A 57,671-nucleotide genomic window follows, 5' to 3' on the forward strand; every position below is an offset into this window, starting at 1 on the left:
AGATGGTGGCGCTGGCCATGCGTGCCGGCGTGATCCGCTGACAAAGGCGAACAGCCCTGCGGGGCGGGCGGACCAGGCGCGGCCCGCTCGTCCCGTAGGGTCTTCACCTATGGAAGGCGACCGACCCGGAGAACCGCAGACGGACCCGAAGACCGGCACCGATGACACCGGTGGACCGGTCCTCCTGCGTGAGCCCGCCGAGGGCACTCCACCGGTGATCGCCGACGCGACCGCCCTCGCCGAAGCCTGCGCGAAGATCGCGGGCGGCAGCGGGGCCATCGCCGTGGACACCGAACGCGCGTCCGGCTACCGATACTGGCCGAAGGCCTATCTCGTGCAGCTGCGCCGCGAAGGTGCCGGCTCCTTCCTCATCGACCCCATTCCGCTCGAAGGGCAGCTCGAACCCCTCGCGGAAGTGCTCAACAACGCCGAATGGGTGCTGCACGCGGCCTCTCAGGACCTGCCGTGCCTCGCCGAACTCGACCTGCACCCCAAGAGCCTCTTCGACACCGAACTCGCCGGACGGCTCGCCGGGTACGAACGGGTCGCCCTCGGCACCCTCGTCGAACTCCTCCTCGGCTACCAGCTGGAGAAGGGGCACAGCGCCGCCGACTGGTCGAAGCGCCCGCTTCCCGTCGACTGGCTGAACTACGCCGCCCTCGACGTCGAGCTGCTCATCGAGCTGCGAGAGAAGCTCGAAGCCGACTTGGCCGCCCAGGGCAAGCTCGAATGGGCCCAGCAGGAATTCGAGGCCGTCCGCACCGCGCCGCCGCCCGCTCCTCGGGCCGAGCCGTGGCGCCGGACGTCCGGCGTGCACAAGATCCGCAGCGCCCGAGGCCTCGCCGCCGTGCGCGAACTGTGGCAGGCGCGAGACGAACTCGCCCGTAAACGCGACCGCGCGCCGAGCCGGATCCTGCCCGACAGCGCGATCATCAACGCCGTCACCGCGGACCCGAAGACCGTCGACCAGTTGCAGGCGCTGCCGGTGTTCAGCGGCCGGGTCCAGCGCAAGTACACCGCGAGCTGGCTGCGGCATCTGCAGGCCGCCCGCGCGCTCCCCGCCGACGAACTGCCGACCCCGGCGCAGCAGACCGACGGGCCGCCGCCGGTGAACCGATGGTCGGACAAAGATCCCGACGCCGCCGCCCGGCTTTCGGCCGCCCGGGCCGCGCTTTCCGCGATCGCGGAGGACCGGCGGCTCCCGGTGGAGAACCTGCTGCTGCCGGAGCTGGTGCGCCGCACCTGCTGGCGTCCGCCCGCGGACCTCAGCGAGGACTCGGTCGCCCAGGTCCTCCGCGACGGCGGTGCCCGGCCCTGGCAGGTCGAGCTGACGGTGGCGGTACTGAGCAAGGCGCTCCACGCCACCGCCGCCTGACCCGGCTTCAGCCCTCCAGCAGCGCCCGCGCGGCTTCGCGCAGCGCGGCGTCCGGTTCCCCGAGACCGGCGAGCCTCAGCACGCCGTCGGCCCCTTCGACGGCGTGCGCCTCGACGTCCAGGTCCGGCCGGTCACGCCGGACGATCGCGATGCTCTCGACCAGCCCGAACACGAGATCGGTCCGGATGCCGCGAAGGTCTCCGGCGACACCGGCCGCCGCGACGAGCGAGCCGTAGACGCGTTTGAGTTCCGCCCGCTCCGCCCGGAACCGGGCGAGCCGCGGCGAGGAGATCTCGGGCAGCAGGTACAGGGCGCCGAGGTTGTGCCGCGCGCTGCCGAGCAGGTGGATGTCCGCGTAGGCCAGCGCCCATAGCCGCGTGCCGACCGGCGCGAGCTTGGCCGAAAGCCCGCCCGCGACGTCGAGTGACGGCCGGACGGTGTCCTCCAGCAGCGCCGCGAGAATGTCCTCTTTGGACGGAAAGTGGTAGTAGAGCGACGCCTGGCGCAGTCCGGCGCGTTCGGCGATGGCGCGTGTGGTCGTCGCCGCGTACCCGGCGCCGGTGAACAGCTCCCCCGCCGCGTCCAAGACGGCGAACCGCGCCTCCCGTTTGCTCGCGGCGGCGCCGCTGGCTCTCGGCCTGCCCACCCCGGTCGTTTTCGTCATCTATCCGATCCTGCCATTTCTCCGCGAAGATCTTTGTTACGTCCGGCGGTCGGCCCAGGTTACCGAATCCGGTATCTGTTAACACCGCGCTTACCCGGCGGAGATCGGAAGGATCCCGCACGCGCTTAATTTCGGTCAGCCGATCGAAATCCGGCCCTTGAGACAGGAGCCTCCGCAAATGCCTTCCGAAGACCTTTCCGCCTTCGGGTACCGCCAAGAACTTCGCCGGACACTGGGCGGTTTCTCCGCCTTCGCCGCCGGTTTCTCCTTCGTTTCCATCCTGACCACGGTGTTCCAGCTGTTCGCCTTCGGCTATTCCTTCGGCGACACGCTCTTCTTCTGGACGTGGCCGCTGGTGATCGCCGGGCAATTGCTCGTCGCGCTCAACTTCGCCGAACTCGCCGCCCGATTCCCGCTGGCAGGCTCGGTTTACCAGTGGGCGAAACACCTCTCCCCCGGATTCGCGGGGTGGCTCGCCGGCTGGATGATGCTGGTGGGCTGCGTGGTGGCGCTCGCCGGTGCCGCGATCGCGCTGCAGGTCGTCCTCCCGTCGGTCTGGAGCGGGTTCCAGCTCGTCGGCGGGGATCCGGCGATCACCTCCCCGACCGGCGCCAGCAACGCGGTCCTGCTCGGCACCCTGCTGATCGTCGTCACCACCGCGATCAACGCGGGCGGCGTGCGGCTGATGGCGCGGATCAACGACATCGGGGTCGGGGCCGAACTCGTCGGCGTGCTCGTGTTGATCATCGGGCTCGTGCTGTTCGCCGTCCGCGGCCCGCAGGTCGTGCTCCAGCCAGCGGGCGAAAGCCCCGGCGCCGGTGGCGTTCTCGCTTCGGCGCTGATGGCGGCCTACGTTCTGTACGGCTTCGATACCGCCGCCTCCGTCGCCGAGGAGACCAAGGACGCCCGCCGCATCGCCCCGCGCGCCGTGCTTCGGGCGCTGTTGATCTCCGGGGTCGGCGGGCTCGCCGTCGTCATCACCGCGCTGATGGCGGCACCGAGCCTGACCGACGGGCAACTGGCGGGGAAAGGCCTGCCGTACGTGATCACGGCCGTCTTCGGCGACACGCTCGGCCGGGTGTTCCTCGCCGACGTCGCGATCGCGGTCGTCGTGTGCACCCTGACCATCCAGACCGGCACCGTCCGGCTGATCTACTCGATGGCCCGCGACGGCGCGCTCCCCGGCGCCAGGAGGCTTTCCGCGGTCAACGCCCGCACCGGTACGCCGATCGCGCCCGCGGTGCTTTCCGGCGTGCTCGCCATCGGGCTCCTGCTGCTGAATCTGGGGAATCCGACGATCTTCAGCACCATCACCGGCACTTCGGTGGTCGTGGTCTACCTCGCCTATCTCCTGGTGACCGGGCCGCTGCTGATCCGGCGCCGTCAAGGCCGGTTCAGCGCCGAGCCCGGCCATTTCTCCCTGGGACGATGGGCTATTCCGGTCAACATCGCGGCAGTAGGGTACGGCGCGATGATGATCGTCAACATCGCTTGGCCACGAGCCGAGATCTACGACCTGGCGGGCACCGGTTCCGTCTGGGTCCTGTTGTTCCCGATCGAGTTCGTCGGCGCCGCGCTGCTCACCGGCTACCTCTGCTGGCGCCGCCGCTCCGCGCTCACCACGGTTCCCGTCCCCGCGACCTGAAGGAAGGTTCCATGAGCACGACATCGACCACGTACGGCGCTCGCGACCACGCCCGCGCCCAAGCGGGCACGGTGACCGAGGCGATGCCCGCCATCCCCGCGTCCACCTGGCCGGACCCGCCGCCCGGGATCGACCCGGCGAAACTGGTCTGGGCCGAGACCGTCGCCGGCGGCGGCTACACCCACAAGGTCCTCGCCCGCGGCACCGAGCTGCGGCTGACCGACGTCGAGGGCGACGCCTGCGCGCATCTGCTGCTGTACAACGCGGACCAGCCTTGGGAGCGGCTGAACGTCGCGGACACGGTGAAGGTCCAGTGGAACGCCTATCTCGGCGAGTCGATCGCCCTGCTTTCGGACCAGGCGCGGGTGCTCGCGACCGTCGTCACCGACGAGAGCGGCAAGCACGACGCCCTCTGCGGTACGTCCACTGTGGACGGCAGAACGCTGTTCACCCTCGCCGCCGCGAAACACGGCCTCACCCCGCGCGATCTGCCGCCGAGCCTGTCCTTCTTCCAGGGCGTGCACGTGGAGACCGACGGCGGGCTGACCTTCACCGGTTCGGCGGGCGCCGGCAAATCCGTGGTCCTGCGCACGGAACTCCCGGTGATCGTCCTCATCGCCAACGTGGCGCATCCGCTCGACCCGCGCCCGGACTCCCCGGTCACCCCGCTGCGCGTCCTCGCCCAGCGCTCCGCGCCGTCCACTCCGGACAGTCCTGAATGGACAGCTTCACCCGAGGCGCAGCGTGCCTTCGAGAACACCGCCGACTACCTCACCGCAAGGGGCCTGGCATGACGATCATCTCCGACACCGAGGTCGCCGCGCGGGCGCCGTACTCCACCGTGCTCCGCGAGGGCGAGACGCTCGCGATTATCGATCTCGGCGGCAACCAGGCCGTCGACTTCCTCTGCTACGACGCCGCCGACACGGCGAAGAGATACAGCGCGGCCGCCACGATCGCCGCGCAGCGCAACATCTTCCTCACCACCGGCAGCGTCCTGCGCACCGGCGAGGGCGCGCCGCTGCTGACCGTCGTCGAGGACACCTGCGGAAGGCACGACACGATCGGCGGCGCCTGCAGCAAGGAGTCGAACAGCCTCCGCTACGGCCAGCACACGCGGTACCAGCACGCCTGCGTCGAGAACTTCCTGACCGAGGGCGCCAAATGGGGCCTCGGCAAACGGGATCTGGTCAGCAACGTCAACTGGTACATGAACGTGCCGGTGGAACAGGACGGCACGCTCGGCATCGTCGACGGCATCTCGGCGCCCGGCCTGGAGGTCAAGCTGCGCGCCGAAACCGACGTCCTGGTGCTGGTGTCGAACTGCCCGCAGATCAACAACCCGTGCAACGGCTTCGACCCGACGCCGGTCCGGATGATCGTCACCGGCGGTGGCGTGTGAAGCTGCTCGTCGCCAACCGGGGGGAAATCGCGGTCCGTGTCATCCGGACCGCAAGGGAGATGGGCATTCCGACGGTCGCCGTCTACTCCGACGCCGACCGTACGGCCGCGCACGTACGGCTTGCCGACGAAGCCGTCCGGCTCGGCCCGGCGCCGGCCAGGGAGAGCTATCTCCTCGCCGACGCCATCATCGAAGCCGCGTTGAAGACCGGAACGGACACGATCCACCCGGGTTACGGCTTCCTGTCCGAGGACGCCGCTTTCGCCAGGGCGGTGGAAGCGGCCGGGATCCGGTTCGCCGGACCGGCCGCGGACCATCTCGAAGTCTTCGGCAGCAAGCACACCGCGCGGGCGAAGGCCGCCGAGGCCGGTGTCCCGATGCTGCCCGGCACCGGGTTGCTGGCCACCCTGGCCGGCGCCGAAGCCGCGGCCGCCGAGGTCGGCTATCCGGTGATGCTCAAGGCCACCGGCGGTGGCGGCGGGATCGGCATGCGTGCCTGCGCGTCCGCCGTCGAACTGCGCGACGCCTGGGAAGCGGTGCAGAGCATCGCGGCCAAGAGCTTCTCGACCCCGGGCGTGTTCCTCGAACGGCTCGTGACCCGCGCGCGGCACGTCGAGGTCCAGGTGTTCGGCGACGGCGCGGGCGAGGTGCTGGCGCTCGGCACGCGGGACTGCACCTTGCAGCGGCGTAACCAGAAGGTGCTCGAAGAGTGCCCCGCGCCGGGTTTGCCCGAAGCGGTGCGGGAGAAACTGGTCTCGTCGGCCGTCGACCTCTGCGCTTCCGTGCGCTACCGGTCGGCCGGGACGGTCGAGTTCATCTACGACCCGGACCGTGAAGAGGCCGCGTTCCTCGAAGTGAACACGCGGCTGCAGGTCGAGCATCCGGTCACCGAGGCGGTGTACGGGATCGACCTCGTCGCGTGGATGCTCCGGCTCGCCGACGGCGACACCGGGATGTTCACGACCACGCCGTCGCCGCGGGGGCACGCCGTCGAAGCGCGGGTCTACGCCGAGGACCCGGCCGCCGGGCACCGGCCGAGCGCGGGCCTGCTGACCCGCGCCGACTTCCCCGAAGGCGTCCGGGTTGACACCTGGGTCGAGGCCGGGGCGAACGTGACGACGCATTACGACCCGTTGCTCGCCAAGGTGATCACCGTCGGCGCGGACCGGGACGAGGCACTGGCCGCGCTGGGCGAGGCGCTCGGCGAAAGCCGGGTCGACGGCGTCCGGACGAACCTCGGCCAGCTGCGCGCGGTCGCCGCCGATCAGCGGCTGCGCGACGTCGCCCACGACACCGCGACGCTGGACACGATCGCCGACCCGGAGCCGCGGATCGAGGTCCTGCGGGGTGGCACGATGACCACCGTCCAGGACTGGCCCGGACGGCTGGGCTTCTGGCACGTGGGTGTCCCGCCGAACGGGCCGATGGACGATCTGTCCCTGCGCCTGGGCAACCTCGCGCTGGGCAATCCCGAAGGCGCGGCGGGCCTGGAGTGCACTGTGGACGGTGTCTCGCTGCGGTTCACCGAAGAAGCAATCGTTTGCGTCACGGGTTCGCCGTCGCCGGTGACCGTCGATGGTGCACCGGTTCCACAGTGGACGCCTGTCGAGATCCCCGCCGGTGGCGTGCTCGACGTCGGCACCGGGACCGCCGGGCTCCGCTCGTACGTCCTCGTCCGCGGCGGGATCGACGTGCCGGACTTCCTGGGCAGCGCGGCGACGTTCACCCTCGGCGGCTTCGGCGGGCATGGCGGGCGCGCACTGGCGACCGGTGACGTCCTCTCCCCCGGGCCCGAGCCGGAGCACTCCGTCACCGGCCCGGTTCCCGAAGCCGAACGCCCGGTTTTCACGACGCACTGGGAGATCGGAGCGTCCGAGGGACCACACGCGGCGCCGGAGTTCTTCACCCCGGACGACATCGAGACGTTCTACGCCACGGACTGGGAAGTGCACTTCAACTCCGCGCGGACCGGCGTCCGGCTCGTCGGGCCCCGGCCGCGCTGGGCACGGGAGGACGGGGGCGAGGCGGGCCTGCACCCATCGAACATCCACGACACGCCGTACGCGATCGGCGCCGTCGACTACACCGGCGACCTGCCGATCCTGCTGGGCCCGGACGGGCCGAGCCTCGGCGGTTTCGTCTGCCCGGCGACCGTGGTGACCGGGCAGCGCTGGAAACTCGGCCAGCTGCGGCCGGGTGACACCGTGCGGTTCGTGCCGATCACCATCGAGCACGCCTGCTCCTTGCGGGATACGCCCCATACGGCGGTCAAGGCGAGCCGGAAGCCGATCGACGACGGCGGCATCCTCGGCCGCCTGTCCACATCGGACGAGAACCCCGAGGTCACCTACCGGCGCAGCGGCGACGACAACCTGCTGATCGAGTACGGGCCGATGAAACTCGACCTGGCCCTGCGGATGCGGGTCCACGCGCTGGCCGACAGGCTGGCCAAGGAAGGGCTCGGGGGCGCCGGCGGTGTCCTTGATCTGACGCCGGGCATCCGCTCGCTGCAGGTCCACGTCGATCCGGACGTGCTGCCGGTGCCGAAACTGCTCGGCCTCGTGCAGGAAGTGGAACACGATCTGCCGCGCACCGCCGATCTCGTGGTGCCGAGCCGGACCGTGCGGCTGCCCTTGTCCTGGGACGACCCGGCGACGCGCGAGGCGATCGAGCGGTACATGGCGGGCGTCCGCGACGACGCGCCGTGGTGCCCGTGGAACATCGAGTTCATCCGGCGGGTCAACGGTCTGTCCAGTGTGGACGACGTCTACCGCACGGTGTTCGACGCGGAGTACCTCGTGCTCGGCCTCGGCGACGTCTATCTCGGCGCGCCGGTGGCCACTCCGCTGGACCCTCGGCACCGGCTTGTCACCACGAAGTACAACCCCGCCCGCACCTGGACCGCGGAGAACTCGGTCGGCATCGGCGGCTCGTACCTGTGCATCTACGGGATGGAGGGTCCCGGCGGATACCAGTTCATCGGGCGGACCGTGCAGGTGTGGAGCGGCTGGCGGCAACGCGGGTCGTTCGAACCGGGTTCGCCGTGGCTGCTGCGGTTCTTCGACCGGATCTCGTGGTATCCGGTGACCGCCGAGGAACTGCTGGACCTCCGGGCTCAGAGTTCGGCGGGGGAACTGGAACTCGACATCACCGACGGCGAGTTCGCGCTGGCCGACCACGAGCGGTTCCTCGCCGACAACGCCGCCGACATCGCCTCTTTCCGGGCGAAACAGAGCGCGGCGTTCGAGGCGGAACGGCAGGCCTGGGCGGCGGCGGGCGAATTCGACCCGCGCCCGGAACCCGTCGGGGCCAAGGTCCCGACCACGAAGATCGAGGCCCCGCCCGGTGGGCACGTCGTCGAAGCCCCGTTCGCCGCGACCGTGTGGCGGGTGGACGTCGAACCCGGCAAGAAGGTCGGCCCGGCGGAGACGCTGGTGATCCTCGAAGCGATGAAGACCGAGGCGCGGATCCCCGCGCCCGCCGCCGGGGAGGTCGTCGAGGTGCTGGTCTCCCCCGGCGATCAGGTCGCCCCCGGCACGCCGCTGGTGGTTCTGGGAAGGAGCGCGGGATGAGCGTGCTGGAGCGGGTGCGCGCCGCGTACCACCGGATCGCGTGGGTCGACCGGCCCGAGATCTGGATCGACCTGCGTCCGGAGGAAGACGTCCTCGCCGACGCGGAGAAGCTGGACGCCCGCCGCGCGGCAGGGGAATCCTTGCCGCTGTACGGAAAGCTGGCGGCGGTCAAGGGCAACATCGACGTCGCCGGGCTGCCGACGACGGCGGCGTGCCCCGAGTACGCCTACCTGCCCGCCGAGGACGCGCCGGTGGTGGCGCGGCTGCGCGCGGCCGGGGCGCTGATCCTGGGCACGACCAATCTGGACCAGTTCGCGACCGGGCTGGTCGGCACGCGCAGCCCGCACGGCGCGGTCCGGAACGCGATCGATCCGGCGTACGTTTCGGGCGGGTCGAGTTCGGGGTCGGCGGTCGCGGTGGCGCTCGGGATCGCGGATCTCGCGCTGGGCACGGACACCGCCGGATCGGGCCGGGTGCCGGCGGCGTTCAACGGGATCGCCGGGCTGAAGCCGACGCGGGGGCTGCTGCCGACGACCGGTGTCGTGCCCGCGTGCGCGAGCATCGACTGCGTGACCGTGTTCGCGCGGACGGTCGACGAGGCTTCGACAGCGTTCGCGTGTCTGAGCGAGCCCCGGGATCTACCGGTGCTGAACCGCCCTTTCCGGATCGGCGTGCCGTCCGAGGTGGGGCCGCTCCAGGACGGGTGGGCCGAAGCGTTCTCCGCGGCGGCTCAAGAATTCCGCGCCGCGGGTGCCGAACTGGTCCCTGTCGACATATCGGCGTTCCTCGCCGCGGCGCGTCTGCTGTACGAGGGCGCCTTCGTGGCCGAGCGGTACTCGGCGGTCGGCGAGTTCATCGACGCCCACCCGGACGCCGTCGATCCGGCCGTGCGGCGGATCATCGGCGCGGCGAAGGACATCCCGGCACACCGGTTGTTCTCCGACCTGGCGACGCTCGATGGTCTTTCTCGGAAAGCCTCGGCGGTATTGTCCACTGTGGACTGCCTGCTGTTGCCCACGACGACGGAACACCCGACGATCGCCGACGTCGAGGCCGATCCGCTGGGCGTGAACGCCCGGCTGGGCCGGTTCACGAACTCGACGAACCTGCTCGGCCTTTCGTCGCTGGCCGTGCCCGCCGGAACCGTCGGCGGGCTGCCGTTCGGCGTGATGCTGGTCGGCGCCGCGTACGCCGACCGGATCCTCGCCGACGTCGCCCGCTCGGTACCGCGGCGGACGCGGATCGCCGTCGTCGGCGCCCATCTGCGCGGGCAGCCGCTGAACCACGAGCTGACCTCGCGGGGCGGCCGGTTCGTTTTCGCCGGACCGACCGCGGCCGAATACCGGCTCCACGCGCTGGACACCGTGCCGCCCAAACCCGGTCTCGTCCGGGTCGCTTCGGGCGGCGCGGCGATCGAAGCCGAGGTGTGGGACCTGCCCCTCGCGGGCTTCGGGGAGTTCGTGGCGGGTGTTCCCGCGCCGCTGGCGATCGGGAAGGTGCGGCTGGCCGACGGGAGCGAGGTGTCCGGGTTCGTCTGCGAGCCTGGCGCGGTGGAGGGCGCCGAGGACATCACCAGGTACGGCGGGTGGCTCGGGTACCTGAGCCACTGAGGGCCTTGTCGGTGTCGTTGCCAAATCAGCTCGGCGCAGGCCGAATGTTCCCAATGTCGCATTAGGGACGCTGAGCGTCTCCAATGCGACATTGGGAACCCGGCTTGTGTCACGAAACCGCTCACGACCATCCACCAGGCGTTTTCCGATTCGGTTGGCCTTCCGGGCGGTTCTGGGAACAACCTCACAAACCCTGGCGCCCCGCCGGGCGCTGGGTAGCTTCGGGGTGGTGCCGACCACCTCCCCCTCCAGCCGCCGGACCGCGATCAGTGTGCTCGTGGCGCTGGGCCTCGTCGGTGCCGCGATGGTGACGCTGGGCGCGACCGGCGTGGCCGTCAAAGCGGTGAACGGGCAGGCGCTCGCGGTCCTCGAAGAGGTCCCCGGACCCGAGTCCGGCCCGACGTGCGCCGTCGACAAGCGCTATGTCGACGAGGACACCTTCGGTATGCGTCCGGACGTGATCGAAGCGTGGAACGCCCTGCGCGCCAAGGCCAAAGCCCAGAACATCACCCTCTGCGTGAACGACGGCAAGCGCAGCCGGAGCCAGCAGCAGCGCGAGTTCGACAAGGCCGTCGAGCGGTTCGGCTCCGTGGAGCAGGCCAAGAAGTGGGCGTTGCAGCCGGAGACGTCCATGCACGTCAAGGGAATCGCCGTCGACATCCAGCCGCTGAACTCGGCCGCGTGGGTGGACAAGAACGGCGGCGCGCTCGGCTGGTGCCGCCGCTACGACAACGAGAAGTGGCACTTCGAGTACGACCCGGCCTACAAGACGAACGGTTGCCCCGCCCTGCTCCCCAGCGCCACCGGCAACTAAGGCGTAACCCCTTCAATCACGCGAGTCGCGCCTCCAGACACGCGAGTTACGCGTCCGATCACGCGAGGGTTTCGGCCACATACTTCGCGGCTTCGGCGAGTAGAGCCTGGTCGTACGGAGCGTCCTTCGCCGCCTTGCTGGACATGATCGCGACGACGAGCGGCGCCTTGTCCGGCGGCCAGACGACGGCGATGTCGTTCAGCGTGCCGTAGTCACCGGTCCCGGTCTTGTCGGCGACGGTCCAGCCGGACGGCAGGCCCGCCCGGATCCGCTGCGCGCCGGTGGTGTTGCGTTCGAAGAGGTCGCGCAGGAAGTCCCGTTTGTCGGCCGTCAGCGTGTCGCCCAGCACGATCTCCCGGTAGTCGGCGGCGAAAGCACGCGGTGTCGTGGTGTCGCGCAGGTCGCCCGGGGTGGCCTCGGTGATGGCCGGTTCGATCCGGTCCATCCGTGTGACGGTGTCGCCGAGGCTGCGCGTGAACGCCGTCAGTTCGGCGGGGCCGCCGAGATCCCGCAACAGCAGGTTGCCCACGGTGCCGTCGCTGAACCGGATGGCGGCGTCGCACAGCTGGCGGATCGTCATGCCGGTGGCCACGTGCTGCCCGGTGACCGGGGCGTGCTTCATCAGGTCGTCTCGCGAGTACTCGACCCGGGTTTCCAGATGCGACAACGGATTGCGCTGCAGGACCGCCGCGGCGGCCACCCCTTTGAACGTCGAGCAGAACGCGAAACGCTCGTCGGCGCGGTGCTCGATCGTGGCACCACCGCCGGTGTCGATCGCGTACACGCCGAGCCTGGCGTCGAACTTCTTCTCCAGCTCCAGCAGCCGGTCGTGGAACTGGCGCGTGGTGGACGGCGGGGGTGGCGGCGGAGGGGACGAAGGGCTCGGAGGCGGGGTCCCGCGAGTGCAGGCGGCCAGCGACGCGAGGACCGCCATCCCCAGCAGCGCACGACGGGTGACGGCCGGCCCCGGCGAGTTCATCGTGATCCCTCCCCCTGATCACGTCGAACATAGCAACTTCCCCACCACCCCCGGATCGGCCAAGCGGCCGAGGCGGGTGACCCCGGGAGTGTGCCTTCCCCCACTCGACCGGGCCACCATCCTGGTTACCGACCGGTAACCGGGGCTAGGGTGCGGTCAGGACTACCTCTACTTCAGGAGCATTCGTGGCCGCAGGAGCAACACCGCTCGCGCCGAACGCGCGGTCGGTACGCAATGTCGCCTTCGTCGAAGGGGTGCGAACGCCCTTCGGCAAGGCAGGCGAAAAGGGTATGTACGCCGGCACTCGTGCCGACGATCTCGTCGTCAACGCCATCCGTGAACTGCTGCGGCGGCATCCCGAGCTGCCGCCCGAGCGCGTCGACGAGGTGGCGATCGCCGCCACCACCCAGATCGGGGACCAGGGCCTGACCATCGGCCGCACCGCCGCGCTGCTGGCCGGGCTGCCGAAGTCGGTGCCCGGTTTCGCGCTGGACCGGATGTGCGCCGGCGCGATGACCGCGGTCACCACGACCGCGAGCGGGATCGGCTTCGGCGCGTACGACATCGCCATCGCCGGCGGCGTCGAGCACATGGGCCGCCACCCGATGGGCGAGGGCGTCGACCCGAACCCGCGCATCATCGCCGACAAGCTCGTCGACCCGACGGCGCTCGTCATGGGCCAGACCGCGGAGAACCTGCACGACCGGTTCCTGGCGATCACCAAGCAGCGCACCGACGCCTTCGCCGCGCGCAGCCAGGAGAAGTACGCCGAGGCCGTGAAGACCGGCAAGATCGGCCCCGAGCTGGTCCCGGTCGCCACGCGGTCCAAGGAGCTGGGCTGGGGTCTCGCGACCGAGGACGAGCCGCCGCGTCCCGGCACCACCGTCGAGCAGCTCGCCGGGCTGAAGACGCCGTTCCGCCCGCACGGCCGGATCACTGCGGGCAACGCGGCCGGTCTCAACGACGGCGCCACCGCGGCGCTGCTCGCCGACGAGGACACCGCCCGCGAACTCGGCCTGCCGATCGGCATGCGCCTGGTGGGCTACTCCTTCGCCGGGGTCGAGCCGGAGGTCATGGGCATCGGCCCGGTGCCCGCCACCGAGAAGCTGTTCAAGCGCACCGGTCTGTCGATCGACGACATCGGCCTGTTCGAGATCAACGAGGCGTTCGCCGTCCAGGTGCTCGCGTTCCTCGACCACTTCGGCATCGCCGACGACGACCCCCGCGTCAACCAGTGGGGTGGCGCGATCGCCTGCGGTCACCCGCTCGCCTCGTCCGGTGTCCGGCTGATGACGCAGCTTTCGCGTCAGTTCGCCGAGCGCCCCGACGTGCGCTACGGCCTGACCACCATGTGCATCGGGATCGGCATGGGCGGGACCGTCATCTGGGAGAACCCGGCCTTCGAGGGGGCGAAGTAATGACTTTCACCGCTGAGCAGGCGAAAGCCGCCTTCCCCGACGAGGTCGTCACGAACGCGGTCACGCGTCTGGTGAAGGTGCCCGGTCTCGACAAGCCGGTCGCGCTGATCACCCTGGACAACGGCCACGACCACACCCGGCCGAACACCTTCGGCCCGCAGGGCCTGGTGAGCCTCAACGCCGCGATCGACGCCGCCTTCGCCGCGGAACCCGCCGCGATCGCGGTCACCGGCAAGCCGTTCATCTTCGCCGTCGGCGCCGACCTTTCCGGTGTCGAAGCGGTCGCGGATCCGGCGCTGGCGCGGGAGATCGCGCAGACCGGGCACGACGTGTTCCGGCGGCTCACCGAAACCGAGATCCCGACGTTCGGGTTCATCAACGGCGCGGTGATGGGCGGCGGGCTCGAACTCGCGCTCTCCTGCCACTACCGCACGCTCTCGGAGAACACCGCCGCGATCGCGTTCCCCGAGGTCTTCCTCGGCCTGTTCCCGGGCTGGGGCGGCACACAGCTGCTGCCGAACCTGATCGGGCCGGACGCCGCGGTCACCGTGATCATCGAGAACGCGCTGGCGCAGAACAAGATGCTCAAGGTCGCGCAGGCGGCGGAGCTCGGCATCGTCGACGAGGTCTTCGGCTCGGCCGACTACCTGGAGCAGTCGCTGCTGTGGCTGGCGAAGGTCGTCAACGGCGAGATCACCCCCGCCCGCCGCGAGATCGACCGCGGCGCGGGCTGGGACGCCGCGATCGCCCGCGCCAAGGCCATTGTGGACGGTCGCACGAAGGGCGCGTCCCCCGGCGCGACCAAGGCCGTCGAGCTGCTGGAGCTGGCCCGCGAGAACGACCTCGACCGCGGTTACGCGGCCGAGACCGACGGGCTCGCCGAACTGCTCATGGACGACACGCTGCGTGCCGGGCTGTACTCGTTCAACCTGGTCAACAAGCGGGCCAAGCGGCCGGCGGGCGCGCCGGACAAGTCGCTGGCGCGCAAGGTGAACAAGGTCGGCATCGTCGGCGCGGGCCTGATGGCCAGCCAGATGGCGCTGCTGTTCGTGCGCCGCCTCAAGGTGCCCGTCGTGCTCACCGACGTCGACCAGGAACGCGTCGACAAGGGCGTGTCCTATGTGCACGGTGAGATCGACAAGCTGCTGGCCAAGAAGCGGGTTTCGCCGGACGGCGCGAACCGGCTGAAGGCACTCGTCACCGGCTCGCTCGACAAGTCCGCGTTCGCCGACGCCGACTTCGTGATCGAGGCGGTGTTCGAGGAGCTTGGCGTCAAGCAGAAGGTCTTCGCGGACCTGGAGCAGTACGTCTCGCCCGAGGCGATCCTGGCGACGAACACCTCGTCGCTGTCGATCACCGCGATGGCGTCGCAGCTCAAGCACCCGGAGCGCGTGGTCGGGTTCCACTTCTTCAACCCGGTCGCGGTGATGCCGCTGCTGGAGATCGTCCGCGCGGAGAAGACCGACGACGCCGCGCTGGCGACGGCGTTCGCGCTCGGCAAGCAGCTCAAGAAGTCGAGCGTGCTGGTCAAGGACGCGTCCGCGTTCGTGGTCAACCGGCTGCTGCTGCGCTTCCTCGGCGAGGTGCTGGTGACCGTCGACGAAGGCACGCCGTTCGAGGTCGCGGACAAGGCGCTCGAGCCGCTCGGTCTGCCGATGACGCCGCTGACGCTGATGCAGCTCGTCGGCCCGGCGATCGCCCTGCACGTCGGGGAGACCCTGCACGGGGCGTTCCCGGACCGGTTCACCGTCAGCGAGAACCTCGACCGCTTCGTCAAGGCGGGCAAGAAGGGCGTCTGGCAGTGGGACGACAAGGGCAACGCCACCGTCGACCCCGAGGTGGCCGAACTCTGGCAGCGGGGCGACGCGCCGTCGACGTCCGAGCAGGTGCGTGACCGCGCGCTGGCGGCGATCGCCGAGGAGATCCGGATCATGCTCGACGAGGGCGTGGTCGCGGAGGCGCAGGACATCGACCTGTGCCTGATCCTCGGCGCGGGCTGGCCGTTCTGGCTGGGCGGCATCACGCCGTACCTGGACCGGGCGGGCGTGTCCGAGAAGGTCAACGGCAAGCCGTTCCTGGCCCCGGGTGTGGCGAGCGTGCCGCTCTCCTGAGCCTGAACTGAAAAGGCCACCGTCGGCGATCTCTTGATCGCAGGCGGTGGCCTTTCACGTTTTTCGTGGAGTTCATGGAAAACAACTGCGTTTTCGTGAACACTTGGCTTCTGTTCGAAACAGCCCGTCTCCCCGGCCATCCCCCGGGGAGACGGGCTGAGTACCGCGACGGCGACGATCGTCACACGGCGCCGTTCGTTGGCCGTCCGGACACCGCCCGTTCAGCGAGGCTCTTTAGCGTGCCGCCGGTGAACAGCGAAAAGCCCGGCGTCGACCGCCGCGGATTCCTCAAGCGCGCGGGCCTCGTGTCCGCGGCGGCCGCGGGCGCCCCGCTCGCCGCCACCGCCCCGGCGGAAGCCCTCGATCTCGACATCGATGTCAACCTGCTCTTCGGCCGGGACCGCTACCGGTGGCTGGTGGGCGATCACCACATCCACACGCAGTACTCCTACGACGCGATGTACACAGTGGACGGAATCGCCGACGACGCGCGCCGTCACGGGGCGGACTGGGCGGTGATCACCGATCACGGCCACGCCGCGCACGAGAAATCGTCGGTGGAGCGCACGGACGCCGCGATCCGGGCGGCGCAGCGCGAGCACCCCGATCTCCTGCTGTGGCAGGGCATGGAGTGGAACGTGCCCGGCGCCGAGCACGCGACGCTGTTCTTCCAGGCGGGTGCGAACCAGGCCGCGAAACTACGTGAGTTCGAGCGCGCCTTCGACTGGCGGCTGACCGGGACCGAGCCGGGCACCCCGGACAACGAGGCGCTGGCCGTCGCGGCGATCCGCTGGCTCGCCGCCGAAGAGCGGGCGCGCCGGATCCACGCGCCGGTGGTGGTCGTCAACCATCCGCTGCGCAACGGCCGGATCGCCCCGCACGAGATCCGCGCGCTGCGCGACGCCGCGCCCGGGATCGTCATCGGCATGGAAGGCGCGCCGGGCGCCCAGGCCGACGGCTTCCCGAAGCCGCTCGGGAGCGGCGGTGGCGCGCGCGGCGGTTACGGCAACTCCCCCGGTTCGAACTCGTGGCCGGGTTTCCCGGAGTCGGCCTACCGCACCTACGGCGGCTTCGACTGGAGCACCGCGACCGTCGGCGGGCTCTGGGATTCGCTGCTGGCCGAAGGAAAGCCGTGGTGGATCACCAGCAACTCCGACTCGCACTACAACCGCGGCGACACCCACGTGCGGCCCGGCGTCCCGGACGGGTACTACGACGAGCACGGCGCCTACCCGGACCCGATCGACACCGGCGTCCCGCAGACCTTGCCCCCGTACGCGGACTTCGCACCCGCCGAGTTCAGCCGGACCGTGGTCGGTGTGTCCCGTCGAAGCCACGAAGGTGTACTGGAGGGCCTGCGCGCGGGACGCGTCTGGGTGGTGCACGGCGGACTCGCGCAGGAACTGGAATTCGGCGCGTACAGCGGCTGGAATTCGGCGACGATGGGCGGCAGGCTGCGGGTCCGGCGCGGATCCGACGTCACGGTCGTCGTCTCGGCGAAACTGGCGGCCCGGCCGAACGGCGGCGGCACGATCCCCCGGCTCGCTCGGCTCGACCTCGTTGCGGGACCGGTGACCGGCCCGGCCGCCGACCGGGACACGCAGACCGCCTCCGGCACGCGGGTCGTGCGGTCCTTCGAACCGCGGTGGGCGCCGGGGCGGCGGGTCGCCTTCCGGCACACCTTCCGCAACGTGCGCGAGCCGTTCTTCGTGCGCACGCGCGGCACGGACGGCAAGAAGCACGTACCCGGCGGGATGGAGCCGAGCGCCGACGTGATCGGGCAGTCGAACCCGTTCGAAGACCTGTGGCTGTACGGGAACCCGATCTTCGTGGACGTGCGGTAGGGGGCCGGGGCCGGGTCTAAACACCCAGCTTGTCGGGATCCGGCCCCAGCCGCTTGCCCTGCTCCAGCGTCGCGATCGCGGCGCCGTCGTGCGCGTCGAGCGCGAAGTCGAAGACGTCCATGTTCTCCTTGATCCGTTCCGGTGTGACGGATTTCGGGATCACCAGGTGGTTCATCTCGATATGCCAGCGCAGCACGACCTGCGCCGGCGTCTTGCCGTGCTTCTTGGCGATCGTGGTGATCTTCTCGTCGGCGAGCAGGTCCCCGCCGCGCGCCAGTGGCCCCCACGCCTCGGTGACGATCTCGTGCTTCTCGTGGAAGTCCCGCAGCAACGGCTGCTGCAGCCACGGGTGGCATTCGATCTGGTTCACCGCCGGGACGACGCCGGTCTCCTCGATCAGCCGCTCCAGATGCGGGATCTGGAAGTTCGAGACGCCGATCGCCTTCGCCCGGCCGTCGGAGGCGATCTTTTCCAGTGCCCGCCACGTTTCCACGTACTTGTCCTGCGACGGCAGCGGCCAGTGGATCAGGTACAGGTCGACATATTCGAGACCGAGTTCGCTCAGGCTCGTGTCGAAGGCACGCAGCGCCGAGTCGTAGCCATGCTCGGTGTTCCACAGTTTCGTGGTGACGAACAGTTCCTCGCGGGGCAGCCCGCTGGTGCGGACGGCCTCGCCGACGCCGCGTTCGTTGGCGTACAGGGTCGCCGTGTCGATGGCCCGGTAACCCGCCTCGATGGCGGTGCGGACCGCGTCCACGACCTCGTCGTCGCCGATCTTGTACACCCCGAACCCGAGTTGCGGGAGGGACGTTCCGTTGTTCAGCCGAATGCTGGGGACCATGCTTGAACCGTAACCCCAGCCGGGGGTCAAGGCAGAGCGGGCAGGTGCACGGTCACCGAAAGACCGCCGCCCACAACGGGTTCCGCGGACACCGTGCCGCCGTGCGCCTGGACCGCGGCCCGCACGATCGAAAGCCCCAGCCCGGCGCCGGTGCGGGCGGTCCTGGCGACGCCGGCGCGGCGGAACGGTTCGAACAGTTCGGGAACCGCGGCCGGGTCGAGCAGGCCGCCGGACGACCGCACCCGCAGCACCGACCACTGTGGACCCGCCTGCGTGACGACGTCCAGCCAGCCACCGTCGACGTTGTGCCGCACGGCGTTCTCCAGCAGGTTTCCCGCGATCCGTTCCAGCAGCGCGGGATCGCCGAACGTCGGCGCTCCCTGGGTCGCGAATTCGGCGCGGAGGCCACGTTTCTCCGCGTCCGGCCGCGCCGCGCGCCACGCGCTCGCGACGATCACCGCGAGATCCACCGGTTCCCTCGCCACCAGCCCCGCGCCGTCCGTGCGCGCGAGCAGCAGCAGCGAACCGACCAGCCGCTCGGCCCGCTCGGTCGCGTCGCGGACCACACCCGCCATCCGGCGTAATTCGGCTTCGTCCGCGTGCTCGTCGGCCAGGGTGACGTCGAGTTCGGTGCGGATGACCGCGAGCGGCGTCCGCAGTTCGTGGCTGGCGTTCGCGACGAAATGCCGTTGCGCGTCGAACGCGGCCTGCAGCCGGTCGAGCATGTCGTCGAAGGTCTCGGCCAGTTCGGCGAGTTCGTCCTTCGTGCGGACCTCGCCGATCCGCTCCCCCATCGATTCGATCGACAGGCGCCGCGCGGTGCCGGTGATCTCGCGCAGCGGTTGCAGGACCCGCGCGGTGAACGTCCACGCGAGGATCCCCGCCGCCAGCACGACGAAACAGAACGCGACCGCGCCGAAGAGCAGCACCCGGTTCCTGGCGTACACCCGCAGATGTTCGGTGACCGCGGAAGCGTCGACGTCGACGCCGTCGACCCGCACCGTGGTGCCCGGCGGCAGCTGCGGGACGGCGGAAACCGCGTCGCCGACCAGGTTCCAGGTCAGCCAGAGCAGCAGGAGGCTGACCAGCGCCACCAGCCCGGTCGCGAGCAGCGTGACCCGCGCGCGCAGGCTGCGGGCACCGGACAGGTTCACCCGCGTGCGGTCCCCTGCTCCGGCACCCGGTAGCCGGAGCCGACGACGGTCTCGATGATGCCCGGCTCGCCGAGCTTCTTGCGCAGCGTCATCACCGTGACCCGGACGGTGGTGGTGAACGGGTCGGCGTTCTCGTCCCACACTCGTTCGAGCAGTTCCTCGCTGCTGACCACCGAACCGGCGGCCGACAGCAGCACCTCCAGGACACCGAACTCCTTGCGGGTCAGCTCGACCGGACCGCTCGCGCGGCGGACGGTCCGCCTCGCCGGATCCAGTTCGACGTCGCCCGAAGTCAGCAGCGGCGGCGCGGCCGGGGTCGCGCGGCGCCCGAGCGCCCGCACGCGCGCGACGAGTTCGGGGAAGGCGAACGGCTTGGCGAGATAGTCGTCGGCGCCGAGGGAAAGCCCGTCGACACGGTCCGAAACGGAACTGCTCGCGGTCAGCATCAGGACACGGGTCAGCTCGCCGGACGCGACGATCTCGCGGCACAGGTCGTCACCGGACATCCCGGGCAGGTCGCGGTCGAGCAGCACGACGTCGTACCGGGTGACGGCGGCCTTCTCGTGCCCGTCGTCACCGGTGAGCGCGATGTCCACCGCCATGCCCTCGCGCCGCAGGCCGCGTGCGATCGCGTCGGCGAGGGGTTCTTCGTCTTCGACTACCAGAATTCGCACGACCCTACGTTGCCACATTTACCTGAGAGTGACCTTATTGGACTCGCCCGCTCCTGGCTCCGCACCGCCCGCCTGTGGGCCCGGCCCGACGGACCGGAGGTCTGTCAGGGAGACTGGGGGCCAGTGCCCGCCCTCTCGACCTGGAGCCTTTTATGCCGCAAGGGACCGTCCGTTGGTTCGACGCCGAACGGGGTTTCGGCTTCCTCGCCCCCGAGGACGGCTCGCCGGACGTGTTCGTGCACGCCTCCGAGATCGTCGGGGACGACGGCGCGAGAGTGCTCCGCGAGGGTCAGGCCGTCGTGTTCGAGGTCGGCGAGAACGACCGCGGGCCCCAGGCGCTGAGCGTTCGCGTCACCGCCGATGCGGCCACCGGCAGCGCCGTGGGCCTGCTCGGCACCGTCACCTGGTACGAGCCGGGCAAGGGGTACGGCTTCGCGTCGCCGGACGGCGGCGGCGCCGACATCTTCGTGCACAGCTCCGCCATCGTGACCGGCGGCGTGGTCACCGAGGGGCAGCGGGTGGCCTTCCTGATCGTCGAAGGCGAGCGCGGCCCGCAGGCCGGGCACGTGATCCCGCTGGGAGCAGGGGCCGGCTCACCCGCTGCGGCTGGTATCGCGGACGGTGCCGACGGCACGGTGGCCTGGTACGACGAGGACAAGGGCTTCGGCTTCATCAACCCCGACTCCGGCGCCGGGGACGTCTTCGTTCACGCCCGGGCCCTGGCCGAGGGGCTGACGTGGCTCGCGGAGGGCGACCGCGTCGCCTACGAGGTGGCCAGTGGAGACAAGGGCCCGCAGGCCCGCGACGTGCACCTGGTCCGGGGCACCGAGCCGCAGCCGGCGCCGCAGCGGCCGGCACCTGCCGCGACCGCGGGGCCGGCGGCGCGGGACGTGCCCGTACGAGGCGGCGAGGGCGTCGTCGCGCGCTACGACGACGACCGCGGCTTCGGCTTCATCACCCCGGACGCAGGCGGCGACGATCTCTTCGCCCACGCGTCCGTGATCATGGGGTCGGAGCCGCTGCAGAAGGGTGACCGGGTCCGGTACGCGGTGCGTCAGAGCGACCGGGGCCCGCAGGCCGACCGCGTCGAACGCCTCTGAAGAGGCGGCCACACCGGTGGCTGATCACAGCGGCTCGAACAGCATGCTGTCGTGGGTGTTCGCCGCCGACAACATGATGTGCGGCGGTAGCCCGTTCGCGTCGCACAGAACGGGTACTTGGAGCCGGCTTTACCCCGGTCAGTGGGGCTGCGGCCGGCAGGTTACGCAGTGACACACCCTTAAGTTTTGAGACCAGGTCTCAGGTACCTACGCGGATTCCAGCCGCGGTTGATGCCGGGCCCGGTCCGTGAAGGCCCCCTTCACTCGGCTCAGCCGAGGAAACTCGACCTTCACACCTTCCCGAAGTACATGAAGGCCCCCTTCCTTGCGCCTGGCGCAGTGAAGGGGGCCTTCATGTACTTCGGGCGGGCAAGGAGCACCGGTACCGAGGCAGTCGGGTCTCACGAGGCCCAGCGCAGGGCGAACCACAGCCGCATCCGGGTCTCCGGATCCGCCAGGTCCACCCCCAGCGCCCGTTCGATCTGCCCGATCCGGTGCCGGACGCTGTTGCGGTGCACGCCGAGTTCGGCGGCCGTCCGGTCCCAGCCGCCGTGGTGCGCGAGCCAGGTCCGCAGCGTGCCGACCAGTTCGCGGTCGCCCTTCCGGTCGAGTTCCCGCAGCGGCGCCAGCGCCTGGGCGGCGAACCCGGCCGCGGCGCCCGGATCGATCAGCGCGTCCAGCCCCGAAGTACCTTCCGCCACCACCGGCCGTTCCAGCGCGGCGGCCCGCGTCAGGAGCAGCTCGATTTCGCCCGCCGCCTCGGGCAGCCGTCCGGGTGGGACGGGCGAGCCCACGACCGTGAGCCAGCCGTCGGCGCGGAGCCGGTCGAGGTCGCCGATTTCCGGCGCCTCGCGGACGATCGCGGTGAACCGCGGCCCCGGCCGCAACCGCACGAGCGGAGTGTCGAGCCGGGCACGCAGCCAGTCGTAGCGGGCGGCGACCTCGTTCGGCCCGCGGCGGTAGGCGATCCCCGCGACCAGACGGCGTTCGTCCCCGCCGATCACGTCGGTCTCGCCCAGCAGCAACGCCGTGGCGGTGGCGCCCAACCCGGCCGCGTCCGAACCCGCGCGGCCCACCAGCCCGAGCAGTGCCGCCCCGACCGACAGGATCGAGCGGTCCGCGCCGTCGAACCGCGCGACGCGGCCGACCACGACCAGATGCGACGCCGTCGCCTGCGGGTACACCGGCTGCGCGACGACGTGGGAGCCGTCGGCCAATTCCGTCGTGGCGCTGCGGATCCCCCGGCCCGTCCGGAGCGTGGCGACGAGTTCCCGGACTTCCGGCGGCAGCGGCGACGGCGCCCCGTGGTCCGCGGCCAGGACGTCGTCGACTCCGACCAGCGCCACCCAGGCCCCGAGCCGCCCGGCCAGCGCGCTCGCGAGTTCGCCGAGTCCGTCACCGGCCGCCCTGGTCAGCGCCTCGCGCGCGACCGCGATCCGCCGCTGTTCCCGCTGCCCCGCCTCGGCCAGTGCGACCGACACCGCCCGGCTGATCGCCAGGAACGGCGTCCGCGGCTGGACGACCAGCAGCGGGAGCCCGTGCCGGGCACACGCCGTCCGCAGTGGCGGCGGCAGCGTCTCGTAGGCACCCGGCGTGAGCCCGAACCCCAGCGCGGAGATCCCGCTTTCGGCCAGCCCCCGGACGTAGCGGTCGATCTCGGCCGCTTCCACCGGCAGGTTCACCCCGGCGGTGAGCAACAGTTCCGCTCCCAGGAGGTACGGCGCGGGATCCAGCAGCTCGCTGACGTGCGCCCAGCGCACCGGGGCGTCGAGCGCGCCCGGCCGCAGGGTCTCCACGACCGGGTCGACCGCCAGTTCCGGGTTGCCGACCACGGCCCGTAACGGGACATTCACATCCGAGTCGAACGGATCGTGGGTTCGGGTCATTTCATCCTCACTCGCGCCGGAGTTCGGATGGATCATCCCATGTCGTTCAAGCCGCGAACGAACCTACGGTGACCCGAACGAAGCGAACAGCCCCAAGTCAAGGAGGACACCGTGGCCGGTGACTACGCGGTGATCGCGCTCTACATAGCGGGCATGATCGGGGTCGGCTGGTTCGGGCTGCGGCTCGCGAAGACCAAATCCGACTATCTCGTCGCGGGCCGCCGCCTCGGCTGGTTCATGTACTCGGGCACGATGTCCGCGGTCGTCCTCGGCGGCGCTTCGACGGTCGGCGGGGTGAAGCTCGGCTACACCTACGGCATCTCCGGCGCTTGGCTCGTGATCGCGATCGGCGTCGGCATCCTGGTCCTCCACACGCTGTTCGCGCGGCGGCTGGTGAAACTGCGCGTCTACACCGTCGGCGAGATGCTCGACCTCCGCTACGGCGGCTCCACCAGCACCATCTCGGGTGTCGTGATGTGGGGCTACACGCTGATGCTGACCGTCACCTCGACGCTGGCGTTCGCCACCATCTTCAAGGTCCTGTTCAACGTCCCGAGCTGGGCGGGGATCGCCATCGGCGGGTCGATCGTGGTGCTCTACTCGGTACTGGGCGGCATGTGGTCGATCACGCTGACCGACATCGTCCAGTTCGTCATCAAGACCATCGGCATCCTGCTGATCCTGCTGCCGGTCTCGATCGTCTCGGCGGGCGGTTTCGACGGGATGGCCGCGCGGCTGGACGAGAGCTACTTCGAACTGACCGCCATCGGCGGAGACACGATCTTCACCTACTTCCTCATCTACAGCTTCGGCCTGCTGATCGGCCAGGACATCTGGCAGCGCGTGTTCACCGCGAGGACGCCGGGCATCGCGACCGGCGGCGGCGTCATCTCCGGCGTCTACTGCCTGGTCTACGGGCTCGCCGGCGCGCTGATCGGCACCGCGGCCAAGACGCTGTACCCGAACCTCGCCAGCGCGCAGGACGCGTTCGCGACCATCGTCGAGGACCAGCTGCCCGCCGGGGTCCGCGGCCTGGTGCTCGCCGCGGCGCTCTCGGCGATGATGTCGACCGCGAGCGGCGCGCTCATCGCGTGCTCGACGGTCAGCACCTCGGACCTGCTTTCCAAGCTGGGCCTCAAGAAAGCGGCGGACGAGGTCGCGAGGAACCGGGTCACCACGCTGGTCCTCGGCATCGTCGCGATCGGGATCGCGATGGTCGTGGACGACGTCGTCAACGCGCTGACCATCGCTTACGACATCCTCGTCGGCGGCCTGCTGGTCGCGATCATCGGCGGGCTGGCCTGGAAACGCGGCACCCGCCAGGGCGCGCTCGCGTCGATGGTCGTCGGCACCGTCGTGGTCATCACGTTCATGTTCGTCGACGGCGTCGAGGCCAACAGCCCGATCTACTGGGGCCTCGGGTCCAGCCTCGCGGTGTACCTGCTGGTCAGCTTCCTCACCCCGCGTACCTCGGACGAGATCCTCACCGTGTGGACCCGCCGCCTGAACGGCAGCGCGGCCGCCGAAGAAGAAGAGGCGAAACTCGCCGCTTCGCAGTCCTGAAACCATTCGAAGGAGACACAGTGCCTGAGCAGACCCCGATCGGACCCGTCGACTCTTCGAGGGTGCCCCGGTTCGCCGGTTTCGCGACCTTCGCGAGGCTGCCACGGATCGATCAGGTCGAGCATGCCGACGTCGCCGTCGTCGGGGTGCCGTTCGACGCCGGGGTGTCCTACCGGCCCGGCGCGCGGTTCGGCCCCGCGGCGCTCCGTGAGGCCAGCCGGCTCCTTCGCCCGTACCACCCGGAACTCGACGTTTCCCCGTTCGCCGCGACGCAGGTGGTCGACGCCGGCGACATCGCGCTCAACCCGTTCAACATCGGCGAGGCGATCGAGACCCTGCAGAGCGAGGCCGAGGCGCTGACCGCGGGCGGGACGCGGCTGGTGACCGTCGGCGGCGACCACACGATCGCGCTGCCGCTGCTGCGGGCGGCGGCGAAGAAGCACGGACCGGTGGCACTGCTGCACTTCGACGCGCACCTCGACACCTGGGACACCTACTTCGGCGAGCCGTACACGCACGGCACCCCGTTCCGGCGGGCGTCCGAGGAAGGCCTCCTCGACACCGAAGCGCTGTCCCACGTCGGCACGCGCGGCCCGCTGTACGGCAAGCGGGATCTGGAAGAGGACCGCCGCCTCGGATTCGGCATCGTCACCTCCGGCGACGTCATGCGCCGCGGGGTCGCCGAGACCGTCGACGCGCTGCGCCAGCGTATCGGCGGCCGCCCGCTCTACATCTCGGTCGACATCGACGTGCTCGACCCGGCGCACGCGCCGGGCACCGGGACCCCCGAAGCGGGCGGCATGACCAGCCGCGAACTGCTGGAGATCCTGCGCGGGCTGCGGGACTGCAACCTCGTCGGAGCCGATGTGGTGGAGCTGGCCCCGGCTTACGATCATGCCGAGATCACCGCCATCGCGGCTTCCCACGTCGCCTACGACCTGGTGAGCCTGCTCAGTTTGGGGAAGGGCGCATGACCAGCACCGGACGAATAGGCGGCGACGTGGTCGTCGAAACCCTGCACGCGCTCGGCGCGGACACCGTGTTCGGCCTGCCGGGCCAGCACGCGCTCGGCCTGTTCGAAGCGCTGCGGCGCACGGACGATCTGCGCGTCGTCAGCTCGCGGGTGGAGAACAACCTGGCGTTCGCGGCCGACGGGCACGCCCGTGCCCGGCTCGCGGCGGATCCCGAAGGCCCGGTCCCGGTGACCCCGATGATCGTGTCGACCGGCCCCGGCGCGCTGCTGACTTTGGCTTCACTGCAGGAATCCCGGGCGGCGTCGGTCCCGGTGCTCGGCATCTCCAGCCAGATCCCGGTGGCCGGGCTCGGTGGCGGACGGCACGGATACCTGCACGAACTGCCCGATCAGCAGGCCAGTTTCCGCGATGTGGTGAAGTCGGTGCACGTGGTGCGCACCGTCAGCCAGATCCCGACGGCGTTGCGCGAAGCCTGGGAATCGGCGGCGACCGCGCCGTACGGCCCGGTGTGGGTCGAGATCCCGCAGGACATCCTGCTGGCACCGGCGGATCTGCCGCGGATCACATCGGTGACGGCACGGCCCGCACCGCTCGAACCGTTGCCGGAACTCGTCACCGAAGCGGCGAATCTCCTTGGCGCGGCGAAGAATCCGGTGATCCTCGCCGGTGGCGGCGCCCTGCGCTCGGGCGCGCAGGCGGAGGTGAAGGCACTCGCGGAGGCACTGCGCGCGCCGGTGCTGTCGACGTTCGGTGGCAAGGGCGTCTTCGGCTGGGACCACGAACTGTCCGGCCGGTCGTGGCTCGAAGACTGGCACAGCACCGAGTTCCTCTCGGCCGCGGATGTGCTGCTGGTACTGGGTTCCGGGCTCGGCGAGCTGTCCAGCAACTACCGCGAATTCGCCCCGCGCGGCCGGGTGATCCAGGTCGAGGCCGACCTGGGGAAACTGGAGTCGAACTACCCGGCGCTGGGCATCCACGCCGACGTCCGCCTTGCCCTGCAAGGACTTCTGGAGCAGGTACCGTTCCGCCAGAGCAACGGCGTCGCGGAAAAGGCGGTGGCCGAACTGCTGGCGAAGGTACGTCTCCGGCTTGACGGCCAGGCACTCGAAACCGAGCGCAAGCTGATCGACGACATCCGCGCCGCGATCCCCGAAGGCACACAGACGTTCTGGGACATGACGATCGCGGCCTACTGGGCCTGGTCGGCATGGAACCCCGAGGGCGCGCCGATCCACACCGCGCAAGGGGCGGGCGGGCTCGGCTACGGCCTGCCCGGCGCGCTCGGCGGCGCGGCGGCGACCGGCGGCCCGACGCTCGCGGTCTCCGGTGACGGCGGCGCGATGTACGGCATCGCGGAACTGGCCACGGCGGTCCAGCACGGGCTGGACGTCACGTGGCTCGTCATCGACGACGGCGGCTACGGCATCCTGCGCGAGTACCTGACCGGCGCGTTCGGCCAGTCCACGGCCACCGAACTCGCGCGGCCCGATTTCGCAGCGCTGGCAAGGTCTTTCGGCGTCGATGCCACCGTGTCCTCTTTGGACACCATCGGGAAGGACCTTGCCGACGCGCTGGGCACGCCCGGCCCGTCGGTGGTCGTCCTCCCCGCCCTCCTGAAGATGTTCGAGCCGACCCACCTGGAGAAGAAATGACTCAGGTCCTGAATTTCGTCGACGGCGCCGAGGTGCCGGCGTCGGGCTCGCGGACGCTCGACCTGGTCGACCCCGCCACCGGCGAGGCCTTCGGCACCAGCGTCCTTTCCGAACAGTCCGATGTGGACAGCGCGCTGGCCGCCGCCGAGCGGGCGTTCAAGGTGTGGCGCAAGAGCACCCCCGCCCAGCGGCAGCTCGCGCTACTGAAGATCGCCGACGCGCTGGAATCCCGCGCGAAGGAGTTCGCCGACCTCGAAATCCGCGAGACCGGCAAGATCCGGTCCGTCGTGCTGGACGAGGAAATCCCGGAATGCGTCAGCGCGCTGCGGTTCTTCGCCGGCGCGGCGCGGCAGCTCGAAGGCACGGCGTCCGGCGAGTACCTGCCGGGGCACACGTCCGCGATCCGTCGCGAGCCGGTCGGCGTCTGCGCGCAGATCGCACCTTGGAACTACCCGCTGATGATGGGCGTCTGGAAGATCGCCCCGGCGCTGGCCGCGGGCAACACCGTCGTGCTGAAGCCCGCGGAGACCACGCCGTCGACGGCTGTGCTGCTGGCGAAGGTGGCGTCGGAGTTCCTTCCGCAAGGCGCCTTCAACGTGCTGTGCGGCGACCGCGACACCGGCCGTGCGCTGGTGAAGCACCCGATCACCGAACTGGTGTCGATCACCGGCTCGACCCGCGCCGGGATCGACGTCGCCACCGTCGCGGCGGCCGATCTGAAACGCACGCACCTCGAACTCGGCGGCAACGCGCCCTTGCTGGTCTTCGGCGACGTGAACCTCGCCGAAACGGCCGAGGGCATCGTCGGGGCGGCGTTCTACAACGCCGGGCAGGACTGCACGGCCGGCAGCCGGGTGCTGGTGGACGCGGCGATCCACGACGAGTTCGTCGCGGAGCTGGCCAAGGCCGCCGCCGCGCAGACGCCCGGCGAGGATTTCGGCCCGCTCAACAGCGAAGCGCAGTTCGGGCGGGTGCGCGGTCTCGTCGAGCGGCTGCCGTCACACGCTCGTGTGGAGACCGGCGGAGCGCCCGCCGGTGACCGCGGTTTCTTCTTCTCCCCCACCGTGATCTCGGGCCTGAAGCAGGACGACGAGATCGTGCGGGAGGAGGTCTTCGGCCCGGTGATCACCGTCCAGTCCTTTATGGACGAGGACGAGGCGGTGCGCCTGGCCAACGGCGTCCCGTACGGGCTCGCGTCGTCGATCTGGACCAACGACCTGTCACGCGCGACCCGCGTTTCGGGCGAACTCGACTTCGGCTGCGTCTGGGTCAACACCCACGGGCCGCTGGTCTCGGAAATGCCCCATGGCGGCTTCGGGCACTCGGGCCACGGGAAGGACCTCTCGTCCTACTCCTTCGCCGAGTACACCCGCGTCAAGCACGTCATGACCCGCTTCGCCTGAAGCCGTCCCGGAGGTCCCCATGGGTGACAAGGTCACCGAAGTCGAGCAGCACGGCATCGCGCCGATCCCGCCGGAGGAACAGACCTCGCGCCCGCGCGACCTGTTCCGGATGGCGTTCGGCGGCGCGAACACCTTCGCCACCATCATCCTCGGAACGCTCCCGATCGCCTTCGGCCTGAGCTTCTGGGCGGCGGTCGCGGCCACCGTCGCGGGTGTGGTCGTCGGCGCGCTGGTGCTCTCGCCGATGTCGTTGTTCGGCCCGCTCACCCGGACCAACAACGCCGTCTCCTCCGGCGCGCACTTCGGCGTCGTCGGCCGTTGTGTCGGCTCCTTCCTCTCCCTGCTGACGGCGATCACGTTCTTCGCCATCTCGGTCTGGGTGAGTGGCGACGCCGTCGCCGGTGCGGCACAACGGCTTTTCGGCTTCGACGGCGGCGAAGTGCTCCGCGGTGTCGCGTACGGCGTCATCGCGATCGCCACGCTGGTGGTGTGCATCTACGGCTACCGGTTCATGCTGCTGGTGAACCGGGTCGCGGTGGTGCTGGGCACGGCGATCATGCTGCTCGGGCTCGTGGCCTACGGCGGCACGTTCGACCCCGGTTTCGCCGGCACCGGCACCTACGCGCTCGGCGACTTCTGGCCGACCTGGATCCTCGCCGCGCTCACCACGATGGCGAACCCGATCTCGTTCGGCGCCTTCCTCGGCGACTGGACGCGCTACATCCCCGCGCGCCACAGCCGCCGTTCCCTGTTGGCCGCGCCGTTCCTGGCGCAGGTGGCGACGCTGCTGCCGTTCGGGTTCGGCATCGCCACCGCGACACTGGTCGCGGATCCGGCCGACTACATCACCGGCCTGACCGCGATCTCCCCGCTCTGGTACGCGATCCCGCTGATCGTGGTCGCGCTGATCGGCGGCCTGTCCACCGGGACGACGTCGCTCTACGGGACCGGCCTGGACTTCAGCTCGATCTTCGTGAAGCTGAGCCGGGTGCAGGCGACCCTGCTGATCGGCTCGCTCAGTGTCGTGTTCATCTTCGTCGGCAATTTCGTGCTGGACATGGTCTCCAGCATCAACGCCTTCGCGACGCTGATCGTGCTGTGCACCTCGCCGTGGATGGTGATCATGATGATCGGTTTCGTGCTGCGGCGCGGGTTCTACGACCCGGACGACCTCCAGGTGTTCAACCAGGGCCGCAAGGGCGGGCGCTACTGGTTCACCCGCGGGGTGAACTGGCGCGCGATGGCCGCGTGGATCCCGGCGACGACGCTGGGCCTGCTGACCGCCAACACCCCGATGATCGCCGGGCCGTTCAAGGACATCGCGGGCGGCGTCGACATCAGCATGGTGGTGACGCTGTGCACGGCGGCGATCGCGTACCCCGTGCTGGTGAAGCTCTTCCCCGAGCCGCGGGAGGTCTACTCGTACGCGGAGCCCGTCGCGGAACCGGCCGTCGCCGTTTAGGACGTGTCGCCCGAACCGCCAGGTCGACACGTCGGGCGAGGGCACGCGCGCGCGTTTCTTTTCGGCCGAAGGCCTCGGATTTGCGGAGGCGGGCCGGAGGCTCGGCTACGCGAATCCGAAAGCGCGCTTTGAGTGGCACCGTCTAGGCGAAGCGGCGCAGCGCCCCGAGGAACATCGCGTCGAAGGCACGGTCCGGGAGCACCCGGCGCACGAACAGGATCGGCTTCGCCCCGAACCCCGCGGCGTAGCGGGTCTTCGGGCGCCGGGCCCGGACGGCCTTCAGGATCACGTCGGCGATCACCTTCGGGTGGGAACCGCGCGCGGCCTGGTCGAAGAACTTCGCCAGCGCCTTGGCCTGCGGCGCGTAGGCGGTGTCGCCCGAGGTCTTCATCAGGTTCTCGATGGCGATGCCGCCCCATTCGGTCTTGATGGCGCCGGGTTCGACCACCACGACGTCGATGCCGAACGGTTTGAGCTCCAGCCGCAGTGAGTCGCTGAGGCCTTCGACCGCGAACTTGGTCGAGTGGTACCAGCCGCCGAGCGGTTCGTAGATCTTGCCGCCGATCGACGAGATGTTCACGATCTTGCCGGAACCTTGGGCACGCATATGCGGCGTGGTCAGCTGGACGAGCCGCGCGAGCCCGAACACGTTGACCTCGAACTGGTACTTCCCTTCCGAGAGCGGCACATCCTCGAAAGCGCCGTACGAGCCGTAGCCCGCGTTGTTGACCAGGACGTCGATGCGGCCGGACTCCTCGATGATCCGCTCGACGCCCGCGACCATCGACGCGTCGTCGGTGACGTCCATCTCGAGGACCTTGATGCCGCGTTCGGCCAGCCCCGCCATCCGCTCGACGCGCCTCGCGGCGCCGTAAACCGTGTAGCCGGCGTCTTGCAGTGCGAGCGCCGTGGCCTCGCCGATACCCGCGGAAGCGCCCGTGACCAGTGCGACCTTCATGACCCATCTCCTAACTAACCGGTTGGTTGCCAATTCAGGCTGCCATGAGCCCGGGCTAGCTGTCAACCAACCAGTTAGTTAGAGTGGGTCACATGGTCAGGGACAAGGAAGCGACCAAGCGGAAGCTGCTGGACGCGGCGACGGCCGAGTTCGCGACGTACGGCATCGCCGGCGCCAGGGTGGATCGCATCGCGAAGAACGCCGGCGCCAACAAAGCGCTGATCTACGCCTATTTCTGCAGCAAGGAGCATCTGTTCGAGATGGTCGTCCAGGAACAGGTGGACCTCGCCATCCGGACCCTCACGATCACCCCCGAAGACCTTCCCGGTTACGCGGGAAAGCTGTTCGACCGCTACCTCGAACACCCCCAGCTCCTCCGGCTGATGGGCTGGCTTCGCCTGGAGAACGGCTTCGACGCGATGCCCGAGGCCGAGATCCGGGCGCACGCGGACAAGGTCGCCGCGATCCGGGAGGCGCAACGGGCGGGCGCCGTGCCGGACCACTTCGACGCCGAGGAGTTGCTGAGCCTCGTCGTGCACCTGTCGATCCTCGGGTTCTCCTCCCCCACCGCGACCCGCGACCTCGTCGTCCGCGCGGTCGGCCGGATCGTGGGCTGAAGGGGACTTTCCCCGCATGCCATGCGAGGAAAGCTCCCTTCACCGCGTCCTATGCGGGGAAGGGCCCCTTCAGCGGTGCGTGTCCTCCGGCGCCGGAGTCCGGCTCGCCAGCTTCGCCGACCACTCGGTCACCCGCCGCGCCACGTCCTGCGCGGTGAGTCCGACGCGGGCCAGCACCTCCTCGCGCGAACCGTGGTCGTGGAACACCTGCGGCACCGCGAGATCGCGCAGCGGCACATCGCATTCGGCGTCGCGGAACAGCGCGGCCAGCGCGGAGCCGAAGCCACCGTGCCGCCCGCTGTCCTCGACGGTCACGACGAGCTTGTGCTGCTCGGCCAGCGCCACCAGTTCGGCAGGCGCCGGGACTACCCAGCGCGGGTCCACGACGGTCACGCCGATGCCCTGATCGGCCAGCCGGTCGGCGGCGGCGAGCCCGAGCAGCGCGAACGCGCCCACCGCGACGAGCAGGACGTCGGCTTCACCGGCGGGTTTGCGCAGCACGTCCACGGTGCCGACGCGTTCCACGGCGGGCACCGAGTCGATCACGCCGCCCTTGGAGAACCGCAGCGCCGTCGGCCCGTCCTCGACCGCGACCGCCTCGCGCAGTTCCTCGCGCAGCGTTCCGGCGTCACGCGGCGCGGCGACCCGCATGCCCGGCACCATGCCCAGCAGCGAAAGGTCCCACATGCCGTGGTGGCTCGGCCCGTCCGGCCCGGTGATACCCGCCCGGTCCAGCACCAGCGTCACCGGCTGGCGGTGCAGCGCGACGTCCATCAGGACCTGGTCGAACGCCCGGTTCAGGAAGGTCGAGTAGACCGCGACGACGGGGTGCTTGCCGCCCATCGCGAGCCCGGCGGCCGAGGTCACCGCGTGCTGCTCGGCGATCCCGACGTCGTACCAGCGGTCCGGGTACGCCTCGGCGAACTTGTGCAGCCCGGTCGAGCGCAGCATGGCCGCGGTGATCGCGACGACGTCCTCGCGGTCGGCGCCGATCTTCACCAGCTCGTCGGCGAAGACCCCGGTCCAGCTCGGGCCCTTGACCGGCGGCAGGCCGGTTTCCGGGTCGATCGGGTCGGTCTGGTGCATCTGGTCGGCCTGGTTGGTCACCGCGGGCTCGTACCCGTGCCCCTTTTCGGTGACCACGTGGACGATGACGGCGCCGCCGAAGTCGCGGGCGCTCTGGAACGCCTTCTCCAGCGCGACGAGGTCGTGCCCGTCGACCGGGCCGAGGTACTTGAGGCCGAGGTCGGAGAACATCATCTGCGGGCTCAGCGCGTCCTTCAGGCCCGCCTTCGCCGCGTGCAGCGCCGCGTAGATCGGCTTGCCGACGACGGGCGTGTGCCGCAGCAGTTCCTTGCCGCGGTCCAGCACGCGCTCGTAGCCCGGCTTGAGCCGCAGCGACGCGAGGTGGTCCGCGACGCCGCCGATGGTCGGCGAGTACGAGCGGCCGTTGTCGTTGATGACGATGACGACCGGGCGGCGCGGGTTCGCGGCGATGTTGTTGAGCGCCTCCCAGCACATGCCGCCGGTCAGCGCGCCGTCGCCGACGACGGCGATCGCGTGCCTGCCGCCACCGCCGAGTTCGAACGCCTTCGCCAGACCGTCCACATAGGACAACGCGGTCGACGCGTGGCTGTTCTCGACGAGGTCGTGCTCGCTCTCGCAGCGCGCCGGGTAGCCGGTGAGGCCGCCGAGCTGGCGCAGCTTGCCGAAGCCGTCGTGACGACCGGTGACGATCTTGTGCACGTACGCCTGGTGACCGACGTCCCACACGATGGCGTCGTCCGGCGAGTCGAAGACCCGGTGCAGCGCCATGGTCAGCTCGACCACACCCAGGTTCGGGCCGAGGTGACCACCGGCGAGCCGCACCTTTTCGACGAGGAAGTCCCGGATCTCCGCGGCCAGCTCACCGAGCTGTTCCTGGCTCATCCGCTTCAAGTCGGCCGGTCCGTGCACGGACTCGAGCAACGTCACTCTCCCACCTCGCCTGGTTCCTCTTCCGCCGTTCCGACCAGTCTACGGAGGCCGCCTGAGAGTCTTCCGTCCGCCGCGTCACGGGTCACATGTCAGAAAATCACCACTCAACACCCGACGGTGTGAACATGGTCTCTTTTGCCAAGTAGCGGTCACGTCGGGTGGCCGTAATAATCGCTGATCGACGGTTGAGCAGAAGCCGGTTCGGAGGGCTTGATGGCGGACTTTTTCATCGGTGGCGAGTGGGTCGACGCGGTCGGCGGTGGTCGCCGGGAGATCCGCTGCCCCGCGGACGGGTCGCTGGTCGCGGAAGTCGCCGAAGGCACCCGTGAAGACACCGAAGCGGCCATCGCCGCCGCGAGGAAGGCGTTCGACACCGGCCCGTGGCCGCAAACGCCCGCTCCTCAGCGCGGTGACCTGCTGCTGAAGGCCGCCGACCTGCTCGACCGGGACGCCGCGGCCTTCGCCCGCGCCGAGTCGCTCGACACCGGGAAACGGCTGGTCGAGAGCGAATACGACATGGCCGACATCGCCGCGTGCCTGCGCTATTTCGGCAAGCTCGCCGCGAACGACGCCGGCCGCGTGGTCGACACCGGAAACCCGGACGCGTTCAGCCGGATCGTGCACGAGCCGGTCGGCGTCTGCGGGCTGATCACGCCGTGGAACTATCCGCTCCTGCAGACCAGCTGGAAGGTCGCCCCCGCGCTCGCGGCGGGCAACACCTTCGTCCTCAAGCCCAGCGAACTGACCCCGCACACCTCGATCATGCTGATGAAGCTGCTGACCGAGGCCGGGCTGCCCGGCGGCGTCGCGAACCTGGTGCTCGGGGCGGGCGCACAGGCCGGGGCGCCTCTTTCGGAGCATCCGGATGTCGATCTCGTCTCGTTCACCGGCGGCCTCGCGACCGGCAAGATCATCGCCGCCTCCGCCGCCGCGACCATCAAGAAGGTCGCACTGGAGCTGGGCGGCAAGAACCCGAACGTCGTCTTCGCCGACTCGGACTTCGAGACCGCCGTCGACTACGCGCTGACCGCGGTGTTCCTGCACTCCGGGCAGGTCTGCTCGGCGGGTGCGCGGCTGATCGTCCAGGAGGAGTGGCACGACAGGTTCGTCGACGAACTCGTCCGCCGCGCCGAACTGATCCGACTGGGTGGACCTTTCGACCCGAAGGCTGAAACCGGTCCGCTGATCTCGGCCGCCCATTTGGAAAAGATCGAACGCTACGTCGCCGCGGCACTGGAAGAGGGCGCCGTCCTGCGCACCGGCGGCAAACGCCCCGACGATCGCGAGCTCGCGAAGGGGCACTACTACCTGCCGACCATCCTCGACAACGTGAAGCAGGGCAGCAGCGCCGTCGTCGACGAATCGTTCGGCCCCGTGCTCACCGTCGAGACCTTCACCGACGAGGACGACGCCGTCCGCATCGCCAACGACACGCACTACGGCCTCGCGGGCGCGGTGTTCACCTCGGACGCCTCCCGCGCGCAGCGGGTCGCGAACCGGCTGCGGCACGGCACGATCTGGATCAACGACTTCCACCCGTATCTGCCGCAGGCGGAATGGGGCGGCTACAAGCAGTCCGGCTTCGGGCGCGAACTCGGCCCGACCGGACTCGCCGAGTACACGGAGGCGAAGCACATCTACCAGAACCTCCGGCCCGCTCCACAGCGCTGGTTCTCCGGGGAGCCCGCGTCCAACTAAAGAGGGGAAAATTGCCGATGAGCAATCCTTCCGACGACGGCCTCGCCGGTTTCGGCTACAAACAGGAACTCGAAAGAACGCTCGGCAATTTCCACACCTTCGCCGCCGGGATCAGCTACATCTCGATCCTGACGGGGACCTTCCAGCTGTTCTACTTCGGCTTCAGCTTCGGCGGGCCGGCCTACTGGTGGTCGTGGCCGATGGTGTTCGTCGGCCAGCTGATGGTGGCGCTGTCGTTCGCCGAACTGGCCGCGCACTATCCGGTCGCCGGGTCGATCTACAACTGGTCGAAACGGCTCGGCAGCCCGCATGTCGCCTGGATGGCCGGGTGGATGATGCTGACCGCGTCGATCGTCAGCATCGCCGCGGTCGCGCTGGCGTATCAGATCACGCTCCCGCAGATCTCGTCGTTCTTCTCCTTCTCCGGGGACAGCGCGGTGAACGCGGTCATCCTCGGCACCGTCCTGATCCTGTTCACCACGCTGGTGAACGCCTGGGGCGTCAAGCTGATGGCGCGGATCAACAGCGCCGGCGTGTTCATCGAACTGATCGCCGCGGTCCTGCTGATCGTCGCGCTCGCGGTGAACATCACGCGGGGGCCCGAGGTCGTCATGCAGACGAACAACACCGGCGCCGACCAGCCGTGGGGCTATTTCGGGGCGTTCCTGGTCGCGTCGCTCGCGTCGACCTACGTCATGTACGGCTTCGACACCGCCAGCTCGCTCGGCGAGGAGTCCCACGACCCGCGCAAGAACGCGCCCAAGGCGATCCTGCGCGCGCTGATCGCGTCGTTCGTCATCGGCGGGCTCATCCTGATCCTCGCGCTGATGGCCGTCGGCGACATCAACAACCCGGAGATCGCGACCGGCGGGCTCCAGTTCATCGTGCTCGACGTCCTCGGCAGCACGATCGGCACGATCTTCCTGCTGGCGGTCGTCATCGCGATCACCGTGTGCAACCTGGCCGTGCAGTCGGCGGCGATCCGGATGATGTTCGCGATGGGCCGCGACAACAACCTGCCCGCCGGGAAGCATCTGGCACGGGTGTCACCGAAGACCAAGACGCCCGTGATCCCCGCGATCGTGTCCGGCGTCATCGCGGTCCTGATCCTGGTGGTCAACGTCGGCCAGCCGCAGATCTTCACGGTGATCACCAGTATCGGCATCATCATGATCTACCTGGCGTATCTGCTGGTCACCGTTCCGATGCTGGTCAAACGCTTCCGCGGGCAGTGGCCGCCGCCGAAGGTGGAGGGCACCAAGTACTTCTCGCTCGGCAAACTGGGGCTGCCGGTCAACATCCTCGGCGTGCTGTGGGGCGGCGCGATCGTGGTGAACCTGGCGTGGCCGCGCCGCGAGGTCTACAACGCGACCGAGCCGTATCACTGGTACCTCGAATGGGGGGCCGTGCTGTTCGTCGGCGCGGTGGCGGTCGTCGGTTTCGCGTATTACTGGTTCGTCCTGCGGCACAAGAGCGGCGTCCTGGCCGATCACGCCGCGGAAGCACTTCCCGAGGAGGCAGCACAGTGACCGGAGAGTTCGACTACATCGTCGTCGGCGGCGGGACGGCGGGTTCGGTGGTCGCGGCGAGACTCTCGGAAGACCCGGACGTCACCGTGGCGCTCCTCGAAGCCGGACCGTCCGATGTGGACGATCCGGCGGTGCTGGAACTGACGAAGTGGATGGCGCTGCTGGAATCCGGCTACGACTGGGACTACCTGGTCGAACCGCAGGAGGCCGGCAACTCCTTCCTGCGCCACGCCCGCGCGCGGGTGCTCGGCGGCTGCTCGTCGCACAACTCGTGCATCGCGTTCTGGGCGCCGGCCGAAGACCTCGACGAATGGGCGTCGCTCGGCCTGCCCGGCTGGTCTTCGAAGGATATTTTCCCGCTGTACAAGCGGCTCGAGACCAACGACGGCCCCGGCGACCACCACGGCCGCTCCGGCCCGGTGACCATCCGCTCGGTGCCGCCGAACGACCCGACCGGCGTCGCGCTGCTGCAGGCCTGTGAGCAGGCGGGCATCCCGAGGACCGAGTTCAACTCGGGCAAGACCGTGACGCACGGGGCGAACTGGTTCCAGATCAACGCGCGCGAGGACGGCACCCGCTCGTCGGCGTCGGTGTCGTATCTGCACCCGATCATCGGCGAACGGCCGAATCTGGAGGTCATCACCGGCGCCCGTGTCCGGCGGCTGCTGTTCGACGGCAAACGCTGCACCGGCGCGGAATACCTGGCCGACGACCTGATCCACGGCGTGCCGCTGCGGGCGCGGCGCGAGGTCATCCTGTCCTCCGGCGCGATCGACACCCCGAAACTCCTGATGCTGTCGGGAATCGGCCCCGCCGAGCATCTGCGCGAGGTCGGTGTCGACGTGTTGGTGGACTCCCCCGGCGTCGGCGAGAACCTGCAGGATCACCCCGAAGGCGTCATCCAGTGGGACGCGCTGCAGCCGATGACGACCGAGTCCACGCAATGGTGGGAGATCGGCATCTTCACCACCACCGAGGAAGGGCTCGACCGGCCGGACCTGATGTTCCACTACGGCTCGGTGCCGTTCGACATGAACACCCTCCGGCAGGGGTATCCGACCACGGAGAACGGTTTCTGCCTGACCCCGAACGTCACCCGTTCACGGTCGACCGGGACGGTGCGGCTGCGCAGCCGCGACTACCGGGACAAGCCGAAGGTGGATCCGCGGTACTTCACCGACGAGCACGACATGCGCGTGATGACCTACGGCATCAGGCTGGCGCGCAAGATCGCCGAGCAGCCCGCGCTGGACGAATGGGCGGGCACGGAACTGGCGCCCGGCAAGGACGTCAAGACCGACGACGAGATCGCGGACTACCTGCGCAAGACGCACAACACGGTTTATCACCCCGCGTGCACCGCGAAAATGGGCGGCGACGGCGACCCGATGGCCGTGCTGGACGCGCGTCTGCGGGTGCGGGGTGTCGAAGGCCTGCGGGTCGCCGACGGTTCGGCGATGCCGTTCCTGGTCGCGGTGAACCCGTGCATCACGACGATGGCGATCGGTGAGCGGTGCGCGGACATGCTGAAGGAGGACGCGCGCTCCTAAGGCTCGCTTGAGCGAGGCCCCCTTCGATCGGAGGGGGCCTTCGCTTTGCCCGGAAAACCGGTGGAGCGGCCCGCTCTCGGGCCATTACCGTGCTGCCGGACCACGTCGTCGAGCCGGAGGGCCTGCCGTTGTACACCCTGTGAGACCTCCCGAGCGCTGATTTCGTCGCGCGTCGCGCCCTGGGCGCCGCGCTTCCTTTTGCTGCGGATTTCTCACTGGAACGGGTGTATTCCTGTGCTCGAAAACTGGGTGGTCGTACCCACCTGCCTGCCTGTCGTCCTCCGCCGTTGCCACGTCTGCCCGTCCGGGCGCTTCCGGGCGAACGGCAAGTTCCGCGTCAACGCCCATCACAAAGTCCTCGACGTCTGGCTTCTCGTGCTCTGCGCCGGATGCGGGGACACCGCGAAGCTCACGATCCTGGAACGCGTGAACGTGCGCTCCGTGCGGCCGGACCTGCTGAACCGGTTGCACGAGAACGACCTCGTCCTGGCGGCGGAACTGCTCCAGGATCCTGCCGTGCGGCGCCGGAACCGTATCGCCCTCGATTGGGACGGTGCCTGGCGCCTCGACACCGGCTCCTCGGGTGACCCGGACTTTCGCGACGTCTCGGTTCGCTTCGAGGCCCGGATCCCGGTCCGGCCGGCGCGGTTGATCGCCGAGGGGTGCGGTCTTTCGCGGGGCGAGGTCGAGAGACTGATCGAGGAAGGGAAGGTGGTTTCGGCGGTGCGGTTGTCCGGGAAGGTTTCCGGGGACTTCACTTTCACGCTGAAACGCTGAGGTTGGGTCTCGTGAGTGGTAAGGACGGCTGACCCTCACCGCAACTGCACCGAACCGCCATCCGCCCACCGGCACCTGTGGTCGTGAGTGTTTTGGGTCGTTCTAACGACCCAAAACACTCACGACCCGCCCCCTTCTCCCCGAGAAAGTCAAATGGAAACGACGGCCGGAGTGCCCCGATTTCCGGACATCTGCTGCAGCGCCCAAGCCTGCCCGAATTCCGCCAGCGCCGGACCCGACCAGCGCCCGGAAATGCCGACTCCCTTCCACAGCGGCATCTTCGGTCCGTTCAAGGTTCCGTGGCTGACCTGCACCTGGACCGCGCCTTCCACCCAGGTGAAAACGAAATGGGCGTACATGAACATCCACGCTTGCCTGCCCAGCAGATCCCGCGCGAGCACCGGCCCCTCCGAGGGATAGGGCGCCGTGTAGATGACTTGTTTCCGGCCGTTCCGGTAACTGATCTCCTGTGCCGTGACACCGGGAGGAAGCATCGACGGTTCCACGTGGTCAGTCCTCCACGATGGTGATCGTGCCGTGCCCGTCGCAGCCGGCACAGCCTTTACCGTCACAATCACCGCATACCGAAGTAAGGTAATCCATGATTCGGAATCCGTTCGCGTCGAATGAAAAAGCGCCCGAAGCATCCGCGTTGCCTCGTGAAGACGAGCCTCAAGTTAGCGAGCACTTCGACACCCGGACAAGGTGAACGAAGCCAGTCCATTCCGACGGATTACAAATACCGAATTATTGCAGCAACGCAACGCATTCGACGTGGTGCGTCATGGGGAAAGCGTCGAAGGCGCGCAGGTCCACCAGGCCGTAGCCGTGCCCGGCGAACAACGCGATGTCACGTGCCAGCGCGGCGGGGTCGCACGCCACGTAGACGATCCGGTCGGGCGAACCCTCCACAATGGAATCGACGACGGCCTTGCCCGCGCCCTTGCGCGGCGGGTCGAGGACGACGACGTCGACCGGTTTCGGGGCATCGGCCAGCAGGTGTTCGACGCGGCCGGAGCGCCAGCGGACCTGCGGAAGGTCGGCCAGGTTCTCCTCGCCGTCGGCGACGGCACGGCGGCCGGACTCGATGGCCAGCACACGCCCACCTGGGCCGACCTGCTCGGCGAGCACCGACGCGAAGAGGCCGACACCCGCGTAGAGGTCCCATGCCACGCCGTCACGCGGCGCCTCCGCCCATTCCGCGACGACGGCGGCCAGCGTGTCCGCGGCGGCCGGGTGGACCTGCCAGAAGCCGTGGGCGTCCAGGCGCCAGTCACGACCGGCGGCGTGCTGCACGGCGAGACCACCGGCCAGCTGCCGCGAGCGGGTCTTCCCGTGGACCGTCGACAGGTCGCGAAGGTGCACGTGTCCCTCGCCGTCCTTGGTGACCTCGATTTCGCTGCCCGGGCGCCACTTCCGCGACACGACGTCGTCGAGCGCGCCGGGGACGGTGATCGGGCAGTCGTCGATCGGGATCACTCGGTGACTGTGGTGCGCCCGGAAACCGGCCCTGCCGTCCTTGCCCGCGACGAGCCGGACGCGGCTGCGCCAGTCCAGCGGTCCGCCGTCGAGCGCCTCGACGACGACGTCGCGCTCGATCCCGGCCAGCCGCTTGAGCTGCTCCGCGACCACCGCGGCCTTGAGTTCACGCTGATGTCCGGGCGTGGCGTGCTGCCAGTCGCAGCCGCCGCACTCCCCCGGCGCCGCGAGCGGGCACGGCGGCTCGACGCGTTCCGGCGACGCCTCCAGGACCTCGACGGCGTCGGCCCGGCAGAACGACCCGCCCTTGTCCTCTGTCACCGAGGCCAAGACCCGCTCGCCGGGCAACGCGTGCCGCACGAACACGACCCGCCCCTCCGCCCGCGCGACGCAGTGCCCGCCGTGCGCGACCGCGCCGACCTCCAGCTCGATCGTTCGTCCGAGCCAGGTGCCGGTCGACGCGTCCACACTCATTCTGCTTTGTCCTTCTTCGTTTCGGGTTGCTTGACGATCGGGGAGAATCCACGCCGCACGTCGCCCGCCGCCGGACGTGCCTTCCGGTCGCGTTTGATCGCCTTTTCCGACGATTCGAGCTGCCACGGCACGCTGGTCACCATGACACCGGGCTGGAACAGCAGCCTGCCCTTGAGCCGCAGCGCGCTCTGGTTGTGCAGGACCTGCTCCCACCAGTGCCCGACCACGTACTCGGGGATGAACACGGTCACCACGTTGCGCGGGTTGTCACCGCGGACACGCTTCACGTAGTCGAGCACCGGCTTCGTGATCTCGCGGTACGGCGACTCGATCACCTTCAGCGGCACCTTGAAATTGTGGTCGTCCCATTCCTGGACGAGTTTACGGGTCTCGACGTCGTCGACGTTCACCGTGACGGCTTCGAGGACGTCCGGCCGCACGGCCTTGGCGTAGGAGAGCGCGCGCAGCGTGGGCAGGTGCAGTTTCGAAATCAGCACGATCGCATGGTTGCGCGAAGGCAATACGGTCGGCTTGCGGTCCATCTCGCGCAATTCCTCCGCGACCCGGTCGTAATGCTTCCGGATCGCGGTCATCAGGATGTAGATCGCCACCATCGCCGCGATCGCGATCCACGCGCCGAGCAGGAACTTCGTGACCAGCACGATGATCAGCACGGTGCCGGTCATGGTTAGGCCGATCGCGTTGACCGTCTGCGAACGGCGCATCCGCCGCCGCACCACCGGATCGGTTTCCCTCGACAGCAACCGGTTCCAGTGCCGGATCATGCCCGCCTGGCTGATCGTGAAGGAGACGAACACACCCACGATGTAGAGCTGGATGAGCTTCGTGACCTCGGCGTCGAACGCGATGATCAGCACCAGCGCGAACGCCGACAGGAACAGGATGCCGTTGGAGAAGGCCAGCCGGTCGCCCCGGGTGTGCAGCTGACGCGGCAGGTAGCGGTCCTGCGCGAGGATCGAGCCGAGCACCGGGAAGCCGTTGAACGCGGTGTTCGCGGCCAGCAGCAGGATGATGCCGGTGGCGAAGGAGATGTAATAGAACGCGGGGGTGAAGTCGGCGAACACCGCCTGCGCGATCTGCGCGACGATCGTCTTCTGCTCGTAACCCGCCGGCGTGCCGGTGAGCTGCGTTTCCGGGTGCTCGGCGAATTTGACGTCGGTGATGATCGCCAACGTGATGATGCCGACCAGCATCGTCACCGCGAGCACCCCCATCATCAGCAGGGTGGTCGCCGCGTTCTTCGATTTCGGCTTCTGGAACGCCGGGACACCGTTGCTGATCGCCTCGACCCCGGTCAGCGCCGCCGCGCCGGAGGAGAACGTGCGCAACAACAGGAAGAAAAAGGCGAAACCGGTCAAAGAGGCTTCTTCGTGCAGCTGGAAATCCGCGCTCTCGGCCCGCATGTCGGCGCCGGAGGCCGCCTCGATCAGGCCCCAGACCACCATGCCGAGGATGCCGATGATGAATCCGTAGGTCGGGATCGCGAACGCTTTGCCCGATTCGCGCACTCCGCGCAGATTCAGCGCGGTCAGCACGACCACGATGATGACCGCGGCGATCACCTTGTGCTGCGCCACCCAGGGAATGGCGGAACCGATGTTCGCCACGCCGGACGACGTCGACACCGCCACGGTGAGCACGTAGTCGACCAGCAGCGCGCTGGCGACGGTGAGCCCGAATTTGCCGCCTAGATTGGTGTTGGCGACTTCGTAATCACCGCCGCCGCTGGGATAGGCGTGCACGTTCTGCCGGTAGGACGCGACCACGACCAGCATGACGAGCGCGACGGCGACGCCGATCCACGGCGCGAACGCGTACGCGGACAACCCGGCGACGCTGAGGGTCAGAAAGATCTCCTCAGGCGCGTAGGCGACGCTCGACAACGCGTCGGACGCGAAAATCGGCAGCGCGATGCGCTTCGGCAGGAGCGTATGCGAGAGGCGGTCACTCCGGAATGGACGTCCGAGGACGAGCCGCTTCAATACGGTCGGGAACTTCGACACCTGGGAAGACTAACTGTGACGCACCGCGTCTCCGTTGAGGGTGGCGGAGGGGAGGATGGTGGAGGTAACGGGCGGCCCTCACGGTAGGTTCGGCGCTGGTGTGTCTGGGTACCTGCGGACGGGTGAAACGTTCGCTGACTAAGGAGGCAGTGCGTGCACGTGGTGATCATGGGATGCGGCCGGGTCGGCGCATCCCTGGCCGCGGCGCTGGAGCGGCTGGGGCACGACGTCGCCGTCATCGACAAGAGCAGGCAGGCGTTCCGGCGGCTCGGCAGTGATTTCCACGGTCAGCAGGTGGTCGGCGTCGGCTTCGACCGGCAGGTGCTGATCGAGGCCGGGATCGAGCGCGCGGGTGCTTTCGCGGCGGTGTCCAGCGGCGACAACTCCAACATCATCTCGGCGCGGGTGGCCAGGGAGAACTTCGGCATCGACAAGGTCGTCGCCAGGATCTACGACCACAAACGCGCGGCGGTCTACGAACGGCTCGGCATCCCGACCGTGGCGACCGTGCCGTGGACGACCGACCGGTTCCTGCGCACCCTGCTCCCCGACGGCGTCGCCTCGGTGTGGCGGGATCCGTCCGGCAGCGTGGCGCTCCTGCAGCTCCCGCTGCACGAGGGCTGGGTCGGGCGCAGCGTGCGCGAACTGCAGGACACCACCGGCGCGAGGGTCGCGTTCATGATGCGGTTCGGCACCGCCGTGCTGCCCGACACCAAGGCCGTGATCCAGGCCGACGACGTCGTGTACGTCGCCGCGAAATCGGGCACTGTCAGCGACGTGACCACCGTCGCCGCTCGCGAACCGGAAGAGGAGAACTGATGCGGGTCGCGATTGCCGGGGCCGGCGCGGTGGGCCGGTCGATCGCCGCCGAGCTGATCGACGGGCGCCACCAGGTGATGCTCATCGAACGTGAGGCCGACCAGTTCGAGCCGCACACCGTGGAGCAGGCGGACTGGGTACTGGGCGACGCGTGCGAGGTGTCGATCCTGGAGGAGTCCGGGATCGAGGAGTGCGACGTCGTGATCGCCGCGACCGGCGACGACAAGGCGAACCTGGTGGTGTCGCTGCTGGCGAAGACCGAGTTCGCGGTGCGCCGGGTGGTGGCGCGGGTCAACAACCCGGCCAACGAATGGCTGTTCAACGACGCCTGGGGCGTCGATGTCGCCGTGTCGACCCCGCGGATGCTCGCGGCGATGGTCGAGGAGGCGGTCAGCGTCGGCGATCTGGTGCGGCTGATGACGTTCCGGCAGAGCCAGGCGAACCTCGTCGAACTCACCCTGCCGGAGGAGACGCCGCTGGCGGGCAAGGCGGTCAGCGAGATCAACCTGCCGCGTGACGCGGCGCTGGTGACGATCCTGCGCGGGGACCGCGTGATCGTGCCGCAGCCCGAGGACCCGCTGGAGCCGGGTGACGAGCTGCTCTTCGTGGCGACTTCGGACGTGGAACCGGAGATCCGGACCGCGCTGGGTTACTAGTTCTCGACGGCGGGCGCCTGCGCGTACTTCGCGCGCAGGCGAGCCTCGACCTCTTCGTCGGTCTCTTCGCGCGGGGCCTCTTCTGCCTGCGCCTTGAGGTGCTTGTCCGACCGCCGCACCGCCCAGACGACCGTGAGCAGGCCGAGCGCGTACAGCGGGTAGCCCATCGCGATCTTCGCGAAGGCCAGCCAGCCGGTGTAGTCCTCGTCGTACAGCCAGCGCTGCACGACGAACCGGGCGCCGAAGATCAGCGCCATGGCGCCGGTCGCGATCGAATACGCGATCAGCGACTTCTTGTCCTTGCGCCAGGCGTGGCCGCTGCCGTTGAGCGCGTTCCACACCACGCCGGCGAGCGGCCAGCGGACGACGATCGAGAGCACGAAGACACCGCAGTAGACCAGGCTCGTCCAGATGCCGAACAGGAAGAAACCCTTGGCCGAACCGGTCCGGTAGGCGATGAACGCCGCGATCGCGACCCCGAAGAAGCCGGAGATCGCGGGCTGCAGCGGCTCCTTGCGCACGATCCGCAGCACGGTGATCGCCACCGCGCTGCCCACCGCGGCCCAGATCCCCACCGTGAGCCCGAAGATCGCGTTCGCGATCACGAACACGATGACCGGCAGCGAGGAATAGAACAGTCCGGACAGCCCGCCCATCTGTTCCAGCAGGGTGGGCTGCGGCTTCTTGTCTTCGGTCTTCTCTTCGCCGCCGACGGGTTCAGTCACGATGCGGGATCAACTCACAGGGCTCTGAAGTTCGTAATAGGGGTTGTACAGCACCTTCTGACCATCACGTTCGGCCATCCGGCCGCGCACCTTGATGGTTCGCCCGGGTTCGATCCCGGGGATCCGGCGGCGTCCGAGCCAGATTAGCGTCACACCCTGTGTGCCGTCGAACAGCTCGGCCTGCAGCGTCGCCGCCTCGTTGGTCGGGCAGAGCTCCACGCTGCGGAGTCTCCCGAGCACCGTCACCTCTTGACCCGACCGGCAGTCGCAGGCGCGCTGCGCTCCGCCGGCCTCGGATTTTTCGGACAGATCGTCGGCGTCGAGATCCTCGACGTCGCTGGTCAGCTTGCGGACCAGCCGGCTGAAGTAGCCGCCGTCTTTGGCGGACATAACGGTGCTCCTGTGCTCCGGGGCCCCCGACTTGAACGGCCCGTGCGTAATCCAGCGTAACTGTGCTCCGACCAGGAGAACGGGTTTAGGGGAATATCGCAACGTGACCTCCGCTATTCCGCCTACGACGGCAGTAGTACTCCCCGGCACCGGGTCCGACGAAGTGTTCGTGCGGGCCGTGTTCGCCGGTCCGCTGCGAGCGCTCGGCATCCGGCTGATCGCCCCGCCCCCGCCACCGGGCGACCGGCTCGCGGACGGCTATCTCGAGGAGCTGGACAGGCTGGCCGACGAGCACGGTCCGCTGCTCGTGGGCGGCATCTCGTTCGGCGCGCACTTGTCGGCGGAGTGGGCGGCGCGCGAACCGGCCCGCTGCACCGGCCTGCTGGCCGCTCTCCCGGCTTGGAACGGCCCGGCCGGGCGAGCACCCGCGTCGCTCGCCGCGCGGCTGTCAGCGGATCTGGTGGCCGAAAACGGGGTCGACGGCGCGCTGGCGAAATCCTCCGACGGCGTCCCGGAGTGGCTTTCGGCGGAACTCGGCCGCGCGTGGCGGCGGCACGGCGACGGACTGGCGGCGAGCCTGCGGACGGCGGCGGGTCATCCTGCCCCGTCTCTGGAGGACCTGAAGGGGCTCGACGTGCCCGCGGGGATCGGCGCGTGCGTGGACGACCCGATCCACCCGGCCGAGGTCGCCCGCGCCTGGGCGGACGCCCTGCCGCGCGCCGAGGTCGGCGAGTCGACGCTCACCGCCCTCGGCGCGGACCGGGAATCCCTGGGCCGCGCGACCATCCAAGCCTGGCTGAGGGCGGCCACCCACTAACCCATAGCAACGCGACGGCACGCCGACTCGACCACACGGTCTCCCCAAGGGCGCCCCGCGCCCGACGGAGACTTCATCCGTCGCGCGCCCTCTTTTGGGCCGGAGGCCCACGTAAACGTGATGAAGGGGCGCCCTCCGCTCCCAACCCGAGTTGCAAGCGGCCCGGCGCCCCTTCGGCACGTTTACGTCAGCGCGCGATCAAATAAACACAGCGCGCGATTCAACCACTCTGCTCGGCGATGTGCTGCGCGACGGCGTCGGGCAGCGTGATGGTCAGCGGGGTGCGGACCGGCATCGGCGCGTCACCGCGGTCGACGATGGTGTGCCGCACGATCTCCCGCAGCACGGCGGGCGCCTGCGACGCCTGCGACTGCGGCCCGGCGATGACGCCGCGGAGCATCCAGCGCGGACCGTCGACCCCGACGAACCGCAGCGCGACGTCACCGACGATCGCGGACAGCTCCAGGCCCCACTCCCCCATGCCGACCGAGACCTTGGCGCCGTCGGCACGCAGCTGCTCGGTGAGCTCGGTGCTGACGTCCTTCCACAGGCCGCCGGAGCGCGGCGCCGCGTAGCCGCTGACGGTGATCTGCCCCTGCTCGGTGACGACGTGCACCGCGCGGACACCGCCGCTCTCCGGGTCCATCTCGACCTGGACCTGGGAACCGTCGGGCACCGGCACCTTCACCGAGCCGAGGTCGATCCGCGGGATGCCGTCCTCGGGCGCGTCGGCGAGGTCGAAGGGGCCGTCGGAGGTCTCCGACAGCTGCGCCTCGATCTCGTCGTCGGTGTCCTCGGCAACGGGACGCTCATCGACCTCGGGCGCGGCGTGCCGTCCGCTCGGCTTCGCGCGCTTGCGTCCGAAAATCCCCACTAGTTCTCCGTTCCTTCCCTGGCTCCGGCTCCCAGTGTGGCGTGTCCGCCCGTGGAGCCATACCCTCCCTCGCCGCGCTCGGACGGCTCGAGTTCGGCGACCTCGACGAACTCGGCCTGTTCGACCCGTTGCACGACCAGTTGCGCGATCCGGTCGCCGCGGGTGAGCACGACCTTCTCGGAGAGATCATGGTTGATCAGGCAGACGCGGATCTCACCGCGGTACCCGGAGTCGATCGTGCCCGGCGTGTTGACGACCGAGAGGCCGACGCGGGCGGCGAGACCCGAGCGCGGGTGGACGAAGCCCGCGTACCCGGGCGGCAGCGCGATCGCGACGCCCGTTCCGACGACGCCGCGTTCCCCGGGCGCGAGCACGAGATCCGAGGTGGTGACGAGGTCGGCGCCCGCGTCACCGGGGCGCGCGTAGGCGGGAAGGGGGACCGAAGGATCGATCCGGGAAAGCAGTACCTGAACGGTGGACACGGGCGGCGAGACTACCCTGAACGCGTGGGTGAAAGCGTGAACACGGCCGAAGGCGGCGCCGTCAAGCATTCAGAGCGGCTCTACGTCCCGTGGTGGGGCTGGCCGTTGCCGCTGCTGGGCGGCGGGCTGCTGGCCGCGGAGATCGACATGGGCTATCCCGGGCTGCGCGGGTGGCTGCCGTACGTGGTCCTGATCCCCGCGGTGATCGCGCTGATGATCTCGCTCGGCCGGTCCCGCGTCCGGGTGACCGGCGGCGCCGAGCCGGAGCTCTGGCTGCGCGACGCGCACTTGCCGCTCAAGTTCGTCGGCGACGTCGACGTCATCGACAAGGAAGCGAAGCGCAAGGCGCTCGGCCGCGACGCCGATCCCGCGGCCTTCGTGCTGCACCGGGGCTGGGTCGGCCCGGTCGTGCGGGTCTGGCTCACCGACCCCGACGACCCGACGCCGTACTGGCTGTTCAGCACCCGCCATCCGGAGAAGGTGGCCGCGCTGCTGCGGCAGACCGCCGAGAAGGCCTGAGACGGCATGGAAAGGGGGCCGGCCACCAGGGCCGGCCCCCTTTATTCCTGTTTCAGTCCCCGAAGCCCCTGTCGCGCCGTCCCCTGTGCCCGTAGGCTCAGGCGCAGTCGCGGCAGATGAGCCGTCCGCCACTCTCCTCGGCCAGCCTGCTGCGGTGGTGCACCAGGAAGCAGACGGAGCAGGTGAACTCGTCGGCCTGCTTGGGCACGACCTTGACGGTCAGGTCCTCACCGGAAAGTCCGGAGAGGTCCGCGCCCGGCAGCTCGAAGTTCTCGGCGGTCGCGTCCTCGTCGACGTCCACGACGCCGGACTGGTTTTCGTTACGCCTTGCCTTCAGCTCTTCCAACGAGTCTTCGGCCAGCTCGTCGGCTTCGCTGCGGCGCGGAGCGTCGTAGTCGGTCGCCATTAGTCCCTCACCCCTGCGATGCTTTCGATGTCAGATGGCCCGGACCCGCGAGCGCGCGGCTCGTGAGTCCTTCGTGCCGCTGGTTAACGTCCCAGCGCCCCTGTTTGTGCCCGGCTGGGCAGTGAGCGAGGTCTCTCTTTTGCGCCTCTTACTGCCGCCTGAGCCCGCGAAGGGTAGCTCACGCTGATACCGGCTCTGCAACGAGTCAGACATAGCCGCGATTACGTCACCCAACAGGGGGAACCCTGCTGTCAAGACGCCTGTCGTCCGAATGGGTTGCCCCCGCATCGGGTACCTCACCCCTTGGGCCCGGCTGCTTGCCCGGAGTGGCCATCGCGTGGTGCTATCCGGAGGCCCGCGCCGATCACCTTCGCCGCAACGCATAGGCTGATCGGACACGATGGTGAGATGAAGCACCGTCCGGGGATCCGGGCTTGGGGAAGGGACTGGCAGGTGGCGTCGGGGAACGGCATCGGGGACCGCGGGGCGAGGCCGTATCGCAAGCGCAAGCCGCTGCCCGCGCTCATCGTCATCGGGGTGATGGCGCTCGGCGCGGTGATCGTCTGGGTGAACGTCGTGGCGAGCAACGCCGACGTCGACGCCAAGGTCCGCTGCGATCCCCCGCCCGCCCCGCAGCAGGGTGTCACCTACACGCCGCTGGCCCACAACGGGCTCGACGACCGCGCGCCGGTGCCGCCGGACAAGGTCGCCGTCCAGGTGCTCAACGGTTCCCAGGTCCGCGGCCAGGGCGGCATCGTCACCAGCACGCTCCGGGAACTCGGCTTCTCCCAGATCGTCGAGCCGGACGTCGACCCGGCCTACAAGAACGCCGAAGCCAAGTGCCGCGGCCAGATCCGCTTCGGCGAGAGCGGCGCCGCCGCGGCCCGCACGCTGAGCCTGGTGGTCCCGTGCGCCGAATTGGTCAAGGACAACCGCAAGGACGCTTCGGTCACGCTCACCACCGGCACCCTGCTCGGCGACATCCGCCCGAAGGCGGAGGCCCGCCAGGTCCTCGACCAGCTCACCCAGTGGTCGAAGGCGCAGCAGGGCAGCGGCGGCGGTGAGCAGTCCGCGGGCGGCGGCGCCCCGGTGATCGACCAGACGCTGCTGAAGGCCGCCCGCGAAGCTCCCTGCTGACGCTCAGATCGCTCCCACGCCCGAGTCGATCAGCGCCCGGCGCAACGGTCCCTCGATCGACGGCGCCACCGCGAAGGTCGCGTCCGGCCCCAACTCCGTATCCTCCCCCGGCAACGACACCCGTGCTCCCGCCTCGGCGGCGATGAGCGCCCCGGCGGCCCAGTCCCAGTGCCCGAGGCCGTGTTCGACGTAGGCGTCGAGCCAGCCCGCCGCGACCGCGCACAGATCGAGCGACGCGGCCCCGTTGCGCCGGACGTCCCGCACCCTGGTCGCCAGTTCGGCGACGAACCGGGCCTGCTTCGTCCGCCGTTCGACCTTGTAGGCGAACCCGGTGCCGACGAGCGTCAGGTCGAGCCGCTCCGGGGCGTTGACCGACAGCCGCCGCCCGTCGAGGAACGCGCCCTGCCCGCGCGCGGCGGTCCAGCGGCGCCCGCTGACCGGTTCGACGACGGCGCCCGCCACCGACACCCCGCCCACCTGCGCGGCCACCGACACGGCGAACCACGGCAGCCCGTAGAGGAAGTTCACCGTCCCGTCGATCGGGTCGACCACCCAGGTCACCCCGTCCCCGGCGATCCCGCCGCCCTCCTCGCCGAGCACGGCGTCGTCGGGGCGCAGTTCGGCGAGGCGGGCGCGCACCAGCCGTTCCGACTCGTGGTCCACCGCGGTCACCACGTCGGTGTCGGCGGATTTGGTGTCCACGCGCACCTCGCGGCCCGCGTTCATCCCGGTCCAGGCCTCGTGGACCAGTTCGGCGGCCTCGCCCGCGACACGCTCGGCGACACTCTTCAGCAACGTCTCGTCAACTCCCACGTCCGCCATGTCACCACATCCGGTTAAAGTCTCCGAGGCAGGCTTCTGAATCGTGCGAGAAGGGACCACGTCCGTGGTGGAGGCGACCCGAGGTTTCGGTATCGACATCGGCGGCAGCGGGATCAAGGGCGCGCTGGTGGACTTGGCGGAGGGACGGCTGATCGGCGACCGGATCCGCATCGACACGCCGAAGCCGTCGACCCCGGAGGCGGTGGCGGACGTCGTCGCCGAGATCACCGGCCAGGCGGGCTGGGACGGCCCGGTGGGCGTCACCCTGCCCGCGGTGGTCAAGAAGGGGGTCGCGCACACCGCGGCCAACATCGACCGCGCATGGATCGGCACCGACGCCGACGCCCTGTTCGCCAAACGCCTCGGCCGCGGCGTGGACGACATCGCGATGCTCAACGACGCGGACGCCGCCGGCATGGCCGAGATCCGCTGGGGCGACCCGGCAGCGCGGCGCGGCGTGACGGCGCTGCTGACCTTCGGCACCGGCATCGGCAGCGCGGTCTTCCAGGACGGGAAGCTCGTGCCCAACACCGAGTTCGGCCACATCGAGGTCGACGGCTTCGACGCGGAGAAGAAGGCCGCGGCGTCGGTGAAGGACAACGAGGAACTCTCGTATCCCGAATGGGCGGAACGGGTGAACAGGTATCTCTCCGTGCTGGAAAACCTGATCTGGCCGGATCTGTTCATCGTCGGCGGCGGGGTCAGCAAGAAGTCGCACAAATGGGTCCCGCTGCTCGACATCCGCACGCCGGTGATCGTCGCGTCCTTGCAGAACAACGCGGGCATCGTCGGCGCGGCGGCCGCCGCCGCGGAGGGCATCGAGCACTGACGCGCCCACGCTGACATCCGCGCCGCGGATGTCACTTCGGCGGGTCGGACGGCGTGTCGCGGCCGCCGGGTGGTGGTCCGCGCCGCGACGCTGTCACGTATCGTCGTTACAATGGAACACGGCCCACGGCGGCGGCACCCACGAGAACGAGGGAAACCGCAGGCCGAGGGGTGTTCCCCGAAGTTTGAGGCAGCCGAGACCATCACGCCTCGGCTCGTCATGATCGACCGCTGCGAAAGGGCGTAAGTGGCAGCCGCAAGAACCGCAACCCGAAGCGGGACGAAGACAGCGACCGCAGCCGGCGAGCCGGCCGACGAGGCAGCCACCGACGCGGCGAAGCCCGCGGCGCGCAAGACCGCCGCCAAGGCGGCCGGCGCGAAGAAGGCCCCGGCGAAGAAGGCTCCGGCCAAGAAACCCAACACCAAGGGTGCCAAGACCGAAGACGGCGATCCGGAAGACGGTCCGGTAGAGCTCGACGAAGCCGACCTCGAAACCCCGGACCTGTCGGACCTCGAAGAGGTCGAGGTGGACGTCGTCGACGCTTCCGTCACCGAGGAGACGGAAGAGGACGCGGAGTCCGACGAGGACGTCGAAGAGACGCCCGCCCGCGGGCGCCGCACGTCGACCGACAAGAACGCCGGAAAGACCTCCGACAACCCGGACTTCGTCTGGGACGAGGAAGAGTCCGAGGCGCTGCGCCAGGCCCGCAAGGACGCCGAGCTCACCGCTTCGGCCGACTCGGTCCGCGCGTACCTCAAGCAGATCGGCAAGGTCGCCCTGCTGAACGCCGAGGAGGAGGTGGAGCTCGCCAAGCGCATCGAGGCCGGGCTCTACGCCGCCGAGCGCGTCCGCAACGCCGAGGAGGAGGGCGAGAAGCTCGTCACCCAGATGCGGCGCGACCTCAAGTGGATCGTGCGCGACGGTGAGCGGGCGAAGAACCACCTGCTGGAGGCGAACCTCCGGCTCGTGGTCTCGCTGGCCAAGCGTTACACCGGCCGCGGCATGGCGTTCCTGGACCTGATCCAGGAGGGCAACCTCGGCCTGATCCGCGCGGTCGAGAAGTTCGACTACACCAAGGGCTACAAGTTCTCCACGTACGCCACCTGGTGGATCCGTCAGGCGATCACCCGCGCGATGGCCGACCAGGCCCGCACCATCCGTATCCCGGTGCACATGGTCGAGGTCATCAACAAGCTCGGCCGTATACAGCGTGAACTGCTGCAGGACCTCGGCCGCGAGCCCACCCCCGAAGAGCTCGCGAAGGAAATGGACATCTCCCCGGAGAAGGTCCTCGAGATCCAGCAGTACGCCCGCGAGCCGATCTCGCTCGACCAGACCATCGGCGACGAGGGCGACTCGCAGCTCGGTGACTTCATCGAGGACTCCGAGGCCGTCGTCGCGGTCGACGCGGTGTCGTTCACGCTGCTGCAGGACCAGCTCCAGTCGGTGCTGCAGACGCTGTCCGAACGTGAAGCGGGTGTGGTGCGGCTGCGGTTCGGCCTCACCGACGGCCAGCCGCGCACGCTCGACGAGATCGGCCAGGTGTACGGGGTGACCCGTGAGCGCATCCGGCAGATCGAGTCGAAGACGATGTCGAAGCTGCGTCACCCGTCGCGTTCGCAGGTGCTGCGCGACTACCTGGACTGATCCCAGGGTTCACGGAAGACCCCGTCACCGTTTCGGTGGCGGGGTTTTTCGCGTCCGGTGTCGAATCGCGGCCCGCCCGTTCGACGCGTGGGTATGACGAAACCTCACGCCACCAAGAACCTCGACCGCTACGGATCCGCGGAACTCCCCTGGAGCCGCGCGCGGGACGTCCTCGCCGAGGACACCCCGACCGCCGACCTGACCTTCTTCGTGACGACCGTCCGTCCCGACGGGCGTCCGCATTCGGCAGGCGTCGGCGCCGTCTGGGTGGACGACGCCCTGTACTTCAAGGGCGGGCCGGGCACGCGCCGGTCCCGCAACCTGGCCGTGAACCCGGCGTGCGCCGTTTCGGTGCGGCTGCGGGGAATCGACCTGACGTTGGAGGGCGAGGCGCACCGCGTCACCGACCTCGCGACGCTGGAGCGCGTGGCGACGGTCTACCGGACGGGCGGCTGGCCCGCGACGGTGGAGGGCGACGCGCTCACGGCCCCCTTCAGCGCGCCCAGCGCGGGGGCACCGCCCTGGTATCTGTACCGGCTTACCCTGCGGCGCGCGATCGGCGTGGCGGGTGCCGAGCCCTATGGCGCGACGCGCTGGGACTTCGCCCCGTGAACTCGGCCGGTCAGAGCCATCCTTACCCCTCACGAGACTCGACCGACTCGGTACCTGTGCCCTTTCTGCTCGCCTGAGGTACATGAAGGCCCCCTTCCTTGCGCCTGGCGCAAGGAAGGGGGCCTTCATGTACCTCGGCAAGGTGCGAAGGTCGAGTTTCCTCGGCTGAGCCGAGGGAAGGGGGCCTTCACGGACTTGCGGGGCTTCAGGGACGGCCGGTCAGGGTCGTCCAAGGGACGTGCACGGTCACCCGTTCCCGGAGCTGTTCGTTCATCAGCCACAGTTCCCCCGTCGCGGGCCAGTACGACAGGTTCTGCGAGTTCACCGGCGCCCGGCCGCTCAGCCGCGACGTCGAGGTGCCGCCGACGCCGCCGTGCAGGCACGACGGATGGTCGCCCGCCACCCCGGCGTACTCGGGGCACACGCCGGTCATCACGAAATATCCGTTGCGCGCCACCGCTCCCTGCATGCCCCACACCGGCGACACGAAGCCCTCCTTCGCGTGCACGGTGCCGTCGGCGGACACCTTGGGCAGGCCGGTCGCGCGGTCGAACGGCCACCGCAGCACCCGGCCGCCCGCCGCGTTCGGGATGTGCTCCGCGGTCACGATCGAGGCGTCACTGTGGTCGAACGACATCGTCGCGAGACACGGCCGCGTGCCGGGGGCATTGGTGCAGCCGCCGCCGCCCGGGTACCAGTAAGCGCCGATCTGCGGCATCGCGTAGTCGTAGAACGCCGCGTGGTACTTGCCGTCCGGGCCCCTGCCGACGACGCCGGAGCTGTCGTCGACCTTCCAGAAGTGCGTGGTGTCGAAAACCCGCACCACTCCCCCGGTGGTCGCGACGAACAGCCGGTTCCCGATCCACGTCATGCCGTGCCCGTGTCCTTGCACGATGGCGAAGTTGTCGTTCGACGTCGGTTCGACGAGCAGCACGTGCCGGTATCCCAGTCCGGTCGCGTCCACAAAGGACAGGCGAACCATGGTGTCGCCGGGAGTGTGCCAGGACGCCGCCACGACCCGTTTGCCGCCGACCTTCCCGGTCGCCGCGTCCGCGTCGCCGGAACCGGTCAGTCCCTGCGGGATCCAGTCGTTGGTCTTGTCGTCGTTGGCGTCTTCCCAGCAGAATCCGGCCGGTTTCAACGCGGCCGCGAGATACGTGCCGTGGCACAGCGGCCGCGCCTTCCGGTTCGCCGACGACAGGATCTCCGGCAACCCGCGAGCCGGGAGGTGTTTCTCCAGCGCGGCGATGCGGGCGCCGTAGGTGTCGAAGGTCGAACCGGACGTCCAGCGGAAGCCGTCGACCGTGGCCGCGTCCATCTTCGGGAAGGCGGCCGCGGCCGACGCGACCCCCGGGATGAGCGCGAACACCAGCAGGATCGCAGCGAGAAGTCCCAGCCTCTTCATGCCCGCGAGCCTCCCGGTCGCGCGCATACTTTCGATACAAACCGTGTCAGGACACCGAAAGTCCGCGCTCGGCCAGGGATTCCTCGACGCGCAGCCGTTCGATCTCCCGCTCGAAGCCCTCCGGCAGCCCGTCCAGCCGGTGGTCGACCTCGACCTCACGGCAGGCTTGGACGAGCAGCGCGTCGTACGCCTGCCTGGTGCCGTACCGGCGGACGGCGGAGGCGCCGGGCGGGAGTTCCGCCAGCAGCCGGTGCACCCGGCGGAGATCGGCGGCGAGTTTCTCGATGGGCGGCCCGATCGGGGTCTCCGGTTCACGGCGGTGACGCCACCGGCGCATCAGGGCGGGGACCTTCAGCGCGCACCAGAAAAGCACCGAAGGCGCCACGGCGACAACGGCGTACAGCGTGACAGGCCCGATGGCCATGTACTCAGGGTAATCCGCCGCGGAGCACCGGGGAATCCGCGAATCCGGGCTATATTCGCGACTGTGCTGACCGAGAGCTACCGCTACCCGGACGCCGGCGACCACGTCACCGGCGTGTTCATCCGACGGCACGAACCCTACGACGGCTACTGGACGGCCAGCGAGGACCGCGCGCTCGGCAAGGTCGCCGATGAGCTCGCCGCGATCCTCGGCCCGCGCGAAGAGGTCAAGGCGCTCGACGCCGGCTGCGGCGAAGGCCGCCTTCTCCCCTGGCTCGCGCGGTTCTCCGCCGACGTCACCGCCGCGGATCCCGACCCGGACAGGCTGGCCAAGGCGCGGGAAACCGCCGTCGAGGACACCGAGTTCTCGTTCACCGACTCCCCGATCACGGAACTGGACGGCGGCCCGTACGACCTCGTGCTGTGCAGTCACGTCATCCAGCACGTGCCGACGCCGGACGTCGGGCCGATCCTGCGGCGGCTGGCCGGGATCACCGCGCCCGGCGGCGCACTGGTGCTGGCGTACAGCCGGTCGCCGATCGGGCGGGGTGCGTTCAGCCTGGACAGCGTCGAAGCGGGCACCGAAGTCCGCTCGCGCCGCGTTTCGCGCGAAGAGTTCGACAAAGCACTACGCGACGGCGGACCGGCGCTCCCGGTGCGCTACCTCGATCCCGAGGAGGTCGCCGCCGACGCGGCCGAGGCGTGCTGGCGCACCGAGTGGGAGTGGACGTACCACGTCCTCGACGATCTCGGCCCGGCCGACGAGCACATCGACCGCGACGAACTGGTCAACGCCTCCGGCCCCCTGCGCCGCCATCTCGGCCGGGACCTGATCGCCCTCCTGCGCCGCGCATGACCTCGGTGCTCCTGACCTTCGCGTGGGCGGTCCCGCTGTCCGAGCGGGAGGCGGAGAAGGTGTTCGACGGCGGCCGCGACCGCGGGCTGCTGGCCCATCTCGACGGGAAGCTCGGCGACGAGTGGACCGCTGCGGAGAACTTCCTGGCCAGTTACACGAAACCACCGCGAAGACGGGTGCTGCGCAAACGCACCGGTGGCTCCCGGTTGTCGATCCGCGTCGGCACGGTCGGGCTGCCGTGCGAACTCGTCGTCACCTGGCATCCCGCCTATCACGCGATGACACTGGTCCTCGCCACCACGATCACCGGCGCGGCGGTGGACGGTCCCGCCGCCGAGTTCGACCTGGCCATCGCCGTCCTGCAGAGCCTTCAGGGTCGTGAGACGGCGAACGGCGAGAAAGGGCTGCACGGCGGCTACGGCGAGAAGACGTTCCCCTCGCTTCTCAAGACCGTCACCCACATCTTCGAGGACCTGACCAGGGGCTGCGGCCTCACCGAGGGGCTCAGCCGCAAGGGCTGGTGCGTCGAGCTGCGGTCCCACGACGGGCATCCGCCCGCCCAGCGGGTCGCCGCCGATCCCCGGCCGTACTACGGGCTGGCGACCAGCGACGAAGGCTGGCGGTTCGTGCCCCGCGAGGTCGCGAGGGACGCGCTCGGCCCGTCGTGGGGCACGCGCTCGTTCGTCGCCGCCTACACGATGGCCGGCGGGATCGTCTGCCTCAACAGCAAGGATTCCGACTACGTCGAGCAGCAGGACGAGCTGATGCGCGGCCCGTTCGGCGCCGTCGAACCGTACTTCGGCATCGACAGCGAGATCGGCGGGCTCGACCACGGGATGCTCTTCATCCTCGAACGCGTCCTGATCCGGATGGCGCTGGCCGACCAGTGGCTGGCATCGATGAGGAAGACCGGGAGCCGCACCCGGCTCCTGCGCGGCTCGCTCGACGACATCCTCGAGATGCTGCATTCGGTACTGCCGCCCGAGGTCGATTCGCTGGAGCGCCGCCTGGTCACCAGCATGGGCG

At 69.6% G+C, this 57,671-nt stretch carries 51 protein-coding genes and 2 pseudogenes (2 of these 53 running past the window's edge); 33 read left to right on the forward strand and 20 right to left on the reverse strand.

All coding sequences use genetic code 11. The features are described 5' to 3' along the window. Both DMH01_RS09575 and DMH01_RS09580 read left to right on the forward strand, forming a co-directional pair. A protein-coding gene (locus DMH01_RS09575; RefSeq protein ID WP_034318331.1) for a response regulator transcription factor crosses the window boundary here: on the forward strand, positions 1 to 41 show its 3' end. Its footprint begins 676 nt before the window's first position; the window shows 41 of its 717 coding nt (coding positions 677–717); its start codon lies beyond the left edge, outside the window; it ends in the stop codon at positions 39 to 41. A gap of 68 nt (positions 42 to 109) precedes the next feature. Continuing rightward, positions 110 to 1,375 carry a ribonuclease D gene (locus DMH01_RS09580; RefSeq protein ID WP_125675200.1) on the forward strand — a complete coding sequence of 422 codons (1,266 nt, stop codon included), beginning with the start codon at positions 110 to 112 and terminating at the stop codon, positions 1,373 to 1,375. 7 nt (positions 1,376 to 1,382) lie between these two features. Here the strand turns inward: DMH01_RS09580 and DMH01_RS09585 are convergent, their stop codons facing one another. Next, a complete protein-coding gene (locus DMH01_RS09585; RefSeq protein ID WP_125675202.1) occupies positions 1,383 to 2,039 on the reverse strand; it encodes a TetR/AcrR family transcriptional regulator in 657 nt (218 codons plus the stop codon). Positions 2,040 to 2,217: 178 nt separating this feature from the next. Between DMH01_RS09585 and DMH01_RS09590 the strand changes: the two genes are divergently transcribed. From DMH01_RS09590 to DMH01_RS09615, 6 genes are all read left to right on the forward strand, one after another. Beyond that, positions 2,218 to 3,684 (forward strand): amino acid permease, encoded by a 1,467-nt coding sequence (locus DMH01_RS09590; RefSeq protein ID WP_125675203.1) that lies wholly within the window; start codon positions 2,218 to 2,220, stop codon positions 3,682 to 3,684. Positions 3,685 to 3,695: 11 nt separating this feature from the next. Then, positions 3,696 to 4,478, forward strand: coding sequence for a DUF1989 domain-containing protein (locus tag DMH01_RS09595; RefSeq protein ID WP_125675205.1), 783 nt, complete (start codon positions 3,696 to 3,698; stop codon positions 4,476 to 4,478). Continuing rightward, on the forward strand, positions 4,475 to 5,086 hold the full coding sequence (locus DMH01_RS09600; RefSeq protein WP_125675207.1) for an urea amidolyase associated protein UAAP2: 612 nt from the start codon (positions 4,475 to 4,477) through the stop codon (positions 5,084 to 5,086). The genes DMH01_RS09595 and DMH01_RS09600 overlap by 4 nt, the downstream gene beginning before the upstream one ends. Beyond that, positions 5,083 to 8,658: an urea carboxylase gene (uca, locus tag DMH01_RS09605; protein WP_125675209.1), complete on the forward strand. Its 3,576-nt coding sequence runs from the start codon at positions 5,083 to 5,085 to the stop codon at positions 8,656 to 8,658. Before DMH01_RS09600 ends, uca begins: the two co-directional genes overlap by 4 nt. After that, on the forward strand, positions 8,655 to 10,268 hold the full coding sequence (gene atzF, locus DMH01_RS09610; RefSeq protein ID WP_125675211.1) for an allophanate hydrolase: 1,614 nt from the start codon (positions 8,655 to 8,657) through the stop codon (positions 10,266 to 10,268). The genes uca and atzF overlap by 4 nt, the downstream gene beginning before the upstream one ends. A gap of 226 nt (positions 10,269 to 10,494) precedes the next feature. After that, on the forward strand, positions 10,495 to 11,082 hold the full coding sequence (locus tag DMH01_RS09615) for a D-alanyl-D-alanine carboxypeptidase family protein (RefSeq protein ID WP_125675213.1): 588 nt from the start codon (positions 10,495 to 10,497) through the stop codon (positions 11,080 to 11,082). A 58-nt stretch (positions 11,083 to 11,140) separates the two neighbouring features. Here the strand turns inward: DMH01_RS09615 and bla are convergent, their stop codons facing one another. Beyond that, the gene (gene bla / locus DMH01_RS09620) at positions 11,141 to 12,061 is read right to left on the reverse strand and encodes a class A beta-lactamase (protein WP_125675214.1); all 921 of its coding nucleotides are present in this window, start codon (positions 12,059 to 12,061) and stop codon (positions 11,141 to 11,143) included. A gap of 185 nt (positions 12,062 to 12,246) precedes the next feature. Here bla and DMH01_RS09625 point away from each other — a divergent pair, with 185 nt between their 5' ends. The 3 genes from DMH01_RS09625 (at position 12,247) to DMH01_RS09635 (ending at position 17,434) form a co-directional block, all read left to right on the forward strand. Next, on the forward strand, positions 12,247 to 13,479 hold the full coding sequence (locus DMH01_RS09625; RefSeq protein ID WP_125675216.1) for a thiolase family protein: 1,233 nt from the start codon (positions 12,247 to 12,249) through the stop codon (positions 13,477 to 13,479). Then, complete coding sequence (locus DMH01_RS09630; RefSeq protein ID WP_125675218.1) at positions 13,479 to 15,590, forward strand: 3-hydroxyacyl-CoA dehydrogenase NAD-binding domain-containing protein; 2,112 nt, start codon at positions 13,479 to 13,481, stop codon at positions 15,588 to 15,590. Before DMH01_RS09625 ends, DMH01_RS09630 begins: the two co-directional genes overlap by 1 nt. 248 nt (positions 15,591 to 15,838) lie before the next feature. Then, positions 15,839 to 17,434, forward strand: a complete 1,596-nt coding sequence (locus tag DMH01_RS09635; protein ID WP_125675220.1) for a PHP domain-containing protein — start codon at positions 15,839 to 15,841, stop codon at positions 17,432 to 17,434. Between the two features lie 16 nt (positions 17,435 to 17,450). On the opposite strand, the gene DMH01_RS09640 is transcribed toward DMH01_RS09635, so the two are convergent. The 3 genes from DMH01_RS09640 to DMH01_RS09650 are packed head-to-tail and all read right to left on the reverse strand — an operon-like array spanning position 17,451 to position 20,103. Continuing rightward, positions 17,451 to 18,275 carry an aldo/keto reductase gene (locus DMH01_RS09640; RefSeq protein WP_125675222.1) on the reverse strand — a complete coding sequence of 275 codons (825 nt, stop codon included), beginning with the start codon at positions 18,273 to 18,275 and terminating at the stop codon, positions 17,451 to 17,453. A 26-nt stretch (positions 18,276 to 18,301) separates the two neighbouring features. Further along, the gene (locus tag DMH01_RS09645) at positions 18,302 to 19,429 is read right to left on the reverse strand and encodes a cell wall metabolism sensor histidine kinase WalK (protein ID WP_125675224.1); all 1,128 of its coding nucleotides are present in this window, start codon (positions 19,427 to 19,429) and stop codon (positions 18,302 to 18,304) included. After that, positions 19,426 to 20,103, reverse strand: coding sequence for a response regulator transcription factor (locus DMH01_RS09650; RefSeq protein WP_007033550.1), 678 nt, complete (start codon positions 20,101 to 20,103; stop codon positions 19,426 to 19,428). Before DMH01_RS09650 ends, DMH01_RS09645 begins: the two co-directional genes overlap by 4 nt. Positions 20,104 to 20,255: 152 nt before the next feature. Here DMH01_RS09650 and DMH01_RS43210 point away from each other — a divergent pair. Both DMH01_RS43210 and DMH01_RS43665 read left to right on the forward strand, forming a co-directional pair. Then, a pseudogene (locus tag DMH01_RS43210) lies at positions 20,256 to 20,453 on the forward strand (cold-shock protein); the annotation flags it as partial. Between the two features lie 30 nt (positions 20,454 to 20,483). After that, complete coding sequence (locus DMH01_RS43665) at positions 20,484 to 21,203, forward strand: cold-shock protein (RefSeq protein ID WP_370323368.1); 720 nt, start codon at positions 20,484 to 20,486, stop codon at positions 21,201 to 21,203. 27 nt (positions 21,204 to 21,230) lie between these two features. Here the strand turns inward: DMH01_RS43665 and DMH01_RS43230 are convergent. Both DMH01_RS43230 and DMH01_RS42940 read right to left on the reverse strand, forming a co-directional pair. After that, positions 21,231 to 21,358: pseudogene (locus DMH01_RS43230) on the reverse strand (IS5/IS1182 family transposase); the annotation flags it as partial. 246 nt (positions 21,359 to 21,604) lie between these two features. Continuing rightward, a complete protein-coding gene (locus DMH01_RS42940; RefSeq protein ID WP_199745419.1) occupies positions 21,605 to 23,089 on the reverse strand; it encodes a PucR family transcriptional regulator in 1,485 nt (494 codons plus the stop codon). A gap of 111 nt (positions 23,090 to 23,200) precedes the next feature. Here DMH01_RS42940 and DMH01_RS09670 point away from each other — a divergent pair, with 111 nt between their 5' ends. The 5 genes from DMH01_RS09670 to DMH01_RS09690 are packed head-to-tail and all read left to right on the forward strand — an operon-like array spanning position 23,201 to position 30,143. Then, complete coding sequence (locus DMH01_RS09670) at positions 23,201 to 24,652, forward strand: sodium:solute symporter (protein WP_125675229.1); 1,452 nt, start codon at positions 23,201 to 23,203, stop codon at positions 24,650 to 24,652. Positions 24,653 to 24,672: 20 nt separating this feature from the next. Then, positions 24,673 to 25,626: an agmatinase gene (gene speB, locus DMH01_RS09675; RefSeq protein WP_199745420.1), complete on the forward strand. Its 954-nt coding sequence runs from the start codon at positions 24,673 to 24,675 to the stop codon at positions 25,624 to 25,626. Next, complete coding sequence (locus DMH01_RS09680) at positions 25,623 to 27,278, forward strand: thiamine pyrophosphate-binding protein (protein ID WP_125675231.1); 1,656 nt, start codon at positions 25,623 to 25,625, stop codon at positions 27,276 to 27,278. Before speB ends, DMH01_RS09680 begins: the two co-directional genes overlap by 4 nt. Continuing rightward, entirely contained in the window at positions 27,275 to 28,681 is a 1,407-nt protein-coding gene (locus tag DMH01_RS09685; RefSeq protein ID WP_125675233.1) for an aminobutyraldehyde dehydrogenase, read from the forward strand. The genes DMH01_RS09680 and DMH01_RS09685 overlap by 4 nt, the downstream gene beginning before the upstream one ends. Before the next feature lie 19 nt (positions 28,682 to 28,700). Next, positions 28,701 to 30,143, forward strand: coding sequence for a cytosine permease (locus DMH01_RS09690; protein ID WP_125675235.1), 1,443 nt, complete (start codon positions 28,701 to 28,703; stop codon positions 30,141 to 30,143). A gap of 142 nt (positions 30,144 to 30,285) precedes the next feature. On the opposite strand, the gene DMH01_RS09695 is transcribed toward DMH01_RS09690, so the two are convergent. After that, positions 30,286 to 31,101, reverse strand: coding sequence for an oxidoreductase (locus DMH01_RS09695; RefSeq protein ID WP_125675237.1), 816 nt, complete (start codon positions 31,099 to 31,101; stop codon positions 30,286 to 30,288). A 92-nt stretch (positions 31,102 to 31,193) separates the two neighbouring features. On the opposite strand from DMH01_RS09695, the gene DMH01_RS09700 reads away from it, so the two are divergent. Continuing rightward, on the forward strand, positions 31,194 to 31,718 hold the full coding sequence (locus tag DMH01_RS09700; protein ID WP_125675239.1) for a TetR/AcrR family transcriptional regulator: 525 nt from the start codon (positions 31,194 to 31,196) through the stop codon (positions 31,716 to 31,718). 69 nt (positions 31,719 to 31,787) lie between these two features. On the opposite strand, the gene dxs is transcribed toward DMH01_RS09700, so the two are convergent. After that, a complete protein-coding gene (gene dxs, locus DMH01_RS09705) occupies positions 31,788 to 33,692 on the reverse strand; it encodes a 1-deoxy-D-xylulose-5-phosphate synthase (protein WP_125675241.1) in 1,905 nt (634 codons plus the stop codon). Positions 33,693 to 33,908: 216 nt separating this feature from the next. Between dxs and DMH01_RS09710 the strand changes: the two genes are divergently transcribed. The 4 genes from DMH01_RS09710 (at position 33,909) to DMH01_RS09725 (ending at position 39,249) form a co-directional block, all read left to right on the forward strand. Beyond that, positions 33,909 to 35,393: an aldehyde dehydrogenase family protein gene (locus tag DMH01_RS09710; protein WP_125675244.1), complete on the forward strand. Its 1,485-nt coding sequence runs from the start codon at positions 33,909 to 33,911 to the stop codon at positions 35,391 to 35,393. 17 nt (positions 35,394 to 35,410) lie between these two features. Continuing rightward, positions 35,411 to 36,922 carry an APC family permease gene (locus tag DMH01_RS09715; protein WP_125675246.1) on the forward strand — a complete coding sequence of 504 codons (1,512 nt, stop codon included), beginning with the start codon at positions 35,411 to 35,413 and terminating at the stop codon, positions 36,920 to 36,922. Beyond that, entirely contained in the window at positions 36,919 to 38,472 is a 1,554-nt protein-coding gene (locus DMH01_RS09720; RefSeq protein WP_125675248.1) for a GMC family oxidoreductase, read from the forward strand. Before DMH01_RS09715 ends, DMH01_RS09720 begins: the two co-directional genes overlap by 4 nt. A 234-nt stretch (positions 38,473 to 38,706) precedes the next feature. Beyond that, positions 38,707 to 39,249 (forward strand): DUF1062 domain-containing protein, encoded by a 543-nt coding sequence (locus DMH01_RS09725; RefSeq protein ID WP_125675250.1) that lies wholly within the window; start codon positions 38,707 to 38,709, stop codon positions 39,247 to 39,249. A gap of 149 nt (positions 39,250 to 39,398) precedes the next feature. On the opposite strand, the gene DMH01_RS09730 is transcribed toward DMH01_RS09725, so the two are convergent. From DMH01_RS09730 to DMH01_RS09740, 3 genes are all read right to left on the reverse strand, one after another. Beyond that, positions 39,399 to 39,743, reverse strand: a complete 345-nt coding sequence (locus DMH01_RS09730) for a hypothetical protein (RefSeq protein WP_233621463.1) — start codon at positions 39,741 to 39,743, stop codon at positions 39,399 to 39,401. A gap of 253 nt (positions 39,744 to 39,996) precedes the next feature. Further along, positions 39,997 to 41,202, reverse strand: a complete 1,206-nt coding sequence (locus DMH01_RS09735) for a class I SAM-dependent RNA methyltransferase (RefSeq protein ID WP_125675254.1) — start codon at positions 41,200 to 41,202, stop codon at positions 39,997 to 39,999. Continuing rightward, positions 41,199 to 43,226 carry an APC family permease gene (locus tag DMH01_RS09740; protein WP_125675255.1) on the reverse strand — a complete coding sequence of 676 codons (2,028 nt, stop codon included), beginning with the start codon at positions 43,224 to 43,226 and terminating at the stop codon, positions 41,199 to 41,201. The genes DMH01_RS09735 and DMH01_RS09740 overlap by 4 nt, the downstream gene beginning before the upstream one ends. Positions 43,227 to 43,379: 153 nt before the next feature. On the opposite strand from DMH01_RS09740, the gene DMH01_RS09745 reads away from it, so the two are divergent. After that, entirely contained in the window at positions 43,380 to 44,045 is a 666-nt protein-coding gene (locus DMH01_RS09745) for a TrkA family potassium uptake protein (protein WP_125675257.1), read from the forward strand. Then, entirely contained in the window at positions 44,045 to 44,701 is a 657-nt protein-coding gene (locus tag DMH01_RS09750; protein ID WP_016332961.1) for a TrkA family potassium uptake protein, read from the forward strand. Before DMH01_RS09745 ends, DMH01_RS09750 begins: the two co-directional genes overlap by 1 nt. Here DMH01_RS09750 and DMH01_RS09755 read toward each other — a convergent pair. Beyond that, positions 44,698 to 45,426 carry a DUF3159 domain-containing protein gene (locus DMH01_RS09755; protein ID WP_034316982.1) on the reverse strand — a complete coding sequence of 243 codons (729 nt, stop codon included), beginning with the start codon at positions 45,424 to 45,426 and terminating at the stop codon, positions 44,698 to 44,700. The genes DMH01_RS09750 and DMH01_RS09755 overlap by 4 nt on opposite strands. A gap of 9 nt (positions 45,427 to 45,435) precedes the next feature. Further along, a complete protein-coding gene (locus DMH01_RS09760) occupies positions 45,436 to 45,816 on the reverse strand; it encodes an OB-fold nucleic acid binding domain-containing protein (RefSeq protein ID WP_034316985.1) in 381 nt (126 codons plus the stop codon). 103 nt (positions 45,817 to 45,919) lie between these two features. Between DMH01_RS09760 and DMH01_RS09765 the strand changes: the two genes are divergently transcribed. Then, on the forward strand, positions 45,920 to 46,633 hold the full coding sequence (locus tag DMH01_RS09765) for an alpha/beta fold hydrolase (protein WP_199745421.1): 714 nt from the start codon (positions 45,920 to 45,922) through the stop codon (positions 46,631 to 46,633). A 220-nt stretch (positions 46,634 to 46,853) separates the two neighbouring features. On the opposite strand, the gene DMH01_RS09770 is transcribed toward DMH01_RS09765, so the two are convergent. Both DMH01_RS09770 and dut read right to left on the reverse strand, forming a co-directional pair. Beyond that, on the reverse strand, positions 46,854 to 47,507 hold the full coding sequence (locus DMH01_RS09770) for a DUF3710 domain-containing protein (protein WP_125675259.1): 654 nt from the start codon (positions 47,505 to 47,507) through the stop codon (positions 46,854 to 46,856). Further along, the gene (dut, locus tag DMH01_RS09775) at positions 47,507 to 47,989 is read right to left on the reverse strand and encodes a dUTP diphosphatase (protein WP_007033571.1); all 483 of its coding nucleotides are present in this window, start codon (positions 47,987 to 47,989) and stop codon (positions 47,507 to 47,509) included. Before dut ends, DMH01_RS09770 begins: the two co-directional genes overlap by 1 nt. A 24-nt stretch (positions 47,990 to 48,013) precedes the next feature. On the opposite strand from dut, the gene DMH01_RS09780 reads away from it, so the two are divergent. Then, entirely contained in the window at positions 48,014 to 48,508 is a 495-nt protein-coding gene (locus tag DMH01_RS09780) for a DUF3093 domain-containing protein (RefSeq protein ID WP_199745422.1), read from the forward strand. 97 nt (positions 48,509 to 48,605) lie between these two features. Here DMH01_RS09780 and DMH01_RS09785 read toward each other — a convergent pair whose 3' ends face one another. Further along, entirely contained in the window at positions 48,606 to 48,914 is a 309-nt protein-coding gene (locus DMH01_RS09785) for a DUF4193 domain-containing protein (protein WP_005164528.1), read from the reverse strand. Positions 48,915 to 49,367: 453 nt separating this feature from the next. Here DMH01_RS09785 and cei point away from each other — a divergent pair, with 453 nt between their 5' ends. After that, positions 49,368 to 50,051 carry an envelope integrity protein Cei gene (gene cei, locus DMH01_RS09790; RefSeq protein ID WP_125676655.1) on the forward strand — a complete coding sequence of 228 codons (684 nt, stop codon included), beginning with the start codon at positions 49,368 to 49,370 and terminating at the stop codon, positions 50,049 to 50,051. Positions 50,052 to 50,054: 3 nt separating this feature from the next. Here the strand turns inward: cei and DMH01_RS09795 are convergent, their stop codons facing one another. Then, complete coding sequence (locus tag DMH01_RS09795; RefSeq protein WP_125675260.1) at positions 50,055 to 50,873, reverse strand: inositol monophosphatase family protein; 819 nt, start codon at positions 50,871 to 50,873, stop codon at positions 50,055 to 50,057. A gap of 67 nt (positions 50,874 to 50,940) precedes the next feature. On the opposite strand from DMH01_RS09795, the gene ppgK reads away from it, so the two are divergent. From ppgK to DMH01_RS09810, 3 genes are all read left to right on the forward strand, one after another. After that, a complete protein-coding gene (ppgK, locus tag DMH01_RS09800; protein ID WP_199745479.1) occupies positions 50,941 to 51,702 on the forward strand; it encodes a polyphosphate--glucose phosphotransferase in 762 nt (253 codons plus the stop codon). A gap of 246 nt (positions 51,703 to 51,948) precedes the next feature. Beyond that, on the forward strand, positions 51,949 to 53,349 hold the full coding sequence (locus tag DMH01_RS09805; protein ID WP_125675262.1) for an RNA polymerase sigma factor: 1,401 nt from the start codon (positions 51,949 to 51,951) through the stop codon (positions 53,347 to 53,349). A 93-nt stretch (positions 53,350 to 53,442) separates the two neighbouring features. Further along, positions 53,443 to 53,961, forward strand: a complete 519-nt coding sequence (locus DMH01_RS09810) for a pyridoxamine 5'-phosphate oxidase family protein (protein ID WP_125675264.1) — start codon at positions 53,443 to 53,445, stop codon at positions 53,959 to 53,961. Between the two features lie 205 nt (positions 53,962 to 54,166). On the opposite strand, the gene DMH01_RS09815 is transcribed toward DMH01_RS09810, so the two are convergent. Both DMH01_RS09815 and DMH01_RS09820 read right to left on the reverse strand, forming a co-directional pair. Next, a complete protein-coding gene (locus DMH01_RS09815) occupies positions 54,167 to 55,366 on the reverse strand; it encodes a hypothetical protein (protein ID WP_233621464.1) in 1,200 nt (399 codons plus the stop codon). A 46-nt stretch (positions 55,367 to 55,412) separates the two neighbouring features. Beyond that, positions 55,413 to 55,790 carry a hypothetical protein gene (locus DMH01_RS09820; RefSeq protein ID WP_125675268.1) on the reverse strand — a complete coding sequence of 126 codons (378 nt, stop codon included), beginning with the start codon at positions 55,788 to 55,790 and terminating at the stop codon, positions 55,413 to 55,415. A gap of 63 nt (positions 55,791 to 55,853) precedes the next feature. On the opposite strand from DMH01_RS09820, the gene DMH01_RS09825 reads away from it, so the two are divergent. Continuing rightward, a complete protein-coding gene (locus tag DMH01_RS09825; protein WP_125675270.1) occupies positions 55,854 to 56,645 on the forward strand; it encodes a class I SAM-dependent methyltransferase in 792 nt (263 codons plus the stop codon). Further along, positions 56,642 to 57,671, forward strand: the 5' portion of a protein-coding gene (locus DMH01_RS09830; protein WP_125675272.1) for a hypothetical protein. The gene runs 173 nt beyond the window's last position; the window shows 1,030 of its 1,203 coding nt (coding positions 1–1,030); it begins with the start codon at positions 56,642 to 56,644; its stop codon lies off the right edge, out of view. Before DMH01_RS09825 ends, DMH01_RS09830 begins: the two co-directional genes overlap by 4 nt.

Source organism: Amycolatopsis sp. WAC 04182 (assembly GCF_003947465.1).
Classification (GTDB): Bacteria; Actinomycetota; Actinomycetes; order Mycobacteriales; family Pseudonocardiaceae; genus Amycolatopsis.

Coding starts and splice junctions, on each gene's coding strand:
- DMH01_RS09580 (WP_125675200.1), top strand. CDS start 110: ATGGAAGGCGACCGACCCGGAGAACCGCAGACGGACCCGAAGACCGGC.
- DMH01_RS09585 (WP_125675202.1), bottom strand. CDS start 2,039: ATGACGAAAACGACCGGGGTGGGCAGGCCGAGAGCCAGCGGCGCCGCC.
- DMH01_RS09590 (WP_125675203.1), top strand. CDS start 2,218: ATGCCTTCCGAAGACCTTTCCGCCTTCGGGTACCGCCAAGAACTTCGC.
- DMH01_RS09595 (WP_125675205.1), top strand. CDS start 3,696: ATGAGCACGACATCGACCACGTACGGCGCTCGCGACCACGCCCGCGCC.
- DMH01_RS09600 (WP_125675207.1), top strand. CDS start 4,475: ATGACGATCATCTCCGACACCGAGGTCGCCGCGCGGGCGCCGTACTCC.
- atzF (WP_125675211.1), top strand. CDS start 8,655: ATGAGCGTGCTGGAGCGGGTGCGCGCCGCGTACCACCGGATCGCGTGG.
- bla (WP_125675214.1), bottom strand. CDS start 12,061: ATGAACTCGCCGGGGCCGGCCGTCACCCGTCGTGCGCTGCTGGGGATG.
- DMH01_RS09630 (WP_125675218.1), top strand. CDS start 13,479: ATGACTTTCACCGCTGAGCAGGCGAAAGCCGCCTTCCCCGACGAGGTC.
- DMH01_RS09640 (WP_125675222.1), bottom strand. CDS start 18,275: ATGGTCCCCAGCATTCGGCTGAACAACGGAACGTCCCTCCCGCAACTC.
- DMH01_RS42940 (WP_199745419.1), bottom strand. CDS start 23,089: ATGACCCGAACCCACGATCCGTTCGACTCGGATGTGAATGTCCCGTTA.
- DMH01_RS09680 (WP_125675231.1), top strand. CDS start 25,623: ATGACCAGCACCGGACGAATAGGCGGCGACGTGGTCGTCGAAACCCTG.
- DMH01_RS09685 (WP_125675233.1), top strand. CDS start 27,275: ATGACTCAGGTCCTGAATTTCGTCGACGGCGCCGAGGTGCCGGCGTCG.
- DMH01_RS09690 (WP_125675235.1), top strand. CDS start 28,701: ATGGGTGACAAGGTCACCGAAGTCGAGCAGCACGGCATCGCGCCGATC.
- DMH01_RS09695 (WP_125675237.1), bottom strand. CDS start 31,101: ATGAAGGTCGCACTGGTCACGGGCGCTTCCGCGGGTATCGGCGAGGCC.
- DMH01_RS09700 (WP_125675239.1), top strand. CDS start 31,194: ATGGTCAGGGACAAGGAAGCGACCAAGCGGAAGCTGCTGGACGCGGCG.
- DMH01_RS09710 (WP_125675244.1), top strand. CDS start 33,909: ATGGCGGACTTTTTCATCGGTGGCGAGTGGGTCGACGCGGTCGGCGGT.
- DMH01_RS09715 (WP_125675246.1), top strand. CDS start 35,411: ATGAGCAATCCTTCCGACGACGGCCTCGCCGGTTTCGGCTACAAACAG.
- DMH01_RS09730 (WP_233621463.1), bottom strand. CDS start 39,743: ATGCTTCCTCCCGGTGTCACGGCACAGGAGATCAGTTACCGGAACGGC.
- DMH01_RS09735 (WP_125675254.1), bottom strand. CDS start 41,202: ATGAGTGTGGACGCGTCGACCGGCACCTGGCTCGGACGAACGATCGAG.
- DMH01_RS09750 (WP_016332961.1), top strand. CDS start 44,045: ATGCGGGTCGCGATTGCCGGGGCCGGCGCGGTGGGCCGGTCGATCGCC.
- DMH01_RS09760 (WP_034316985.1), bottom strand. CDS start 45,816: ATGTCCGCCAAAGACGGCGGCTACTTCAGCCGGCTGGTCCGCAAGCTG.
- DMH01_RS09785 (WP_005164528.1), bottom strand. CDS start 48,914: ATGGCGACCGACTACGACGCTCCGCGCCGCAGCGAAGCCGACGAGCTG.
- DMH01_RS09795 (WP_125675260.1), bottom strand. CDS start 50,873: ATGGCGGACGTGGGAGTTGACGAGACGTTGCTGAAGAGTGTCGCCGAG.
- DMH01_RS09810 (WP_125675264.1), top strand. CDS start 53,443: ATGACGAAACCTCACGCCACCAAGAACCTCGACCGCTACGGATCCGCG.
- DMH01_RS09815 (WP_233621464.1), bottom strand. CDS start 55,366: ATGAAGAGGCTGGGACTTCTCGCTGCGATCCTGCTGGTGTTCGCGCTC.
- DMH01_RS09820 (WP_125675268.1), bottom strand. CDS start 55,790: ATGGCCATCGGGCCTGTCACGCTGTACGCCGTTGTCGCCGTGGCGCCT.